Origin of the sequence: Palleronia salina (genome assembly GCF_900141995.1) — a bacterium.
Classification (GTDB): Bacteria; Pseudomonadota; Alphaproteobacteria; order Rhodobacterales; family Rhodobacteraceae; genus Palleronia; species Palleronia salina.
On the sequence record NZ_FQZA01000005.1, the window covers coordinates 107,463 to 161,595 of the forward strand.

The 54,133-nt window shown below is 68.2% G+C and carries 58 protein-coding genes, 1 pseudogene and 1 riboswitch (2 of these 60 only partly in view); of the genes and pseudogenes, 32 read left to right on the forward strand and 27 right to left on the reverse strand.

Going from position 1 to position 54,133, the window contains the following annotated elements:
- The 3 genes in view from BUB76_RS09290 to BUB76_RS09300 are tightly spaced (at most 48 nt apart) and all read left to right on the forward strand, a layout consistent with a single transcriptional unit that may run on beyond the window.
- A protein-coding gene (locus BUB76_RS09290) for a RelA/SpoT family protein (RefSeq protein ID WP_073128504.1) crosses the window boundary here: on the forward strand, positions 1–705 show its end. Its footprint begins 1,416 nt before the window's first position; 705 of the gene's 2,121 nt are visible here — the last part of the coding sequence; its start codon lies off the left edge, out of view; it ends in the stop codon at positions 703–705.
- A 48-nt stretch (positions 706–753) separates the two neighbouring features.
- On the forward strand, positions 754–1,386 hold the full coding sequence (locus BUB76_RS09295; RefSeq protein WP_073128629.1) for a DUF2062 domain-containing protein: 633 nt from the start codon (positions 754–756) through the stop codon (positions 1,384–1,386).
- A complete protein-coding gene (locus tag BUB76_RS09300) occupies positions 1,379–2,125 on the forward strand; it encodes a pyridoxine 5'-phosphate synthase (protein ID WP_073128505.1) in 747 nt (248 codons plus the stop codon). The genes BUB76_RS09295 and BUB76_RS09300 overlap by 8 nt, the downstream gene beginning before the upstream one ends.
- Before the next feature lie 156 nt (positions 2,126–2,281).
- Here BUB76_RS09300 and BUB76_RS18340 read toward each other — a convergent pair whose 3' ends face one another.
- The 6 genes from BUB76_RS18340 to BUB76_RS09330 all read right to left on the reverse strand — a co-directional run bounded on the left by BUB76_RS18340 (position 2,282) and on the right by BUB76_RS09330 (position 5,572).
- The gene (locus BUB76_RS18340) at positions 2,282–2,473 is read right to left on the reverse strand and encodes a DUF2268 domain-containing putative Zn-dependent protease (RefSeq protein WP_073128506.1); all 192 of its coding nucleotides are present in this window, start codon (positions 2,471–2,473) and stop codon (positions 2,282–2,284) included.
- A complete protein-coding gene (locus BUB76_RS09310) occupies positions 2,389–2,934 on the reverse strand; it encodes a DUF2268 domain-containing putative Zn-dependent protease (RefSeq protein ID WP_073128507.1) in 546 nt (181 codons plus the stop codon). Before BUB76_RS09310 ends, BUB76_RS18340 begins: the two co-directional genes overlap by 85 nt.
- 137 nt (positions 2,935–3,071) lie before the next feature.
- Complete coding sequence (locus BUB76_RS09315) at positions 3,072–3,572, reverse strand: DUF6505 family protein (RefSeq protein WP_073128508.1); 501 nt, start codon at positions 3,570–3,572, stop codon at positions 3,072–3,074.
- A 73-nt stretch (positions 3,573–3,645) separates the two neighbouring features.
- Positions 3,646–4,320, reverse strand: coding sequence for a biotin/lipoate--protein ligase family protein (locus tag BUB76_RS09320; protein ID WP_073128509.1), 675 nt, complete (start codon positions 4,318–4,320; stop codon positions 3,646–3,648).
- A complete protein-coding gene (gene apbC / locus BUB76_RS09325; protein ID WP_073128510.1) occupies positions 4,317–5,384 on the reverse strand; it encodes an iron-sulfur cluster carrier protein ApbC in 1,068 nt (355 codons plus the stop codon). Before apbC ends, BUB76_RS09320 begins: the two co-directional genes overlap by 4 nt.
- Positions 5,381–5,572 carry a DUF6494 family protein gene (locus tag BUB76_RS09330; RefSeq protein WP_073128511.1) on the reverse strand — a complete coding sequence of 64 codons (192 nt, stop codon included), beginning with the start codon at positions 5,570–5,572 and terminating at the stop codon, positions 5,381–5,383. Before BUB76_RS09330 ends, apbC begins: the two co-directional genes overlap by 4 nt.
- 93 nt (positions 5,573–5,665) lie before the next feature.
- Between BUB76_RS09330 and BUB76_RS09335 the strand changes: the two genes are divergently transcribed.
- Positions 5,666–6,379 (forward strand): hypothetical protein, encoded by a 714-nt coding sequence (locus BUB76_RS09335; RefSeq protein WP_073128512.1) that lies wholly within the window; start codon positions 5,666–5,668, stop codon positions 6,377–6,379.
- A 68-nt stretch (positions 6,380–6,447) separates the two neighbouring features.
- On the opposite strand, the gene BUB76_RS09340 is transcribed toward BUB76_RS09335, so the two are convergent.
- Positions 6,448–8,394, reverse strand: coding sequence for a 4Fe-4S binding protein (locus BUB76_RS09340; protein WP_073128513.1), 1,947 nt, complete (start codon positions 8,392–8,394; stop codon positions 6,448–6,450).
- Between the two features lie 191 nt (positions 8,395–8,585).
- Between BUB76_RS09340 and BUB76_RS09345 the strand changes: the two genes are divergently transcribed.
- From BUB76_RS09345 to BUB76_RS18265, 9 genes are all read left to right on the forward strand, one after another.
- The gene (locus BUB76_RS09345; protein ID WP_073128514.1) at positions 8,586–9,137 is read left to right on the forward strand and encodes a DUF3305 domain-containing protein; all 552 of its coding nucleotides are present in this window, start codon (positions 8,586–8,588) and stop codon (positions 9,135–9,137) included.
- Positions 9,134–9,742 (forward strand): DUF3306 domain-containing protein, encoded by a 609-nt coding sequence (locus tag BUB76_RS09350; RefSeq protein WP_073128515.1) that lies wholly within the window; start codon positions 9,134–9,136, stop codon positions 9,740–9,742. Before BUB76_RS09345 ends, BUB76_RS09350 begins: the two co-directional genes overlap by 4 nt.
- Positions 9,739–10,362, forward strand: coding sequence for a TorD/DmsD family molecular chaperone (locus BUB76_RS09355; protein ID WP_073128516.1), 624 nt, complete (start codon positions 9,739–9,741; stop codon positions 10,360–10,362). The genes BUB76_RS09350 and BUB76_RS09355 overlap by 4 nt, the downstream gene beginning before the upstream one ends.
- A 17-nt stretch (positions 10,363–10,379) precedes the next feature.
- Positions 10,380–10,571, forward strand: a complete 192-nt coding sequence (locus tag BUB76_RS09360; RefSeq protein WP_073128517.1) for a twin-arginine translocation signal domain-containing protein — start codon at positions 10,380–10,382, stop codon at positions 10,569–10,571.
- A gap of 35 nt (positions 10,572–10,606) precedes the next feature.
- Complete coding sequence (locus tag BUB76_RS09365; RefSeq protein WP_073128518.1) at positions 10,607–13,567, forward strand: formate dehydrogenase subunit alpha; 2,961 nt, start codon at positions 10,607–10,609, stop codon at positions 13,565–13,567.
- Between the two features lie 14 nt (positions 13,568–13,581).
- A complete protein-coding gene (fdh3B, locus tag BUB76_RS09370) occupies positions 13,582–14,175 on the forward strand; it encodes a formate dehydrogenase FDH3 subunit beta (protein WP_073128519.1) in 594 nt (197 codons plus the stop codon).
- A gap of 122 nt (positions 14,176–14,297) precedes the next feature.
- Positions 14,298–15,752: a formate dehydrogenase subunit gamma gene (locus BUB76_RS09375; RefSeq protein ID WP_236737891.1), complete on the forward strand. Its 1,455-nt coding sequence runs from the start codon at positions 14,298–14,300 to the stop codon at positions 15,750–15,752.
- 8 nt (positions 15,753–15,760) lie between these two features.
- On the forward strand, positions 15,761–17,086 hold the full coding sequence (locus tag BUB76_RS09380; protein ID WP_073128631.1) for a c-type cytochrome: 1,326 nt from the start codon (positions 15,761–15,763) through the stop codon (positions 17,084–17,086).
- Positions 17,083–17,217, forward strand: a complete 135-nt coding sequence (locus BUB76_RS18265) for a hypothetical protein (RefSeq protein WP_269085821.1) — start codon at positions 17,083–17,085, stop codon at positions 17,215–17,217. The genes BUB76_RS09380 and BUB76_RS18265 overlap by 4 nt, the downstream gene beginning before the upstream one ends.
- 9 nt (positions 17,218–17,226) lie before the next feature.
- Here BUB76_RS18265 and BUB76_RS09385 read toward each other — a convergent pair whose 3' ends face one another.
- Together BUB76_RS09385 and BUB76_RS09390 are read right to left on the reverse strand one after the other, a co-directional pair.
- Complete coding sequence (locus tag BUB76_RS09385) at positions 17,227–17,922, reverse strand: glutathione S-transferase family protein (protein WP_073128520.1); 696 nt, start codon at positions 17,920–17,922, stop codon at positions 17,227–17,229.
- Positions 17,923–18,053: 131 nt separating this feature from the next.
- Entirely contained in the window at positions 18,054–18,545 is a 492-nt protein-coding gene (locus BUB76_RS09390; RefSeq protein ID WP_139250834.1) for a hypothetical protein, read from the reverse strand.
- A 315-nt stretch (positions 18,546–18,860) separates the two neighbouring features.
- Between BUB76_RS09390 and mscL the strand changes: the two genes are divergently transcribed.
- Together mscL and trhA are read left to right on the forward strand one after the other, a co-directional pair.
- On the forward strand, positions 18,861–19,298 hold the full coding sequence (mscL, locus tag BUB76_RS09395) for a large conductance mechanosensitive channel protein MscL (protein WP_073128522.1): 438 nt from the start codon (positions 18,861–18,863) through the stop codon (positions 19,296–19,298).
- A 102-nt stretch (positions 19,299–19,400) separates the two neighbouring features.
- Positions 19,401–20,096 carry a PAQR family membrane homeostasis protein TrhA gene (gene trhA, locus BUB76_RS09400; protein ID WP_073128523.1) on the forward strand — a complete coding sequence of 232 codons (696 nt, stop codon included), beginning with the start codon at positions 19,401–19,403 and terminating at the stop codon, positions 20,094–20,096.
- On the opposite strand, the gene cobO is transcribed toward trhA, so the two are convergent.
- Positions 20,093–20,701, reverse strand: coding sequence for a cob(I)yrinic acid a,c-diamide adenosyltransferase (cobO, locus tag BUB76_RS09405; protein WP_073128524.1), 609 nt, complete (start codon positions 20,699–20,701; stop codon positions 20,093–20,095). The two genes, trhA and cobO, sit on opposite strands and share 4 nt — an antisense overlap.
- A 98-nt stretch (positions 20,702–20,799) precedes the next feature.
- Here cobO and BUB76_RS09410 point away from each other — a divergent pair, with 98 nt between their 5' ends.
- Positions 20,800–21,138, forward strand: a complete 339-nt coding sequence (locus BUB76_RS09410) for a hypothetical protein (RefSeq protein ID WP_073128525.1) — start codon at positions 20,800–20,802, stop codon at positions 21,136–21,138.
- A 148-nt stretch (positions 21,139–21,286) separates the two neighbouring features.
- On the opposite strand, the gene BUB76_RS17650 is transcribed toward BUB76_RS09410, so the two are convergent.
- From BUB76_RS17650 to BUB76_RS09430, 4 genes are read right to left on the reverse strand one after another with little or no spacing between them, the layout of a single operon-like run.
- Positions 21,287–21,994, reverse strand: a complete 708-nt coding sequence (locus BUB76_RS17650; protein ID WP_073128526.1) for an LrgB family protein — start codon at positions 21,992–21,994, stop codon at positions 21,287–21,289.
- The gene (locus BUB76_RS17655; RefSeq protein WP_073128527.1) at positions 21,991–22,347 is read right to left on the reverse strand and encodes a CidA/LrgA family protein; all 357 of its coding nucleotides are present in this window, start codon (positions 22,345–22,347) and stop codon (positions 21,991–21,993) included. The genes BUB76_RS17650 and BUB76_RS17655 overlap by 4 nt, the downstream gene beginning before the upstream one ends.
- Positions 22,344–26,015, reverse strand: coding sequence for a cobaltochelatase subunit CobN (gene cobN, locus BUB76_RS09425; RefSeq protein WP_073128528.1), 3,672 nt, complete (start codon positions 26,013–26,015; stop codon positions 22,344–22,346). The genes BUB76_RS17655 and cobN overlap by 4 nt, the downstream gene beginning before the upstream one ends.
- 6 nt (positions 26,016–26,021) lie before the next feature.
- Complete coding sequence (locus BUB76_RS09430; protein ID WP_073128529.1) at positions 26,022–26,489, reverse strand: GNAT family N-acetyltransferase; 468 nt, start codon at positions 26,487–26,489, stop codon at positions 26,022–26,024.
- 40 nt (positions 26,490–26,529) lie between these two features.
- On the opposite strand from BUB76_RS09430, the gene BUB76_RS17925 reads away from it, so the two are divergent.
- Positions 26,530–26,700, forward strand: coding sequence for a hypothetical protein (locus BUB76_RS17925; protein ID WP_175550290.1), 171 nt, complete (start codon positions 26,530–26,532; stop codon positions 26,698–26,700).
- Between the two features lie 2 nt (positions 26,701–26,702).
- Here the strand turns inward: BUB76_RS17925 and cobW are convergent, their stop codons facing one another.
- From cobW to tldD, 3 genes are all read right to left on the reverse strand, one after another.
- Positions 26,703–27,770 carry a cobalamin biosynthesis protein CobW gene (gene cobW / locus BUB76_RS09435; RefSeq protein ID WP_073128530.1) on the reverse strand — a complete coding sequence of 356 codons (1,068 nt, stop codon included), beginning with the start codon at positions 27,768–27,770 and terminating at the stop codon, positions 26,703–26,705.
- Positions 27,771–27,841: 71 nt separating this feature from the next.
- The gene (locus BUB76_RS09440; RefSeq protein ID WP_073128531.1) at positions 27,842–28,483 is read right to left on the reverse strand and encodes a HupE/UreJ family protein; all 642 of its coding nucleotides are present in this window, start codon (positions 28,481–28,483) and stop codon (positions 27,842–27,844) included.
- 122 nt (positions 28,484–28,605) lie between these two features.
- A riboswitch (cobalamin riboswitch) is annotated at positions 28,606–28,841 on the reverse strand.
- 84 nt (positions 28,842–28,925) lie between these two features.
- Positions 28,926–30,350 (reverse strand): metalloprotease TldD, encoded by a 1,425-nt coding sequence (gene tldD, locus BUB76_RS09445; RefSeq protein ID WP_073128532.1) that lies wholly within the window; start codon positions 30,348–30,350, stop codon positions 28,926–28,928.
- Positions 30,351–30,546: 196 nt separating this feature from the next.
- On the opposite strand from tldD, the pseudogene coxB reads away from it, so the two are divergent.
- From coxB to BUB76_RS09505, 12 genes and pseudogenes are all read left to right on the forward strand, one after another.
- A pseudogene (gene coxB, locus BUB76_RS09450) lies at positions 30,547–31,410 on the forward strand (cytochrome c oxidase subunit II); the annotation flags it as partial.
- Positions 31,411–31,686: 276 nt separating this feature from the next.
- Positions 31,687–32,613, forward strand: coding sequence for a heme o synthase (gene cyoE / locus BUB76_RS09455; protein ID WP_073128533.1), 927 nt, complete (start codon positions 31,687–31,689; stop codon positions 32,611–32,613).
- A complete protein-coding gene (locus tag BUB76_RS09460; RefSeq protein ID WP_073128534.1) occupies positions 32,613–32,795 on the forward strand; it encodes a cytochrome c oxidase system small membrane protein in 183 nt (60 codons plus the stop codon). Before cyoE ends, BUB76_RS09460 begins: the two co-directional genes overlap by 1 nt.
- A complete protein-coding gene (locus BUB76_RS09465) occupies positions 32,792–33,349 on the forward strand; it encodes a cytochrome c oxidase assembly protein (protein WP_073128535.1) in 558 nt (185 codons plus the stop codon). The genes BUB76_RS09460 and BUB76_RS09465 overlap by 4 nt, the downstream gene beginning before the upstream one ends.
- 27 nt (positions 33,350–33,376) lie before the next feature.
- On the forward strand, positions 33,377–34,168 hold the full coding sequence (locus tag BUB76_RS09470; RefSeq protein ID WP_073128536.1) for a cytochrome c oxidase subunit 3: 792 nt from the start codon (positions 33,377–33,379) through the stop codon (positions 34,166–34,168).
- A gap of 107 nt (positions 34,169–34,275) precedes the next feature.
- A complete protein-coding gene (locus tag BUB76_RS09475; protein ID WP_073128537.1) occupies positions 34,276–34,962 on the forward strand; it encodes an SURF1 family protein in 687 nt (228 codons plus the stop codon).
- Between the two features lie 9 nt (positions 34,963–34,971).
- Positions 34,972–36,357, forward strand: coding sequence for a threonine synthase (gene thrC / locus BUB76_RS09480; protein ID WP_073128538.1), 1,386 nt, complete (start codon positions 34,972–34,974; stop codon positions 36,355–36,357).
- Entirely contained in the window at positions 36,354–37,616 is a 1,263-nt protein-coding gene (locus tag BUB76_RS09485; RefSeq protein ID WP_073128539.1) for a M16 family metallopeptidase, read from the forward strand. The genes thrC and BUB76_RS09485 overlap by 4 nt, the downstream gene beginning before the upstream one ends.
- Positions 37,616–38,200 (forward strand): GNAT family N-acetyltransferase, encoded by a 585-nt coding sequence (locus tag BUB76_RS09490; protein ID WP_073128540.1) that lies wholly within the window; start codon positions 37,616–37,618, stop codon positions 38,198–38,200. Before BUB76_RS09485 ends, BUB76_RS09490 begins: the two co-directional genes overlap by 1 nt.
- 63 nt (positions 38,201–38,263) lie before the next feature.
- Positions 38,264–38,812 (forward strand): histidine phosphatase family protein, encoded by a 549-nt coding sequence (locus BUB76_RS09495; RefSeq protein ID WP_084140612.1) that lies wholly within the window; start codon positions 38,264–38,266, stop codon positions 38,810–38,812.
- 180 nt (positions 38,813–38,992) lie between these two features.
- The gene (locus BUB76_RS09500) at positions 38,993–39,748 is read left to right on the forward strand and encodes an MBL fold metallo-hydrolase (protein WP_084140617.1); all 756 of its coding nucleotides are present in this window, start codon (positions 38,993–38,995) and stop codon (positions 39,746–39,748) included.
- Positions 39,745–41,151, forward strand: coding sequence for an FAD-binding oxidoreductase (locus BUB76_RS09505; protein WP_073128542.1), 1,407 nt, complete (start codon positions 39,745–39,747; stop codon positions 41,149–41,151). Before BUB76_RS09500 ends, BUB76_RS09505 begins: the two co-directional genes overlap by 4 nt.
- Before the next feature lie 78 nt (positions 41,152–41,229).
- Here BUB76_RS09505 and BUB76_RS09510 read toward each other — a convergent pair whose 3' ends face one another.
- The 5 genes from BUB76_RS09510 to BUB76_RS09530 form a co-directional block, all read right to left on the reverse strand.
- On the reverse strand, positions 41,230–42,036 hold the full coding sequence (locus tag BUB76_RS09510; RefSeq protein ID WP_073128543.1) for an ABC transporter permease: 807 nt from the start codon (positions 42,034–42,036) through the stop codon (positions 41,230–41,232).
- The gene (locus BUB76_RS09515) at positions 42,033–42,902 is read right to left on the reverse strand and encodes an ABC transporter permease (protein ID WP_073128544.1); all 870 of its coding nucleotides are present in this window, start codon (positions 42,900–42,902) and stop codon (positions 42,033–42,035) included. The genes BUB76_RS09510 and BUB76_RS09515 overlap by 4 nt, the downstream gene beginning before the upstream one ends.
- Before the next feature lie 153 nt (positions 42,903–43,055).
- Positions 43,056–43,787 carry a transporter substrate-binding domain-containing protein gene (locus BUB76_RS09520; RefSeq protein WP_073128545.1) on the reverse strand — a complete coding sequence of 244 codons (732 nt, stop codon included), beginning with the start codon at positions 43,785–43,787 and terminating at the stop codon, positions 43,056–43,058.
- A gap of 144 nt (positions 43,788–43,931) precedes the next feature.
- Complete coding sequence (locus BUB76_RS09525; RefSeq protein WP_073128546.1) at positions 43,932–44,699, reverse strand: ABC transporter ATP-binding protein; 768 nt, start codon at positions 44,697–44,699, stop codon at positions 43,932–43,934.
- A gap of 85 nt (positions 44,700–44,784) precedes the next feature.
- A complete protein-coding gene (locus BUB76_RS09530) occupies positions 44,785–45,216 on the reverse strand; it encodes a tellurite resistance TerB family protein (RefSeq protein WP_073128547.1) in 432 nt (143 codons plus the stop codon).
- Between the two features lie 132 nt (positions 45,217–45,348).
- Between BUB76_RS09530 and BUB76_RS09535 the strand changes: the two genes are divergently transcribed.
- Positions 45,349–46,170: a MipA/OmpV family protein gene (locus BUB76_RS09535; RefSeq protein WP_073128548.1), complete on the forward strand. Its 822-nt coding sequence runs from the start codon at positions 45,349–45,351 to the stop codon at positions 46,168–46,170.
- Positions 46,171–46,688: 518 nt separating this feature from the next.
- Here the strand turns inward: BUB76_RS09535 and BUB76_RS09540 are convergent.
- The 4 genes from BUB76_RS09540 to secG all read right to left on the reverse strand — a co-directional run bounded on the left by BUB76_RS09540 (position 46,689) and on the right by secG (position 49,828).
- Complete coding sequence (locus BUB76_RS09540; protein ID WP_073128549.1) at positions 46,689–47,291, reverse strand: hypothetical protein; 603 nt, start codon at positions 47,289–47,291, stop codon at positions 46,689–46,691.
- A 93-nt stretch (positions 47,292–47,384) separates the two neighbouring features.
- Entirely contained in the window at positions 47,385–47,585 is a 201-nt protein-coding gene (locus tag BUB76_RS09545) for a CsbD family protein (RefSeq protein ID WP_073128550.1), read from the reverse strand.
- 96 nt (positions 47,586–47,681) lie between these two features.
- Complete coding sequence (pyrG, locus tag BUB76_RS09550; protein WP_073128551.1) at positions 47,682–49,325, reverse strand: CTP synthase; 1,644 nt, start codon at positions 49,323–49,325, stop codon at positions 47,682–47,684.
- A 140-nt stretch (positions 49,326–49,465) separates the two neighbouring features.
- Positions 49,466–49,828: a preprotein translocase subunit SecG gene (gene secG / locus BUB76_RS09555; RefSeq protein WP_073128552.1), complete on the reverse strand. Its 363-nt coding sequence runs from the start codon at positions 49,826–49,828 to the stop codon at positions 49,466–49,468.
- A 156-nt stretch (positions 49,829–49,984) separates the two neighbouring features.
- On the opposite strand from secG, the gene BUB76_RS09560 reads away from it, so the two are divergent.
- Both BUB76_RS09560 and BUB76_RS09565 read left to right on the forward strand, forming a co-directional pair.
- Positions 49,985–51,277 carry an adenylosuccinate synthase gene (locus BUB76_RS09560; RefSeq protein WP_073128553.1) on the forward strand — a complete coding sequence of 431 codons (1,293 nt, stop codon included), beginning with the start codon at positions 49,985–49,987 and terminating at the stop codon, positions 51,275–51,277.
- Positions 51,278–51,281: 4 nt separating this feature from the next.
- The gene (locus tag BUB76_RS09565) at positions 51,282–51,506 is read left to right on the forward strand and encodes a DUF2842 domain-containing protein (RefSeq protein ID WP_073128554.1); all 225 of its coding nucleotides are present in this window, start codon (positions 51,282–51,284) and stop codon (positions 51,504–51,506) included.
- A 73-nt stretch (positions 51,507–51,579) separates the two neighbouring features.
- On the opposite strand, the gene BUB76_RS09570 is transcribed toward BUB76_RS09565, so the two are convergent.
- Positions 51,580–54,133, reverse strand: the 3' portion of a protein-coding gene (locus tag BUB76_RS09570; RefSeq protein ID WP_139250835.1) for a hypothetical protein. It continues 56 nt past the right edge of the window; 2,554 of the gene's 2,610 nt are visible here — the last part of the coding sequence; its start codon lies off the right edge, out of view; the stop codon is at positions 51,580–51,582.

Sequence of the window (54,133 nt, forward strand, 5' to 3'; positions counted from 1 at the left end):
TCGTTGCGCGCCGCCGACCGCGTCAAGTTCATCCGCCTTGGCACTGAGCTCGCCCGCGTGGCCTTCGACGGCGTGCAGAAACGCATGACCAACAAGGCCCTCGCCACCGCGGCCAAGTCGTTGCACCTGCAAGACGTGGACGAGCTCCTGGCGCGTCTCGGCGCGGCCGAGCTGACGACGCGGCGGTTGATCGAAGTGCTCTACCCCGAGCTGGCGACCCAGACGGGCGACGAGATCGACGCCGGATCGGCCATCGTCGGGCTGGACGGCGACGCGGCCTTCGAGCGTGCGAATTGCTGCCAGCCGGTCCCGGGCGAGCGCATCGTCGGCATCACCCGCCGCGGCAAGGGCGTCATCATCCACGCCATCGACTGTCCCACGCTGGTCGATTTCGAGGATCAGCCCGAGCGCTGGGTCGACCTGCACTGGCACTCGGGCAACCACCCGTCCGTGAACACCGTGACGTTCGACCTGACCATGACCAACGATGCGGGCGTGCTGGGGCGCATCTGCACCCTTGTCGGTGCGCAGAAGGCCAATATCTCGGACATGGAATTCATCGATCGCAAGCCCGACTTCTACCGGGTCAGGATGGACGTGGATCTGCGGTCGGTCGAGCACATGCACGCGGTGCGCCTGGCGCTGGAAGCCGACCAGGACGTGGCCACAATCGCCCGGGTGCGAGACCCCGACCGCAAACCGTAACGAAAGGCTGGGCCCCGCGTGTTCAAACGCCGCCAACCCAGGTCGACGATGGCCGCCATCGGGCGCGCGCTGTACCCGCGCGGCGGCTGGTGGCGGGCGGCGCGTTACATGGTCTACCGGCTGCGCCGCCTGCCGGACCCGGCCTACAAGATCAGCCGCGGCATCGCCGCCGGGGTCTTCACCAGTTTCACGCCGCTGTTCGGCCTGCATTTCTTCATCGCCGCCGGGCTGGCCTGGATCATGGGCGGCAATGTCGTCGCCTCTCTGCTGGCGACCTTCGTGGGCAACCCGGTCACCTTCCCCGTGATCGCGGGCGCATCGGTCGAACTGGGCGCACGGTTGCTGGGCCAGGATCACGCGCTGCCGCTGAACGCGACCTTCGATGCGTTCAGCCGCGTCTCGGTCGAGCTGTGGTCGAACCTCAAGGGCGTCCTGACCGGTCGCCCGGTGGTCTGGACCGGGTTCGAGCATTTCTTCAGCAACGTCTTCATGCCCTACCTGGTGGGCGGCGTGCTGATCGGCACGGTGGCCGGGGTCGCGTCCTATCTCATGTCGCGCCCGGTGATCTCGGCCTACCAGAAGGCGCGGATCAAGCGGTTGAAGAAAAAGTTCGAAAAGCAGCGCCGGATCGCGCAAGAAGCGGCGGCGAAGCGCATGAAGAAGGAGGCACGCGATGGCTGACAGGCTGCGACTGGGTGTGAACATCGATCACGTGGCGACGGTGCGCAACGCGCGGGGCGGCACGCTGCCCGATCCGCTGCGCGCCGCGCGCATGGCCGAGGCCGCGGGCGCCGACGGCATCACCGCCCACCTGCGCGAGGATCGGCGCCACATCTCGGACGCCGATATCGACGGGCTGATGGCCGCGCTGACCGTGCCGCTGAATTTCGAGATGGCGGCCACGCCCGAGATGCAGGCCATCGCCCTGCGTCATCGACCCCACGCCGTGTGCATCGTGCCCGAACGGCGCGAGGAGCGGACGACCGAGGGCGGGCTCGAGGTCGCCAAGGACGAGAACCGGCTGGCCCATTTCATCGCGCCGCTGCGGGACGCGGGGTGCCGCGTGTCGATCTTCATCGCGGCCGACCGTCCCCAGATCGAGGCCGCGCACCGTATCGGCGCGCAGGTGGTCGAACTGCATACCGGTGCCTATTGCGACGCCCATGCCGAGGGCCGGATCGAGGACCGCGACGCCGAGATGATCCGCATCCGCGACATGGCCGCCTTCGCCGCCGAACTGGGGCTCGAGGTGCATGCGGGCCACGGGCTGACCTACGACACCGTGCCGTCCGTCGCCGCGCTGCCGCAGATGGCCGAGCTGAATATCGGTCACTTCCTGATCGGCGAGGCGATCTTTCGCGGGCTCGAACCCGCCATCCGCGAGATGCGCGGCATCATGGACGCGGCGCGGACGGCGTAGGAGCTATCGAGGCTGCTGGCCCGCAAGAGTGTGAAGGTAATGAAAGCGTTTCGGGCCCCGGGACCCTTGGTCCGCGTGTGGCTCTTATCAACGCATGCTGCATACCAAACGATTGGCGACGAGCCGCGATACTTCGGTTCGCCGTTTGTCAGCGTGTTACCTTTGATTCATGACTCTTTCGAGTACGTCACGAAACCTATTCGCCTCGGCATATACCAACGTGGCCGGCGTCTCGTAGGGATACTCCCGCAAAAACTCCCGAACTAAGGAATACCCAAGGGTGTAGCCTCGCCATGCTGGCTCGGTTCCAAAGAACCAATCTGCATGATCGTATTCCAGATCCCCCAAGCTGCCGATGCGTCACGGGCCGATTGCGCGAGCTCGTCGGCGTCGAGTGCCCTTTCCCACTTTTCCGGAGGACTGCCATAAAGCTGTTGTGCGAAGTGACCTGCCAACCCTTCGGTGACAAGAGCTTCGCCCAATGTGCGTCCATATCCGGGCCCGTGCCAACGAAGGACATGATGCAATTCGTGAACGATTGTTCGCTCGAGAGGTTCGCCCAAGTTTCGCGCGCATTGCGGATTATCAGGGTCGAACGTCAGTTGGATCATGTCGCCGGTGGGGGCGTATCCCATGAAGCCCAGGTGAGCGATTGCGCGGCCAGGCCAAGCCTGCACGACAATATCCAGATCAACCGGGTCAGTCACGGTCTCTGCCTGCGCTTGCGCCCTCTGAATAGCGTTCTCGATCGGCGTGACGAGGCCATCGAACTTCCCCGAGGCGTTGGCAATATGAATATTCCAAGTCATGAGGCCATCACTGTACCTGACCCGCTTTCTCGTCGTCGCGACAGGAGCGGACCTTCGCACATCGATGAGGAAAGCCGCTTTGTTCACCGAGCGCACTCCAAGACGCAGCACGGATCCAGGCGAACGACAAACTCGCCCTACCTCAGGTCCGGCGGCTCCAGCCCGTCCGTTTCGCCGTGCACTGCGAACTGCATGAGGTCGGCCTCGGGCGGCTCGATCGCGCGGAAGCTTTCGCGCACGCCCGCCTCGGTCAGCTCGCGCGTGACCGCCAGCAGCGTGTTGGGCGGATGGCCGGAGCACAGCTCGGCCATATCGTCGATCTGTTGCCGGGCAACGGGCCGCGCGGCGTCGATGTCGGGGGCGCCGTAGTGGCTGACGAAATGGCGCGCCAGCATGTCGGCCAGCGTGTCCATTTCGGACGGCTCGACCTTGGTCACCGCCACGAAGCTCACGCGGCCGAAGGTCTCGACGCCCAGCCAGCCATTGGTGAACGCCTGTTTCGCCTTTCCCGCCAGGTCGGCCTCGGACCAGTCCGAGAACTCGAACCCGCCGGGGATGCACCATTCGCCCGTGCGGGCGGGGGCGTGGAACACCTGTCGGTCGCTGTCGTCGAAATGGATCGCGCGGGCGAGTTGCATGGGGCGGGGTCCTGCTGTGACGTCGGTCGGATGGCCGGGCCAGTGATATGGGTATTTATCGGAAAGATGAAGGTCAGGGCGTGCGCACCAGGCTGGTCAGCGGCACCGCCGAGGTGCCCGCGTCGGTCTTGACCAGCTTCGAGAAACGTTCGTCGACACCGAGCGCGCCGTCGCCCATGTCGCGGACGAGTCCCTCCCATTCCCGGTGCAGCGCCCGCAACTCGCCGTCCTGCCAGCGGTTCAGCCAGACCAGCGTGTGGCGCACCCAGGCTTCGAGCAGGGGAAGCGGCTCGACCTCGCCACAACCCTCGGCATAGAGCGCGGTGCGATCGGGCGCGGCGCCCGCATCGTCGCCTTTGGGCAGAAAGGCCAGGTCCAGCGTCACGATCAGCCAGTCGGGCACCACATCCGCGTCGGTGGCCGGCCCGATCAGCTTCAACGCGCCGCAGCGGCCGCCATTGACGAAGATCGTGCCGTCCCAGCCAAGCTCGACGGCGACCTCGGGCGGGGCCAGCGCGCCCAATGCGTTCTGGAGGCCCACGCCGCAGACGGGCAGGGCGAGCGCGCAGTCGGCCAGCGGCTCTTCGGGCGCGAAGACGATGGCCGCCGACAGGTCCCCGCCGGTGGGGCCGTAGACCACCGTTCCACCGTCGCAGCCCGCGCGCGCGGCCCCGATGGCCGTGTCGACCACCGGGCCTTCCGCCGCGAGGGCGGTGAAAAGCGGCGGAAGGCTGGGAGTGGGCGTCATGCGCGGCCGTCGGCCACCAGCCGCCGGGCGAGATCACGGAAGACCTGCGCCTGCGGGCTGTCGGGTTGCGACACCACGATGGGTGCGCCGCCATCCGACGAGGTGCGGATGTCCAGGTGCAGCGGGATTTCCGCCAGCAGCGGCACGCCCAGCTTCTCGGCCTCGCGGGCGACGCCGCCATGGCCGAAGATATGCTCTTCGTGGCCGCAATTGCTGCAGATATGGGTGCTCATGTTCTCGATCAGCCCGTAGATCGGGGTCTTGAGCTGGTTGAACATGTCGATGCCCTTGCGCGCATCCAGCAGCGCCACGTCCTGCGGCGTCGACACGACAAGCGCCCCGTCCAGCCGTGCCTTCTGGGCCAGCGTCATCTGCACGTCGCCGGTGCCCGGCGGCAGGTCCACCAGCAGCACGTCCAGCGCGCCCCACTGCACCTGCATCAGCATCTGCTGAAGCGCGCCCATCAGCATCGGACCGCGCCAGACCACGGCCTGGCCTTCGTTGGTCATCAGGCCGATGGACATCATGGTCACGCCGTAGTTGCGCATGGGCAGGATGGTCTTGCCGTCGGGGCTGGCGGGCCGCCCGGACACGCCCAGCATGCGCGGCTGCGACGGGCCGTAGACATCGGCGTCCAGCAGGCCCACGCGCCGCCCCTCGGCGGCCAGCGCACAGGCGAGGTTCGAGGCCACCGTGGACTTGCCTACGCCGCCCTTGCCCGACGCGATGGCGATCAGGCGGTCGACGCCCGGCACCGGCTCGGGACCCGCGGGCTGCGCCTTGCGGGACGGCTTCAGGTCCGGCGGCGTGTCGGGCTTGGAATGGGCGGTCAGCACGACCGACACGGTCTCGGCCCCGGGCAGGGCCTTGATCCGCGCCTTGGCATCGGCGCGCACGGGCTCGTAGGCCTTGGCCGCCGACGCGGCGATCTCCAGCACGAACCGCACGGTTCCGCCATCGACGGTCAGGGCGCGCACCACGCCGGCAGACACGATGTCCTGCCCGGTGGCGGGGTCCTTGATATCCTTCAGCGCCGCGAGAACGGCGTCACGCGTCAGGCTCATGCCTGCCCCTTGATCTGGCCGGTGACCACGTGTTCGAGATCGACGCCGTCGATGGTCAGGACGACCTTGGCGTTGTAGACCTTGCCGGCGGTGTCGTGGTCGCGCATGGCCTGCTCGATGGCCTGCTGCGAGGTGACGCCCACCTGTTTCAGGAATTTCCGCATCGACATGTTGAACTCTTCGTCCATCGCTTCCGCCCTCCCGTGGCGCTGTCGGATTGATCGTTGACCGAGGTAGGCTGCGGCCCCTAGCGTTGCAAGCGCAACCTGAACGGGGGCCCGATGCGTGCCATCCTCGCCATCGTCGCGACGATCTGCCTGGCCGCGCCCGCGGCGGCCGAATTGCGCGTCGCGGTGCCAGACGCGCTGGCGCAAAGCGGTGTGCTGGACCACCTTTTGCCGCGCTTTTCGCTGAAGACCGGCGTCCGGACCGAGCAGGTGCGCGAGGGCGCCGCGGCCGAGGGGCGGTTCGGTCTCGAGGGCACGCCGGTTCTGCGGGGCGGTGGACAGGTCTGGCACCTGGATGGCGAGGACGAGGATCTCGACAGGCTGCTGGACTGGTTCCGTTCCGATGTGGGCCGTCGCACCATCGCCAGCTTCGAGGGCGCCGATTTCGCCGCACCCGAACGGGCGAGAACGGTGGCCGCGGCACCGCAGGTCACCGGCGACGCGGCGGCGGGCGCGGACCTGTCGTTGAAGCTTTGCGGACGCTGCCACGTGGTGGGGCCGGTCAACAGGATGAAAGGGCTGGGCTCGACCCCGTCGTTCCGCGTGCTCCGGGGATTGCCCGGCTGGCAGGGGCGGTTCGCGTTGTTCTTCGTGCTCGCGCCCCACGCGGCCTTCACGCAGGTCACCGACGTGACCCCGCCGTTCGACCCGGCCTATCCGCCGCCCATCGTCCCGATCGAGCTGAGCCTCGAAGACCTCGAGGCGATCACTGCCTTCGTGGCCGAGATGTCACCCGCCGACCTGGGCGCGCCCATCCAGGCGCGCTGATGCGCGGCGCGCCGCGGGCGACGGGCAAGCCCATGCCTCACCCTCACGAATTCGCGGCCCTCGCCGGATCAGTGATCCTTGCGGTCGGTGTAGTAGTCGGCGGTCGACCGGGGCTTCGGCCGCTCGCCGGCGGCGAAGGGATTGTTCTGCGAATGGTACTGCGCGTTGATCCGGCAGGTGTCGCACATCTGGATCATGCGCGCGGCCTGCGGGTTGGAGAACATCGAATGCTTGCCGGCCAGCTTCTCGGTGATTTTCTCGACCGTCGATTTCACGCCGAAAAGCGCGCCGCACTCGATGCAGGCGAAGGGCTCTTCCTCGTTCAGGACCTCCTGCCGCAGCGCCGAGTCGGCCAGGTTCAGCCGCGGCTCGAGCGTGATGGCATCCTCGGGGCAGATATTGGCGCAAAGGCCGCATTGCAGGCAGGCGTCCTCCTGGAACAGCAGCTGCGGCAGGTCGGGGTTGTCGCCCAGCGCGCCCGACGGGCACAGCGACACGCAGGACAGGCACAGGGTGCAGGCATCGGTGTCGACCAGCACCGCGCCGTAGGGCGCGCCCTCGGGCAGGGAGAGCGTCTCGGAGCCGTGCAGCGCCTTGGCGGCCAGCCGGGTGATCTGGCGGCGCGATCCCATGGGCAGCACCGGCTTGCGCTCGACCTGCGGTGCCGCGCCCAGGGCTTCGGGCAGGGCATCGGGGTCGGCCACGTCCAGCAGGCGCAGCGCCGCGTCGCCGCCGATGGCGCGGGCCAGCGCGGCCTCGTGCTCGGCCGTCGGGCGTTCGGTCTTCGGCGCCAGCAGCAGCGAGACGTCGGTGAACCCGCAGGCCAGCGCGCCCAGCGCCTCGGCGTGGCCGAAGGCGTTCAGCGACGGCATGGCGAAGGGGATGACATCGGCGGGCAGGCCCGCGCCGTGGCGGGCGAGAAGGCCGATCATCTCGGCCCCGAACGCGTCATCATGGACCAGCAGGCGCGGGGCGGTGCCGCCCGCCTTGCGAAAGGTTTCGGCCAGCGTGGACAGGCGGCGGAACACCGAATCGACAGGCGGGGCGTCGAAGCTGACCGCGCCCGAGGGGCACAGGGACGAGCACGCGCCGCAGCCCGCGCAGATCATCGGGTCGATGCTGACATGATCGCCCGCGGGCGTGATCGCACCGGTGGGGCAGGCGTCGAGGCAGCGGGTGCAGCCGGTCTGCTCGGCCCGGGAATGGGCGCAGAGTTCCGGCGACAGGCGGACGTGCAGGGGCTGCTCGAACGTGCCGGTCATCTGCGCCGCGTCGAAGATCACGTCGGCCACGGCCTCGGGGCGGCCGGGATCGGCGCGGAAATATCCCTCGCGCTTGTGGTGCGCGGGAAACAGGGGCGTGGCACCCGACAGGTCCACGATGATGTCGCATTCCGACCGCGCACCGTCGCGGGGTTCGGACATGGTCATTGGGCCGCGTCCGCCCGCGATCACCTGCGCCAGACCGTCGATGGTCACCGCGAAACCGCCCAGCGCGCCGGTCGCGTTGCGGATCCGGCCATGAACGGTGTCGAAGTCGCGCGTCTCGGGCGGCGGGGCGGCGTCGGTCAAAAGGCAGGTGACGGCCAGGCTGCGCGCCAGGCGCTCGGCCGCGGGCAGGGCGGTGGCGGCATCGCCGATCACCAGGCAGGTGCCGGTGCTTTCCACGTCCATCACGCGCGGGGCGGGGATGGGCAGCAGCGCCTCGGCCAGCAGGGCGGCCTGCTTCGGGGTCGGATCGGCCGGATCGTCGCTCCAGCCCGCGCGGTCGCGCAGGTCGATGCAGGCGGGGGTGTCCTGCTCCATCGCTTCGGCCAGCGCCTCGAAGGTCGGCCGCTCCTGCGCGCAGGCGATCACCACGTCGCCCGCGCCCATGGCTGCCTCGACCGCGCCGATCTCGTCGCCGCAAAGAAAGCTGTGCACCTTGGAACAGGGAAGTCCGCTGGCCCGCGACAGCGCGTCGGAATCCAGTTTCTGCGATCCCAGGCAGTCACACAGCATCACGGTCTTGGTCATCTCGGCCCCCCTTCGGTGCTCAGGCGCGACAGGCTAGGGCCAAACAGCGGCAGTCTCAATCACGGAAGCCAGAGGATCGGCCTACGACCAAAGTCGTATCCTTTCTATCGCCCGGATGTTCGAATATGGATGGTATACAACCGGGTGCAGCCAGCCCGTGCAAAGCTTTAGTCTTTCGATCAGGAGTTTACGTGTCGCCAAGCAAGCGATCACTCGAACTGTCTCTGGGCGTCGTCATACGGCGCCTGCCCGGCGTGACTCGCTGGGCCAAGTGGTCTTGGAAGGCCATCGCCGTGCTGCCCGGCTCCGATCATGGCGCCTGGAAGGTCCTGCGCGAGGAGGATGGCGCGACCGAGTTCCACGCGGGCACGCTGACCCTGTCGCTGCATGCCGGAGAGACCGAGGCGTATATCCATAATCTCACCGCGAAGGAGCCGTCGATCTACGTCATCATGCGCCACCGCGCGGGTGATCCGCCGCTGGACCTGGTGCTGGTCACCGCCAGCCCCTACGAGGCGCAGGATTACACCGACAACGGCGAGGATATCGTCGAGCGGGTGCCGCTGCCCGACGCGCTGCGCGGCGTCATCGCCGATTTCATCGACCGCCACCACGTCGAAGAGCCGTTCGTGAAGCGCAAGCGCGACCGGTCGCGTGTCGACCGGGTCGAGGATGGCCGCGGCGACCCGCGCATCAAGCAGACGGGCGATGTCTACCGCGCGCCCCGCAATGTGGTGTCATGAGCGCGCGCTCCGATTTCTGGTCGCGCCGTCGCGCTGCGGTCGCGGACCAGGACCGCGCCGAGACGCGGGCCCGCGAAGACGCCAAGGTCGCCGAGGAGCAGGCCGCGCTGGCCGAGCGCCCCGAGGAGGAAGTCCTTGCCGAGCTTGGGTTGCCCTCGCCGGAAAGCATCTGCTCGGGCGACGACGTGAAGGCCTTCATGGCCAAGGCCGTGCCGGATTACCTGCGCCGCCGGGCGCTGCGCACGCTGTGGCGGTCGAACCCCGTTCTGGCCTGTCTCGACGGGCTGAACGATTACGACGGCGATTTCACCAACGCGGCCACCGACGCCCCCGGCGTGCAGACCGCCTACCGCGTGGGCAAGGGGCTGCAGAAGCATCTGGACGAACTGGCGCGGCAGGCTTCGGCGGACGAACAGGATGACGACCTGACGCCGGAAACCGCGCCCGAGCAGTCTCTGGATGAGGGCGCGACGGCTGGCGAGGACGTGGTTGCAACCGCGCCAGCGCCGGAAGAGACGCCCGAAACCGACGCGGCGGACGACACACCCGCCGACGCCCCGCGCCCGCGCCGCATGGCGTTCCGCTTTGACGGGGGCGCGGCATGAGCGACCAGGTGACCATGCAGGACATTGCTTCCGAGGACCGGCTGCGCGCCGATCTCTACAATTATCTCGGCCTCATGCTGGCGGCCCCGCCCAACGACATGCTGCTGGCGCAGACCGCCGGGTTGTCGGGCGATTCCGAGACCGACCTGGGCCGCGCCATCGCGAGCCTTGCGAAGGTCGCCCGCGTGACCAAGCCCAAGGCCGTGGTGTCCGAGTTCAACGCGCTTTTCATCGGCCTCGGCCGGGGCGAGCTGCTGCCCTATGCCAGCTACTACCTGACCGGTTTCCTGAACGAAAAGCCGCTGGCCAGCCTGCGCGCCGACATGGCGGCGCGGGGCATCGCCCGCGCGCCCAACGTGTTCGAGCCCGAGGACAACATCGCCTCGCTCATGGAAATGATGGCCGGGCAGATCATGGGCCGCTTCGGACGCCCCGCGACCGTGGCCGAGCAGAAACAGTTCTTCAACAAGCACATCGGCCCCTGGGCCGTGCACTTCTTCTCCGACCTCGAAGCGGCGAAGAAATCCGTGCTTTACGCCTCGGTCGGACAGGTCGGCCGGGTGTTCATGGAGATCGAACGCGAAGCGTTCCGTATGAGCGCGGGGGACGCCCCGCAATGAAGCAAGGGAGACGAGTGATGAGCGACGACAACAAGACCGGCACCAGCCGCAGGGGCTTCTTGAAACTGGCGGGAACCGCCGCGCCGGCAGCCGCCGTCGCCGTGGCCGCGGGGGGCGACCGGGCCGAGGCCCAACCGGTCGATCTGTCCTCGGACAAGATGCAGGACACCGCGCATACCCGCGCCTATCTGGACAGCGCCCGCTTCTGAGCGACCCGCGCCCGTAAATTGGGGAGGAGACTGAAATGCTTCGCAAAAAAACAAACAGCGTCTCGCGCAGCGCGCGTCCGGGGGGCATCGTTGCCGCCGCGGCCGAGGCCCGCGTCGATCGCCGCGGCTTCCTGCGCGGCTCGGGGCTGGCCATCGGCGGTCTGGCCGCCATCGCCGCGACCGGCGGGACCGTCACGCAAGCGACGGCGCAGACCGCGGCCAACACCGCCGTGGAGACCGTGAAATCGGTCTGCACCCATTGCTCGGTCGGCTGCACCGTGATCGCCGAGACGCAGAACGGCGTCTGGACGGGCCAGGAGCCCGGCTGGGACAGCCCCTTCAACCTGGGCGCCCACTGCGCCAAGGGCGCGGCCGTGCGCGAGCACGCCCATGGCGAACGCCGCCTGAAGTACCCGATGAAGAAGGTCGGCGGCGAATGGCAGCGCATCAGCTGGGACGAGGCCATCAACGAGATCGGCGACCAGATGCTGTCGATCCGCGAGGAAAGCGGCCCCGACTCGGTCTACTGGCTGGGTTCGGCGAAGCATAACAACGAACAGGCGTATCTCTTCCGCAAGTTCGCCGCCTACTGGGGCACCAACAACGTCGACCACCAGGCGCGGATCTGCCACTCGACCACCGTGGCGGGCGTGGCGAACACATGGGGCTACGGCGCCATGACGAACAGCTACAACGACATCCACAACTCGAAGGCCATCTTCATCATCGGCGGCAACCCCGCCGAGGCGCACCCGGTGTCGCTGCTGCACGTGCTGAAGGCCAAGGAGCAGAACAACGCGCCGCTGATCGTCTGCGATCCGCGCTTCACCCGCACCGCGGCCCACGCCGACGAGTACGTGCGCTTCCGCCCGGGTGCGGACGTGGCGCTGGTCTGGGGGATCCTCTACCACATCTTCGAAAACGGGTGGGAGGACAAGGAATTCATCCGCACCCGCGTCTGGGGGATGGACCAGATCAAGGAAGAGGTGATGCGCTGGACCCCCGACGAGGTCGAGAACGTCACCGGCGTGCCGGAAAGCCAGGTCAAGCGCGTCGCGCGCACGCTGGCCAACAACCGTCCGGGCACCGTGATCTGGTGCATGGGCGGCACCCAGCACACCAACGGCAACAACAACACCCGCGCCTACTGCATCCTGCAGCTCGCGCTGGGGAACATGGGCGTCGCCGGCGGCGGCACCAACATCTTCCGCGGCCACGACAACGTGCAGGGCGCGACCGACCTGGGCGTCCTGGCCGACACGCTGCCCGGCTACTACGGCCTGTCGGACGGCGCCTGGGGCCACTGGGCCCGCGTCTGGGACGAGGATCTGGACTGGCTCAAGGCCCGCTTCAGCGAGGCGACCTTCAACGACCAGCCCATGCGCAACCTGAACGGCATCCCGGTGTCGCGCTGGATCGACGGCGTGCTGGAAGACCCGGCAAACCTGGACCAGCCCGCCAACACCCGGGCCATGGTGCTGTGGGGCCACGCCCCCAACTCGCAGACCCGCATGACCGAGATGAAGACGGCCATGGAAAAGCTCGACCTGCTGGTCGTGGTGGACCCGTACCCGACCGTTTCGGCCGTGCTGCATGACCGCACCGACGGCGTGTACCTGCTGCCGGCCTCGACCCAGTTCGAGACCTACGGTTCGGTCACTGCGTCGAACCGGTCGCTGCAATGGCGCGAGAAGGTGGTCGACCCGCTGTTCGAGTCGCTGCCCGACCACGTCATCATGAAGAAGTTCGCCGACAAGTTCGGCTTCTCGGACCGGATCTTCCGCCACATCGAGGTCAACGGCGACGAGCCGCTGATCGAGGACATCACCCGCGAGTTCAACAAGGGCATGTGGACCATCGGCTATACCGGGCAGTCGCCCGAGCGGATGCGCATGCACATGCAGAACCAGCACACCTTCGACCGCACCACGCTGCGCGCGAAGGGCGGCCCGGCCGATGGCGACTTCTACGGCATGCCGTGGCCGGCCTGGGGCAACCCCGAGATGAACCACCCCGGCACCGCGAACCTCTACGACATGTCGATGCCGGTGGCCGAAGGCGGCCTGACCTTCCGCGCGCGCTTCGGCGTCGAGCGGGACGGCGACAACCTGCTGGCCGAGGGCGTGGCCAGCGTCGGGTCGGAGATCCAGGACGGCTACCCCGAGTTCACCATGCAGATGCTGCGTGACCTGGGCTGGGACGGCGACCTGACCGACGAGGAGATGAAGCAGATCGAGTATGTCGCGGGCTTCCGCGACCGCACCGACGGCGTCGTGGGCGAGACCACGTTCACCGGCGAAGTCCCCTCGGACTACGAAGAGCGGACGGGTGCGGTGAACTGGAAGACCGACCTGTCGGGCGGCATCCAGCGCGTCGCGATCGCCCATGGCTGCGCGCCCTTCGGCAACGCCAAGGCCCGCGCCGTCGTGTGGACCTTCCCGGACCCCGTGCCGATCCACCGCGAGCCGCTTTACACCAACCGCCGCGACCTGGTCGAAGCCTACCCGACCTACGAGGACAAGAAGTTCTGGCGCGTGCCGACCATGTACAAGTCGATCCAGGAGAACGACTTCAGCCAGGATTACCCGATCATCCTGACCTCGGGGCGCCTGGTGGAATACGAGGGCGGCGGCGACGAGACCCGGTCGAACCCCTGGCTGGCCGAGCTGCAGCAGGACATGTTCGTCGAGATCAACCCGCGCGATGCCAACAACCTTGGTATCCGCGAGGGCGGGCAGGTCTGGGTCGAGGGCCCCGAGGGCGGCAAGGTGCTGGTCATGGCGATGATCACCGAGCGGGTGGGCGAGGGCGTGGCCTTCATGCCCTTCCACTTTGGCGGCATGTACCAGGGCGAGGACCAGCGGTCGAAATACCCCGAGGGGGCCGACCCGTACGTGTTGGGTGAATCCACCAACACCGCCCAGACCTATGGCTATGACAGCGTGACCCAGATGCAGGAGACGAAAGCCACTCTCTGCAAGATCTGGGCGGCTTAAGGGAGGAAAAGACGATGGCAAGAGCCAAGTTTCTCGTCGATGCCGAGCGCTGCATCGAGTGCAACGCCTGCGTCACCGCGTGCAAGAACGAGCACGAGGTGCCGTGGGGCATCAACCGCCGCAAGGTGGTGACCATCCAGGACGGCCAGCCGGGTGAACGCTCGATCTCGGTCGCCTGCATGCACTGCTCGGACGCGCCGTGCATGGCCGTCTGCCCGGTGGACTGCTTCTACCAGAACGAGGAAGGCGTGGTCCTGCACTCGAAGGACCTGTGCATCGGCTGCGGCTACTGCTTCTACGCGTGCCCCTTCGGCGCGCCGCAATACCCGCAGGCCGGCAACTTCGGATCGCGCGGCAAGATGGACAAGTGCACCTTCTGCGCCGGCGGACCGGAGGAAAACAACTCCACCGCCGAGTTCCAGAAATACGGCCGCAACCGGATCGCCGAGGGCAAGCTGCCCATCTGCGCCGAGATGTGCGCCACCAAGGCCCTGCTGGCCGGTGACGGCGACGTGGTGTCGTCGATCTACCGCGAGCGCGTCGTCGCGCGCGGCTTCGGCTCGGGCGCCTGGGGCTGGGGCACCGCCTACGAGCAGAAGGGCGGCTGATCCGCAGCCCCGCCTTTCGGCCATGAAACCGGGGCGGCCCTGCGCGCGAGTGCGGGGCCGCTTCCTTTCCCGTCCCGCGTCCCGGGACGGATGACCTGCAGTTTCCCCAGGGGGCCCGCAAAATGCGTCTTCTTCGTTCCGCTCTCGTCTTTCTCTGCCTCGCTGCCGCTCTGCCCGCCGTCGCGCAGGACCGTCCGCTGGGCGATGCCGCGCTGGCCGACCGCGACCAGCCCTACCGCACACCCGCCGGAACCTCGTCGGTGCGCCCGCCCGAGGAAGGATCGCGGGATATCCTGCCCACGACCGACACGCCGGAATTGCCGGGCGAGGTGACGATGGAAACGCCCCTGCGCGACGCGTCGGAGGAGTTCGACACCCAGGGCGGATCGTCCGTGCGCCCGCCCGAGGACACGGTCTACGAGGACGCGCCCCTGTCGGTGCAAAGCCGTCCCGAAACCGGCGGTGCGCAAACGCTGGAAGACATCCTGGCCCGACAGCGCGGCGAGATCATCGACGAGGATTTCCGCAACAACCCCGACGCCGTCGGCACCGCCCCCGGCGCCGACATGGCGGGTGTGGGTGAGCTGGGCGCGCTGGGCGGCACCTCGGATTCCGAGCTCTGGCGCGCCATGCGTTACGACGCGCAAGAGCTGACCGTGACCGCCCGCGGCCCCGCCGCCGGCGTGCTGATGCAGGATGGCGGCATGGCCTGGTTGCAGTTCCGCCAGGGCCCGCTTCTGAAATGGGGCGGCATCGCCCTGGCCGCCATGGCCGGTCTCCTGCTTCTTTTCTACATCATCGCCGGCCGCATGCGCATCGACGGCGGCAAGGACGGCTCGACCATCACCCGGTTCCAGGGGGTCGAGCGGTTCGGCCACTGGCTTCTGGCCGGATCGTTCATCATCCTGGCGATCACCGGCCTGTTCTCGCTGGCCGGGCGCACGCTGCTGATCCCGGTGATGGGCAAGGAGGCATATGCCAGCATCGCGGGCTTCAGCAAGTTCGTGCACGACAACATCAGCTGGGCCTTCATGATCGCGCTCGTGCTGATCTTCGTCATGTGGGTCTGGGAAAACCTGCCCGACCGCACCGACTGGACCTGGATCAAGATGGGCGGCGGTTTCCTGACGAAGCATCACCCGCCCGCGAAGAAGTTCAACTTCGGCCAGAAGATCGTGTTCTGGTCGGTGATCGTGCTCGGCACCTCGATCTCGATCTCGGGCCTGTCGCTGCTGTTCCCGTTCGAGCTGCAGCTGTTCGCCCCCACCTTCGACAAGCTGAACGGCCTCGGCATCCCGCAGGTCCTGGGCTTCGGGCCGCTGGACACCGACCTTGCCCCGCACGAGGAAATGCAGCTGAGCCAGCTGTGGCACGCCATCGTGGGCTTCGCGCTGATGACGCTGATCCTGGCGCATATCTATATCGGCTCGGTGGGCATGGAGGGTGCGTTCGCCGCCATGGGATCGGGCCAGGTCGACGAGGCCTGGGCCGAGCAGCACCACTCGATCTGGGCCGAGGAGCAGAAGGCCAAGGAACGGGAAGGCACCGGCACCGGGGCGGCGACCCCCGCCGAGTGAGCCCGCCGGTGCGCGCCCTTGCCCTGACGCTGGTCTGCGCCGCGCTGCCGCTGGCGGCCGATCCCGCGCGGCTGTCGGGGCATGGCGGCCCGGTCATGGACGTGGCGGTGTCGCCCGGGGGGCGCGTCGCCACGGCAAGCTTCGACAACGCGGTCGGGCTCTGGTCCGGTGACGATCCGCGCTGGCTGGACAGCCACGCCGCCGCGGTGAACGCGGTGCTGTTCCCCGGCGCGTCCGCGGTGTTCTCGGGCGGCGACGATTTCGCGGTGCGCCAGTGGGCGCCGGAAACGGGTGCGTCCCAAGTGCTGGGCCAGCATCGCGGCAAGGTCTCGGCCCTGGCCCTGTCGCCCACCGCGCCGCTGCTCGCCTCGGCCAGCTGGGACGGCACCGTTGCGCTGTGGAAGATCGCGGCAGGGGGGGCGACCCAGCCTTCGCAAGGCGACGACGCTATCGTGCTTCGCGGGCACGACCAGGGCGTGAACGACGTTGCCTTCTCGGCCGACGGCACGACCGTTTACACCGCCTCCGCCGACGGGACGATCCGGGCCTGGGACCCCGGGACCGGGGCCGAGACGCGGGTCATCGCGCGGCACGGGTTCGGGGTGAACCGGCTTGTGCTGGGGCCGGGCTGGCTGGCCTACGGCGCAGTGGACGGGGGCACGCGGCTGGTGTCGCCCCTGACGGGCGAGCTTCTGGCCGACTTCACGGCCGAGCGGCGTCCCATCCTGTCGCTGGCCTACAGTGACGCGGCAGGTCTGCTGGCCGTTGGCGACGGCGAGGGGTTCATCATGGTGATCGACACCGCGACCCGCGGCGTCGCCCACGATTTCCGCGCCGTGTCGCGCGGCCCGGTCTGGGCGCTGGCCTTCTCGCCGGACGGATCGCGCCTGTATTCCGGCGGACTGGATCCCGACCTGCTGGTTTGGAACGTGGCCGAGCTCGAAGACGCCGTCCCGGCCACCACGGCCGAGCGGGCGAGCTTCCTCCGCGACCCCGAGACCATGTCGAACGGCGAGCGGCAATTCATGCGCAAATGCTCGATCTGTCACAGCCTGACGCCCGACACGGCGCGCAAGGCCGGCCCAACCCTGCACGGCGTCTTCGGTCGCCGCGCGGGCACCGTGCCGGGCTACGTCTATTCCGAGCGCCTGGACGGGTCGGACATCACCTGGACGTCCGAGACCATCGACGCCCTGTTCGACCAGGGCCCCGATCATTATATTCCGGGCTCGAAGATGCCCATGCAGGTCATCGCCAAGCCCGGTGACCGCGCCGACCTCATCGCCTGGCTTCAGACCGCCACGGCGACCCCCGATCAAGGAGACCAACCGTGAAAGCCTTCGTTCTTGCCGTCGTTTGCCTGGGCCTGATCACCGCCGCGGCGCCGATCCTGCTGGAAGACATTTTCGGCGACAGCTCGGCCGCGGTCACGGCCAGCGACAGTGTCCGCCTGCCCGAGGACTGATCGCCCGCACTAGCCGGCGTCGGGCACGTTCAGCCCGCGCTGCACCGCGGGGCGTGCCATGAAGCGGTCGAAATAGGCGTTCACGCGCGGGTAGTCGGCCCAGCCGACCATGTCCTTCGCGCCGTAGAACTCCAGCGCGCCCAGCCACGGCGCGATGGCCATGTCGGCGATGGAATACTCGCCCGCCACCCATTCGTAGCCCTCGAGCTTGGTCTCGAGCACCGACAGCAGGCGCTTGGCCTCGTTGATGTAGCGTTCGCGCGGGCGGGGATCCTCGATGTCCTTGCCGCCCAGCTTCACGAAGAAGCCCAGTTGCCCGAACATCGGGCCGAGACCGCCCATCTGCCATTGCAGCCAGGTGATCGTCTCCCACCGCTGGGTGCCGGTGCCCAGGAACTGGCCCGACTTCTCGGCCAGGTACATCAGGATGGCGCCCGACTCCCATATGCCCAGCGGTTCGCCGCCGGGGCCGTCGGGATCGATCAGCGCGGGGATCTTGTTGTTGGGGTTCAGCGACAGGAACTCGGGCGATTTCACGTCCGCATCCTTCAGCGTGACCAGGTGCGGTTCGTAGGGCAGTCCGGTTTCCTCCAGCATGATCCCCACCTTGCGCCCGTTGGGCGTCGGGTAGGAGTAAAGCTGGATCCGGTCCGGGTGGCTGGCGGGCCATTTGCTGGCGATGGGAAAGTCGGCAAGCGTGCTCATGGCATGTCCTTTTGCGTCTGCGTTGCGCAGACACCTAGGATGCCATGCCGTTTGCGACAGGTCAGGCGGCGCGCAGAAGGCCTGCGCGGATGCAGGGGGCCAGGGGCGGCGATGCGCCCCCGGCACGCCCCCTAGAAGTTCGCGCCGCAGCCCCGCGCCAGGGCGCGGCTGGCGATCCGCGCGCTGTCGACCGAGAACGCCGTGGTGTAATAGACGGCTCCCAGGATCTTCAGTCCCGACGTGATCGAGCGTTCGGCCGTGCCCATCTGCGCGAGCAGGTCCATGGGCATTTCACCGGTCACCGAAAGCTGCCCGCCATCGGCGCTGTCGGTCTTGCCCGACAGGATGAAATGCTTGTTGTCGTCGACCTGCACCACCAGGTTCAGCGACGTGGTGTCCATCAGTTCGGCCTGGCCGAGTGCGACCTTTTCCGGTGTCGAGAAGCGCGCCACCGGCACGTCATCGGCGTTGCATTCCAGCGATAGCCCGAAAGAACTGCCGTCTTCCCGCTGCGCATACAGGGGAACCGTGTCGAACGTCCCCCGGTGCGTGCTGAGCATCCAGTGTCCGAACGCCGGCGCGGTCAGCGCCACCAGCACAGAGGCGAAACCCACTAGTTTCATGATTCTATCGTCCCCAAACCCCAGTTCGAAGCATTCTGCTCCGATAGGCCGGTCGATGGATCTGTGTACCGATCCGGCCACGTCGGGGCACGCCGTGCGGCGGCCCGTCCGTTCTAGCGTCCCGTCGCAAGCTTCTGCGACGCGGAATACGCCCTATGGTAGCGGCAAAAGCGGAAAATGTTTGGCAACACGCTGTCAAAATGGGATTTTATCGGTGTCCGTGGCGACGAAGCGACGAAGCGGATGCCTTTGTCTCGTCGTCTGGGCCAGTGTTCGGCCATGGATGTCAGTATGTTCAACCTCTAGGAGACCGGCATGATCGGTGAATTCAAGGACTTCATCGCCAAGGGCAATGTCATGGACATGGCTGTGGGCATCATCATCGGCGCGGCGTTCACCGCGATCGTCAGTTCGCTGGTGGCGGACCTCATCAACCCGTTCATCGGGATCTTTACCGGCGGTATCGACTTCTCGAACATGTTCGTCGTGCTGGGTGGGGGAGAATACGCCTCGCTGACCGCCGCGCAGGAGGCCGGCGCCGCCGTCTTCGCCTATGGCAGCTTCATCAATGCCGTCATCAATTTCCTGATCGTGGCCTTCGTGGTCTTCATGCTGGTCAAGATGGTCAACCGCGTGAAGGAAGCGGCGGTCAAGCCCGACGATGTCGCCCCCGAGGTCCCGACAGGCCCCTCCGAGCTGGATATCCTGATCGAGATCCGCGATGCGCTGGCGGCCGATCGAAAGGCGTCCTGACCACCCGGACGACCGGCGGCGTGGCGCAGGGTGCCGCGCCGTCACCACACCTTTCCGTAGTCTTTCATTTACCGGTTACGATTTGAGGTTATCTTCGGTGGCATGACCAGGCTTCAAAGATATTGCCCGCGCTATGCCGTCGAGCGTCGCACCGACGCGGCGGTGCATTACCTCGGGCTGGGCCTTGCCTTGGCGGCCGTGCCGACGCTGATCGTGCTGGCGGTCCTGCGGCGGGGCGATGCGCCCACCGTGACCGCGGTCACGGTCTACGGGCTCAGCCTGGTGGCCATGCTGGGCGCCTCGGCCATCTACAACATCACCGGACGCCATCGCTGGACCAAGGTTCTGAAACGGCTCGATCATTCCGCGATCTACCTGAAGATCGCGGGCAGTTTCACGCCGCTCGTGGCGCTGACCGGCGGGGCGGGCGCGCCCTTCCTGGCCGGACTCTGGGGCGCCGCGCTGGGCGGAACGTCGCTGAAGATGCTGGCGCCCGACCGCATGCGCTGGCTGGGCCTCGCGCTCTACCTCGGGATGGGCTGGGTCGGCATGTGGCTGGGCTGGGACGTGTTCACCGCGCTCAGCCCCGCGGGGATGTGGCTGATCGCGCTGGGCGGCTGTCTCTACACGCTGGGCGTCGTGTTCTTCCTGTGGGAACGGCTGCCCTATCACACGACCATCTGGCACAGCTTCGTCCTGGTGGCGAGCGGCCTGATCTATGCCGCCATCACCGTCGAAGTGCTGCGCGAGTTCGAGCCCGAGCTGATCGCCGAGACCATTGCCCCGGTGCTCTTCTAGAACTCCACGCCCACCTGCGCCTTGATGCCCGACCGGAACGGGTGCTTCACCAGCTCCATCTCGGTCACGAGATCCGCGGCCTCGATCAGGTCGGGATGCGCGTTGCGCCCCGTCAGGACAACGTGGGTCATGGGCGGCTTGTGATCGCGCAGGAACGCCAGGACCTCGGCCAAGTCGAGATATTCATAGCGCAGCGCGATGTTGATCTCGTCCAGCAGGACCATGCGGTTGGTGTCGTCCGCGATCAGTTCGCGCGCCTTGGCCCACGCGGCCTGCGCCATCTCGGTATCGCGGGACTTGTCCTGCGTTTCCCAGGTGAAGCCCTCGCCCATGGTGTGAAAGGCGCAGACATCCTGAAATTTCGACAGGATCAGGTCGCGCTCGCCCGTGGACATGCCACCCTTGATGAATTGCACCACCGCGCAGGGCATTTCGTGGGCGATGCAGCGGAAGATCATCCCGAAGGCGGCCGAGCTCTTGCCCTTGCCCTTGCCGGTATGGACGATGATCAGCCCCTTCTCGTCGGTCTTGGTGGCCATGATCTTGTCGCGCGCGGCCTTCTTCTTGGCCATCTTCTGGGCGTGGCGGTCGGGATCGTCGCTCATCGGGGGCTCCTTTCGTGACGGGGGCAACCTGACGCCCCGCGCGCGGCTGCGCAAGCGCGTTCAGGGTTTGTTAACCTTGGCGCGGCAGGCTGTGTGCCATGCGCTGGTTCGTGATCTTCCTGTCGGTCGCGGCTTGCGACAGTCCGTCGCTCGAATTCGCGCGGGCGCCGGTGACGCGGGTGGCGGTTGGCGACATGGTGTTCTCGGTCCGGGTGCGCGGCGAACGGGCCGAGGCCATCCGCACCTCGCGTCACCTTCTGCCGCGTGAAGGCACGGTGCTGCACCACGCCGAGGTGGCGATCGAGCGTGCCAGCGGGTGCCGGGTCAAGTCACTGGACGCCGATCAGGCGATCCAAAGGGCCACGTTGGACTGCGACGATGCCCCGGACGATCCGGCCCCGTTCGAAGGCCGCGTGGTGGTGTTGAAGCGGTACTGATTTCGAAGGCTTAGGTGGGCAGATGCCTAGCGAAAGTGAGGCGCAGGGTCCCATGGCGCGTCCGTCTTCGCTGGCGGAACGCACGGTCCCGCCAAAGGGCGCCGCGCCGTAGCGTCGGCCCCGTGTCCCGGGGCAGAACCCCAAGGACCTAGAGGAACAGCCGCACGACGACGGGTGCCAGCACCGCCGTCAGCACCGCGTTCAGGCCCATGCCGATACCCGAGAAGGTTCCCGCGACCTCGTTCACCTGGAACGCGCGCGCGGTGCCGATGCCATGGGCCGCGACCCCGACCGCGAAGCCCCGCGCCCGGTAGTCGGTGAAGCCCAGCCCGTTCAGCAACGGTGTCACGATGATCGCGCCAATGATCCCGGTCAGGATCACCAGCACCGCCGTCAGGTTGGGCAGGCCGCCCAGCTCTTCGGTGATGCCGATGGCCACGGGCGCGGTGGCCGATTTCGGGGCCAGCGACACCAGCACGTCCATTGGAAGGCCCAGCCCCCAGCCCAAGGCAAGCGCCGATCCCATGGCGACGACCGAACCCACCAGCAGCGCCGCCGCCATGGGCACCAGCACCCGCGCCACCCGGCCGCGATGCGCCCAGAGCGGCAGCGCCAGCGCCACGGTCGCCGGGCCCAGCATGAAGTGGACGAATTGCGCGCCTTCGAAATAGGTGGGGTAGGACGTGCCGGTCACCATCAGCACGCCCGAGAGGATCAGCACCGCCACCAGCACCGGGTTCACCAGCGGACTGCGCCCCGACGCCCGGAAGGCCCAGTCGCCGCAGAGATACGCCACCAGCGTCGCGGTCAGCCAGACAAGCTCGCCCCGGCTGAGATAAGACCAGATCTCGCTCATGCGCCGTCCTCGGGCGCGAAACGGCGGGCCAGCACGGCGAAGACCCATGCTCCCGCCACGATGGCCAGCGCCGTGGACACGACAAGCACCACGAGCAGCGCGAGGCCGCTGTCCCGCACGGTGTCCAGGTTGCCGACGATGCCGGTTCCGGCCGGGACGAACAGCAGCGACAGGTGCCCCAGCAGGGTCGAGGTCAGCGGCCGCATCGTGTCCTCGAGAGCGGGGCGCAGCCACAGGGCCGCCACCAGCAGGACCAGTCCGATCACCGGGCCGGGGATGGGCAGGCCGAAGCCGCGGGCGATCACCTCGCCGGCCAGTTGAAAGCTCAGCAGGATGACGATGGAGCCGATCATGCCAGCTCCTCCAACGTCGCGCGGGCCGAGTTCGACTTGGGCTGCCACAGCCCCCGCTCGGCCGCCTCGGTCAGGCGCTGCGCGATCTCCCGCAGGGCGGGCGCGTTGTGCGCTTCGATGAAGTCGCGGGTCTCGTCATCCTCGATGAAGGCCGCGTGCACCAGGTCGAAATGGTGGGACTTCACGGCGCCGGTCGTCGCGGCGAAGGCGAACATGTAGTCGACCGTGGCCGCGATCTCGAAGGCGCCCTTGTAGCCATGGCGCTTCACCCCGTCGATCCATTTGGGGTTCACGACGCGCGCGCGGACGACGCGCCCGATCTCGTCCTCGAGCGTGCGGATCACCGGGCGTTCGGGGCGCGAATGGTCGTTGTGATAGATCGGCCGCCTGGTGCCCTGCAGCGTTTCGACAGCCGCCGCCGCGCCGCCCTCGAACTGGTAATAATCGTCGCTGTCCAAGAGGTCGTGCTCGCGGTTGTCCTGGTTCTGCACGATGGCGTCCGTCTGGCCCAGCCGCGTCTCGAAGGCCTGGCGGGCGGGCTGGCCCTCGGCCCCCGCGCCGTAGGCATAGCTGCCCCAGGTCAGGTAGGCGTCCGCGAGGTCGGCGGTGTCGTTCCAAAGCCGCTCGTCGATCATGGCCTGCAGCCCGGCGCCGTAGGCCCCGGGCTTCGCGCCGAAGACGCGTGCCCCGTCCTCGCCCGCGCGGGCCCGCGCCGCGGCGGGGTTCATGTCTTCGGGTTCATCCAGAGCTTGGACCGCGCGCGCGGCGCTGTCGAACAGTGCGATAAGCTGGGGGAACGCATCGCGGAAGAAGCCCGAGATGCGCAGCGTCACGTCCACACGGGGCCGGTCGAGCGTGCCGGGTGGCAGGATCTCGAAGCCGGTGACGCGGCGATTGGCGCTGTCCCATTTCGGCTTCACCCCCATCAGCGCCATGGCTTGGGCGATGTCGTCGCCGCCCGTGCGCATGTTGGCGGTGCCCCAGGCGGTGATCAGCATCGCGCGCGGCCAGTCGCCGTGATCCTGCAGGTGCTTGTCGATCAGCAGGTTGGCCGATTTCCACCCCAGCGCCCAGGCCGTGGGCGTGGGCACCGCGCGGCTGTCGACCGAGAAGAAGTTGCGTCCGGTGGGCAGCGTGTCCAGCCGTCCGCGCGTGGGCGCGCCCGACGGCCCGGGCGCGATCGCGCGACCGTCGAGCCCGCGCAGCAGCGCCCCCATCTCGGACGGACCGCACCCGCGGATCGCGGGAAGAACCTTGGCGTGCAGGTGGTCCATGACCGCGGCGCTGGCGGGACCGGGGGGCTGCGCCCGCCCCTCGACCAGCCGCGCGGCCAGCGTCTCGAGCCGCTCGACCGTGTCGCCGGTGCTGCGCCATGCCCCGTCGCCCGACAGCGTGTCGGGCCGCGCCCCCGCCCACGGCGCGGCCATGTCGCAATCCAGCGGGTCGAAGCCCAGCCCGAGATCCCCGGCCAGCGCCCGGATCAGCGAGGCATCGGCCCCCGTCCCGTCGCCGCGTGGCACCCGCACCAGCGCGATGGCCAGGTCCCGTTCCAGCCGCCCCTCGGGCGCGGTGCCGAAAACGTGCAGCCCGTCGCGGATCTGCGCCTCTTTCAATTCGCACAGGTAGGCGTCGAGCTTGGCCAGGTCGCCCTCGGCTTCGCCGGCGAAGCCCACGTCGCGGTCCAGGCCGGTGCTTTGGGCCAGCGACAGGATCTCGCCCCGCAGGTGGGTGATCCGGCGCGGGTCGACCCCGGCCGCCTCGTAGTATTCGTCGACCAGCGCCTCGAGATCGCGCAGGGGCCCGTAGCTTTCGGCGCGGGTCAGCGGCGGTGTCAGGTGATCGACGATGACGGCCTGCGCGCGCCGCTTGGCCTGGGTGCCTTCGCCGGGGTCGTTGACGATGAACGGGTAGAGATGGGGCAGGGGGCCGAGAACCGCCTCGGGCAGGCACTCGGCCGAGAGGGCAAGCGCCTTGCCGGGCAGCCATTCCAGGTTGCCGTGCTTGCCCATGTTAACGATGGCCTGCGCGCCGTGGACGTGTCGCAGCCAGATGTAGAAGGCCAGGTAGTTGTGCGGTGGGACCAAATCCGGCGAATGATAGGTGTCGGTCGGGTCGATATTGTAGCCGCGGGCGGGCTGGACGCCCACGACCGCGATACCGAACCTGAGGATCGACAGGCGGATGCCGCCCGCGCCCGCGAACGGGTCGTCCTCGGGCGCGCCCCAGCGGTCCTCGACGGCCTGCCGCACCGACAGGGGCAGCGCGTCGTAGTGCCGGCGATAGATGTCGAGGGGCAGGACCTCGCCCCCTTGCCGGTCCGCCCGGTCGGTCAGCCAGTTGGTCGGCCCCGCCATGACCTGCGCCATCAGCGCGTCGCTGTCGGCGGGAATATCGCTCACGTCATAGCCCGCATCCGCCAAAGCCCGCAGCGCGCCCACCGTTGCGGCCGGCGTGTCGAGCCCCACGCCGTTGGCCAGCCGCCCGTCCTTGTTGGGGTAGTTCGCCAGCACCATCGCCACCTTGCGCCCGGCCGCCGGGGTCGTGCGCAGTGCCGCCCAGTTCGCGGCAAGTTCGGCAACGAAGCCGATCCGGTCCCCGTGCGGGCGGTAGGTCGTGATGTTGCACTGGGTCGCCTCGTCGAAGAAGGCGGTGTCCTTGAAGCTGATCGCGCGGGACAGGACGCGCCCGTCGACCTCGGGCAGGGCCACGTTCATGGCGATATCGCGGGCCGATAGGCCGCTCAGCCCCTCGGACCATTGATCCTCGGTCGAGGAGGCGAGAACGCATTGGAACACGGGGGCTTCGTTCGCCCAGGGCGCGGCCAGCGGGTTATCGGCCCCTTCGCCGGCGTGGGGGCTGCCCACGGCGAAGCTGGTGGTGTTGAGGATCACCGACGGCGGCGCGGCGCGGAACAGGTGCTCGAGCGTGGCGATCGACACGGGGTCCTTCAGGGACGCGACGAAGACCGGCATGGGGTTCAGCCCGGCGCGCAGCAGCGCCTTGACCATGCGGTTGATCGGCTGCAGCCCCGCCCCTTGCACCAGCGCGCGGTAGAAGATCAGCGGGACCACCGGCGCGTCCGGTCTCCACGCGGCGCGCAGGTCGTCGAGCGTCGGCGCGGGCGTGCCGGGCCAGTAGAGCCCCGCCCGCAGCAGCGGGCGCGCGGACGGCGGACGCTCGCCCCCGTCGAGCATGGCGGCGGCGTGGGTCAGCAGCGTCTTGGCGTTCTCGACCCCGCCCTCGACGAAGCACGACCAGAGCGCGTCGTAATCGGCCCCCGACACGGTCGACAGCGCCCGCAGCTCGGCATCGGGCTTGTCGTCGCCGGGCAGCAGCACCAGGGGCACGCCCGCCCGCGACAGCCGGTCCGAGAACTGCGCGACACCGTATTTCCAGTATCCCACCCCGCCCAGCAGCCGCACGATCACCATGCGGCATTGGCGGGCGCAGTTTTCCAGGTGCAGGTCCACCGACATGGGGTGGCGCAGGTAGGTCAGGTTGGTCAGGCGCAGGCCGGGCGCCACGTCCATCTCGGCGCGGGCCATCGACAGGGCGGCAAGGTCGGTATCGGCGGCCGACAGGATCAGCAGGTCGGCGGGCGTCTGACCGGGATCTACGGGCTCGGTCCCATCGTCGATGGTGCCCGGGGTGGCGGCGAGAAGGTGCATGGCGCGTCAGGGCTCCAGCGGTTTTTCCATGAAGATGCTGGCCGAAATGTCGGACCCGTCCTGGCCATAGGCGCCGAACGGGCCGCATATCGTGAAGCCGAGCGATTGGTAAAGTGCCACGGCGGCGTCCAGCCCGGTCCCGGTTTCCAGCCGCAGATGCGTGTGCGCGCGGTCGCGCGACAGGTCCTCGGCGGCGCGCATCAGGGCGCGGGCCACGCCCCGGCGACGGCCCGCGTCGGTCACGAACAGCGATTTCACCTCGCCGTAGTCGCCCATGTCGGCCAGCGCCACCACGCCCAGCGCCGCGTCGCCGTCGCGGGCCCGCCACAGCGTGACGTGGGGCGCGGCGAGCGCGTCGTGGGACAGGAAATGGTTCTGTTCGGGCGAGAACAGCGTTCGCATCATCGCCTGGCTCGCGTCGAGCAGCGCCGCCGCGTCGGGCTGACGCGGATGCGATTTTTCAATCGTCAACATGGATCCGCGCTCCAGTTCCTAGGGCAAAGGAGACACGATCATGACCGACGATAACGGAAAGCGCACCGATCGCCCCGCCCACGAGGACAAGGCGAAAGGCAAGACCAAGTTCGACAAGCCGCCCACGGGGAACGAGGCCATCGCCATCGACGAGGAATGGCCGAAGAACGTCCGCGGGCCCGAGGGCCACGCGAAGAAGTCCGACGACTAGGGTCACGCCGCCTGCAGCGCCGCCGTGATGGCGGCGCGGTCGAGCCCGGCCTGGCCGATGACCACCAGCCGCGTTTCGCGGGTGGTGGCGCGCTGGTCGTAATAGCTGTCGACGCGCGGGCCGACGGCCTGGATCGTCAGGCGCATGGGTTTGCCGGTGACGGTGGCGAAGCCTTTCAGCCGCAGGATGTCGTGGGCGCGGATCGTGTCGGCGACCTTTTCCGAGAACGCCGCCGGGTCCGAGATCTCGCCCAGCTCGACCGTGAACGACTCGAACTCGTCGTGGTCATGGTCGTGATGGTGGTGGTGATCGTGATCGTCGTGGTCGTCGTCATCGTGATGATGATGGTGGTGGTGCGCGGCGCGGGCGTCGACGCTGGCTTCGGCGGCGGCGTTCTGGCCCAGCAGCACCGCCGAGGGCAGGACGCCCATCGACGTGGTGACGACCTGCACGCCGGCCCGTGCCTCGGCGCGCAGGCGATCGGCCAGGCCCTTGGCCTCGATCGGCTCCAGCAGGTCGGTCTTGTTGACCACGATCATGTCGGCGCAGGCGATCTGGTCCTCGAACAGTTCGGACAGCGGCGTTTCGTGGTCGAGGTTGTCGTCGGCGGCGCGCTGGGCGTCCACGGCCGAGACGTCATGGGCGAACCGCCCCTCGGCCACGGCCTTGCCGTCGACCAGCGTCACGACCCCGTCGACGGTGACGCGGGTGGATATCTCGGGCCAGTTGAACGCCTGCACCAGCGGTTGGGGCAGGGCGAGGCCGCTGGTCTCGATCACGATGTGATCGGGCGGAAGGTCGCGGGCCAGCAGCTTTTCCAGCGTCGGCACGAAATCCTCGGCGACGGTGCAGCAGATGCAGCCGTTCGACAGCTCCATCACGTCGTCGTCGCTGCAATTCTCGATCCCGCACCCCTTGAGGATGCCGCCATCCACGCCGAGGTCGCCGAACTCGTTGATGATGAGCGCGATGCGGCGGCCTTCGGCGTTCTGCATCAGGTGGCGGATCAGCGTGGTCTTACCCGCGCCGAGAAAGCCGGTGACGATGGTGGCGGGAATCTTTGCGGGCATTTGAACGGCCTTGCTGAACGGGAAAATCGCGCGCCCCGCTACGGGACGCGCGCGTGGTCTTCAAGGGGCGATCAGCCCCAGCCGAGCGCAGTGAGGGTCGCGCCCTCGACCGTCTCGAGCGTCAGGAACAGGCCCATGCCGGCGACCAGGGCGCCCGCCAGGCGCGGCTGCATCGCGGCGGCGTTGTCGGCCACGCGCAGGGCCAGCGCACCGGCGGCCAGCGCGATCAGGTACTGCACCGCGACCAGGCCCAGCAGGTAGCCCGGCAGCACGACCATGGTCGCGCCCGCCTCGGCCGAGGCCATCGCGCCGCCGAAGGCCGCGCCGTGAAACAGGCCGAAGCCCGCGAACAGCGCCAGCGCGGCCCCGTGCGATACCTTGCGGCCCGACAGAGCCACCGCACCCAGCGCCAGCAGCGACACGGCGATGACCGCCTCGGCCAGCGGCAGGGCGACGCCCGCGACGGTGAACAGCACGCCGGCGGCCATGGCGCCCAGGTAGGCCAGCGGCGCGGTGCGCAGGTGACCGGTGAACGCGGCGACCAGGCCCACGGCCACGACGAAGAACAGGTGGTCGAAGCCCAGCACCGGGTGTCCCACGCCCGAAAGCAGCCCGTGGGCGAAGGTCGTCATCTCCATCCCGGCCAGCGGGTGGTGGGCCAGCGCGGGCGTGGCGGCGAGGGCCAGGGCCCCGGTCGAAATCAGTTTTTTCATGTCGTTGTCCCCTTTCGGATCCCAGTTTTGAAAGGGGGGTCTGGCAACAAGGGGGGCGCGGGCGGTGTCGTCGCGTCCTTCCCCATCCCCGGAACACCCCGTCCGTTCAGCAGGCCGGGTGCCGAGGCGCCCGGTGCATGGCTGGTCTCCTGGCTTGCGGGTCGTCGCTTGCGCCGGCCTTCCCGGGTCCGTGCGGACCCAGTGGCGTGATCGGCGCGCGCTCGCCGCGTACAGTCGCGGGGGCGGCTGCGGTCTGACGGGGCCCGGTATGGGTCCCCCGTGTCCGCATTCCCATTTCAGCCCCCTTGCCGCGGCTTCTGACGCGGCCCGACGGGGCACCATGCTGCGACAGTGTTGCGCAGGGCGGCGGGTCCGCGTCAAGCGGCATTCGAGCCGCGACGCGGACGGTGACGAATTTCCCGGATGACGGGGCGCGGCAGGCCTAGGACGCAGCGGAACCGCCCACCGTCAGCCCGCCGATCATCAGCGTCGGCTGGCCCACGCCCACGGGCACCCACTGGCCCGCCTTGCCGCAGTTCCCGATCCCCGGGTCCAGCGCCATGTCGTTGCCCACCGCGCGGATCTTCTGCAGGGCGGTCGCCCCGTCGCCGATCAGCGTCGCGCCCTTCACCGGCGCGCCGACCTTGCCGTTCTTCACGCGGTAGGCCTCGGTGCAGGAAAACACGAACTTGCCGTTGGTGATGTCCACCTGCCCCCCGCCGAAGCCGACGGCGTAGATCCCGTCCTTCAGGTCCGCCAGGATCGCGGCCGGGTCGGCGTCGCCGCCCAGCATGTAGGTGTTGGTCATCCGCGGCATGGGCGGGTGCGCATAGCTTTCGCGCCGCCCGTTGCCGGTGGGCGCGACGCCCATCAGGCGCGCGTTCTGCCGGTCCTGCATGTAGCCCACGAGAACGCCGTCCTCGATCAGGACGTTCTTGCCCGAGGGCGTGCCCTCGTCGTCGATGGTGATCGAGCCGCGCCGGTCGGGAATGGTCCCGTCATCCAGCACCGTGATGCCGGGCGCCGCGATGCGCTGCCCCATCAGCCCGGCGAAGGCCGAGGATTTCTTGCGGTTGAAGTCGCCCTCCAGCCCGTGGCCGATGGCCTCGTGCAGCAGGATGCCGGGCCAGCCGGGTCCGAGGACCACGTCCATGACGCCGGCGGGGGCCGGTTCGGCGCGCAGGTTGACCAGCGCGATGCGCAGCGCCTCGCGCGTCAGGCCCTGCCAGTGTTCGGGCGCCATCAGGCCTTCGAGCCCGGTGCGGCCGCCGCCGCCCATGCCGCCCGACTCGCGACGGCCGTCCTCCTCGACGATGACCGACACGTTCAGCCGGGCCATGGGCCGCACGTCGCGCAGCGGGATGCCCTCGACGCGCAGGATTTCGACCTCCTGCAACGACGCGGCAAGGGTCGCGGTCACCTGCACGACGCGCGGGTCCAGCCCCCGCGCGAAGGCGTCGATCTCGCGCAATAGGTCCAGCTTGACAGAGAACTCGGCCCCCGCGACCGGGTCGGCGTCGGTATAGAGCTTGCGGTTCGTCTGCGCGGGCGCGTCGGCCGCCACGCCGCCGCCGTCGCCCACCGCCAGCCGCGCCGTTTCCACGGCCCGCAGCAAGGCCCGTTCGCTCAACTCGGTCGAGTGGGCGTAGCCCGAGGTCTCGCCCCGCACGGCCCGCAATCCGAAGCCTTCCGAGGCGTCGTAGCTGGCGTTGCGCACCCGCCCGTCATCGAAGCTGAGAACCTCGGAACGCTTGCGCTCGAAGAACATCTCGCCATCGTCGGCGCCGTCCAGCGCGGTGCGCAGGTGGCGGCGCGCGGCGTCTTCGTCGATTCGGTCGCCGAGGGGGCGAAAGGGGGCGTCGGTCACGGAGGGGCTCCTTCTGCGGGAAAATGCACGGGATCCGCGTCATTATTGGCGATCGGGTGACGGGATGCCGCAAGCCTGCGGCTTGTTCCCTGTGCGGTAATATGGTTTTAAACGGCAACATTCCAGCGGGCGGAGCGCGCGCACCCGACAGGGTCCGCGGCGACGCCTGCACGTCGTAGCCTGACAGGACAAGCCGATGCGCATAGCCTTAACGATCACCGCAGCCGCAACCGCCGCCTTTTCCGCCTTCGCCGCCCGCGCGCAGGAGGTCGGTCAGGATCTCGAGGTGATCGGCAAGCCGACGCCCGGCGCCATGGGCTTCCAGCCCGCCGCGACCTCGCTGGCCGAGGACGTGCACTGGCTCGACGGCATGCTGCTGGTCATCATCACGGCGATCACGCTGTTCGTCGTCGCGCTGCTGGGGATCGTGCTGGTCAAGTACAATCACCGCCGCAACAAGGATCCCAAGACCTTTACCCACAACACGCCGATCGAGATCGCGTGGACCGTGGTGCCGATCGTGATCCTGGTGTTCATCGGCGCCTTCTCGCTGCCGATCCTGTTCAACCAGCAGGAAATTCCCGAGGCGGACGTGACGGTGAAGGCGACCGGCTACCAGTGGTACTGGGGCTACACCTATCCCGACCACGACTTCAGCTTCGACAGCTACATGATCGGCTCGCCCGCGACCGGCGGCGACAACCGCATGTCGCCCGAGGTGGTCGCCCAGCTGGAAGAGGCGGGCTACACCCAGGATGAATTCCTGCTGGCGACCGACACCGCGATGGTGGTTCCCGTGGGCCAGACCATCGTGGTTCAGGTCACCGGCGCCGACGTGATCCACTCGTGGACCGTGCCCGCCTTCGGCGTGAAGCAGGACGCGATCCCCGGCCGCCTGGCCGAGCTGTGGTTCGAGGCCGAAGAGGAAGGCATCTATTTCGGCCAGTGCTCCGAGCTCTGCGGTATCGCGCACGCCTACATGCCGATCACCGTGAAGGTGGTCAGCGAAGAGGAATACGAGGCCTGGCTGGACCGCTCGATCGAGGAATACGGCGGCACCCCGCGCGAAACCGCGATGGCCGAGCAGGCGGGTGACGCCGACGCCGCCACGTCGAACGAGGCCCCGGCCGAGGGCGGTGACGACGCCGCTGCCGAGGAGGCGCCCGCCGAGGCCGCCGCTTCCGAGGAACCGGCGGCCGACGACGCTGCTTCTGAAGAAGGGACGACCGACGACGCCGCCGATGACGCGGCGGCCGAAGACGGCGCGGACGAAACCGCGAACTGATCCAGCGATCCCGGCGCGGCGGGGTCGCGCCGGGACGCAAGGAGTGCACCCATGGCCGACATCTCAGTCCACACGCCCGAGCGCGAGGCAGAATTCGGCGATTACTTCGCCCTTCTGAAGCCGCGCGTGATGACCCTCGTGGTGTTCACCGCGCTGGTGGGTCTGCTGGTCGCGCCCGTGTCGCTGCACCCATTCGTCGCCTTCTGCGCCATCCTGTTCATCGCCGTTGGAGGCGGGGCCTCGGGCGCGCTGAACATGTGGTGGGATGCCGATATCGACGCGGTGATGAAGCGCACCGCGCGGCGGCCGGTCCCGTCGGGCCGCGTGTCGGGGGGCGAGGCGCTGGCCATCGGGCTGGCCCTGTCGGGCTTCTCGGTGCTGATGCTGGGGCTGGCCACCAACTGGCTGGCTGCCGGCCTGCTGGCCTTCACCATCTTTTTCTACGCCGTCGTCTACTCCATGTGGCTCAAGCGTTCGACGCCGCAGAACATCGTGATCGGCGGGGCCGCGGGGGCGTTCCCCCCGATGATCGGCTGGGTCGCGGCCACCGGGTCGGTCAGCCTCGAGTCGGTGCTGATGTTCGCGCTGATCTTCCTGTGGACGCCGCCCCATTTCTGGGCGCTGGCGCTGTTCATGCGCAGCGACTACGACGACGCGGGCGTGCCGATGCTGACCGTGACCCACGGCCGCCGGTCCACACGCCGTCACATCCTGGCCTACACCGCGATCCTGGCGTCCTTCGCCGTCTGGCTGGGCTTCACGTCCGCGGGCGGCCCGGTCTACCTTGTCGCCGCCGTCGCGCTGAACGCCTGGTTCCTGAAGGGCGCGTGGGAAATCTCGCGCCGGGACGAGGACATGGCCGAGGCCGACAATTTCGCGGTCGAGAAGGCGTTCTTCAAATTCTCGCTGCTGTACCTGTTCATCCATTTCGGCGCGCTGCTGGCCGATGCGGCCCTGCGCGCGGGGGGTATCATCTGATGGCAATCCAAGCGGAACACGAACTTCACGGTCGTCGCAAATCCCGCAATGTCGGGGTCGGCCTGGTCCTGGCGGGATTCATCGCGATCATCTTTGGGCTGACCGTGGTGAAAGTCGAACAGATCGGCGCCGTCGACGGGTTCGACAACGCCAACGTGCCCGGCGCGGCGGTGACGCAATGAAGATGGACGGCAAGACGAAGACGGTCGCGCAGACCCTCGGGCTCGTGCTGGTCATGGGTGGCCTGGCCTGGGCGTCGGTGCCCTTCTACGACTGGTTCTGCCGGGTCACGGGTTACGGCGGCGCGACCAACACGGCCGAGGCCGGGGCCGACACGGTGCTGGACCGCGAGATCACCATCCGCTTCGACGGCTCGCTGGAACGCGGCATGCCGTGGGAGTTCAAGCCGGTCGAGACCGAGGTCACGCTCAAGATCGGCGAGACGGGGCTGGCCTTCTACGAAGCCTACAACCCCACGGACGAGCCCATCGCGGGCAGCGCGTCCTATAACGTGGCGCCCTACGATGCCGGGAACTTCTTCACCAAGATCGACTGCTTCTGCTTCGAGGAGCAGGTCCTTCAGCCGGGCGAGCGGGTGCAGATGCCGGTGACTTTCTACGTCGACCCCGCCATCGTCGACGACCGCGACGCCAAGTTTGTGAATCACATCACGCTGTCTTACACGTTCTACCAGATCGACCTGCCGCAAGAGCAGGCCGCGCTTGACCTGAATTAAGCCGAAGCCAAACCCGAGGGACCGCCCATGGCGCACGAAAAGAACCACGACTACCATATCCTGCAGCCATCGCTTTACCCGTTCATCGGCGCGGTCGGCGGCTTCATCATGCTGTTCGGCGCCGTGCTGTGGATGGCCAATGACAGCCCCTGGATGTTCTTCATCGGGCTGGCCGTCGTGGCCTACACCATGTTCGGCTGGTGGTCGGACGTCGTGGCCGAAAGCCGCGATGGCGACCACACGCCCGTCGTGCGCATCGGCCTGCGCTATGGCTTCATCATGTTCATCATGTCCGAGGTCATGTTCTTCGCCGCGTGGTTCTGGTCGTTCTTCAAGCACGCCATGTACCCGATGGAGACGTTCAGCGAAGGCCAGTGGCCGCCCCCCTCGATCGAGACCTTCGACCCCTGGCACCTGCCGCTGATCAACACGCTGATCCTGCTGTGCTCGGGCGCGGCGGCGACCTGGGCGCACCACGCGCTGGTGCACGAGAACAACCGCAAGGACCTGATGAACGGCACCCTCCTGGCCGTGGTGCTGGGCCTGATCTTCACGGTGTTCCAGGCCTATGAATACAGCCACGCGGCCTTCGGGTTCTCGGGCAACATCTACGGCGCCAACTTCTTCATGGCGACGGGTTTCCACGGCGCGCACGTGATCATCGGCACGATCTTCCTGTTCGTCTGCTACCTGCGGGCGCGGGCCGGTCACTTCACCCCCGAGAAGCACGTGGGCTACGAGGCCGCCGCCTGGTACTGGCACTTCGTCGACGTGGTGTGGCTGTTCCTCTTCGCGTCGATCTACATCTGGGGCTCCTGACGCCCTGCACCGGCCCGGATGCCTGTTTCGGCAGGGCGGGCCGGTCCTGAAACGAACGACGAAAGGGCGCGCTTGCAGCGCCCTTTTTTGCAGACAGGGGAAGGCCAATGGCCCGGACGACTCGCGTGCGGATGATCGGTTTCGGTGTGTTTGCCGTGGCGGGCCTGGCGCTGCTGCTGGGGCTGGGGATCTGGCAGGTGCAGCGGCTGGCCTGGAAACAGGATATCCTCGCCCGCATCGACGCCCGCATCGCCGGACCGGCCGAACCCCTGCCGCGGAACGTCTCCGAGGCCGCCGATGAGTACCAACCGGTCACGCTCACCGGCCAGCCCCGCGATGCCGCGATCCGGGTGCTGGTGACCACCGCCGAGCTTGGCCCGGCCTACCGCCTGATCTATCCGCTGGACCTGCCCGATGGCCGCGCCGTCCTGCTGGACGCGGGCGCCGTGCCGGCCACGCCCGGCAGCGACATCCCCGATCTGGGCGACACGCTCACCGTGACGGGCAACCTGCTCTGGCCGGACGAGGTCGACGGCTTCACACCCGATCCGGACCTGGACGACAATATCTGGTTCGCCCGTGACCTGCCGACCATGGCCGCAACGCTCAACACCGACTTCGTGCTCGTGGTCGCCAACGCGCGGGTCCATCCCGATATCCTGCCTTTGCCCATCACCAGCGAAGGCATCCCGAACGATCACCTGCAATACGCCATCACCTGGTTTTCCCTGGCCGCGATCTGGGCGGGGATGACACTGCTTCTGCTTCGGCGTATGGCAAGGTCCACCAACTGAAGGTTGCCGATGCAGTATGTCTCGACCAGGGGGCAGGCCCCCGAGCTTGATTTCGAAGGCGCGATGCTGGCGGGTCTGGCCCGCGATGGTGGTCTTTACGTCCCCGATCACATCCCGACGCTGGATCAAGACGCCATCGCCGCCATGGCGGGGCGGCCTTACGAAGAGATCGCGCTGCGCATCATGCAGCCCTTCACGGGGCTGGCCGAGGATCGACTGAAACCCCTGATCGACGCGGCCTACGCGGGGTTCGGCCACGACGCGCGCGCGCCGCTGGTGCAGCTCGGTCCGAACCATCACCTGCTCGAACTTTTCCACGGGCCGACGCTGGCGTTCAAGGATTTCGCCATGCAGCTGATCGGCCAGCTGTTCCAGGACGCCATGCGCCGCCGGGGCGAGCGCATTACCATCGTCGGCGCCACCTCGGGCGATACCGGGTCGGCGGCGATGGAGGCGTTCCGCGGGCTGGACAACGTGGAATGCTTCATCCTCTACCCGCACGGTCGCGTCAGTGACGTGCAGCGCCGGCAGATGACCACGCCGTCCGAGGCCAACGTCCACGCGCTGGCTGTCGACGGCGATTTCGACGACTGCCAGGCGGCGGTGAAGGCCATGTTCAACGACCACGCGTTCCGCGACCGGGTCGGGCTGACGGCCGTCAACTCGATCAACTGGGCGCGGGTGCTGGCGCAGGTGGTCTATTTCTTCTCGTCCGCTCTGTCGCTGGGTGCGCCCGCGCGGCCCGTGCGCTTCACCGTGCCCACGGGCAACTTCGGCGACATCTTCGCGGGCTACATCGCGCGCCAGATGGGGCTGCCGATCGAACGGCTGGTGATCGCCACCAACCGCAACGACATCCTGCACCGCACGCTTGCCACGGGCGAGCATCGCAAGGACGGCGTGTCGCCCACCATCAGCCCGTCCATGGATATCCAGGTCAGCTCGAATTTCGAGCGCGCGCTGTTCATGGCCTATGGCCGGGACGGGGCCGCCGTGTCTCAGCTGATGGACGAGCTACGCGACGCCGGCGGTTTCCCTGTCAGCCAGGGCGCGCTGGAGGCCCTGCGCGAGATCTATGGCTCGGGCCGCTGCTCGGAGGATGAGACCGCCGCCACCATCCGCGCCATGCACGCCCGCACCGGCGAGGTGCTGTGCCCGCACACCGCCGTCGGCGTCAAGGTGGCCGAGGAGCATCTGGGCGACAGCCGCACGCCGATGATCACCCTGGCCACCGCCCATCCCGCCAAGTTCCCCGACGCGGTCGAGGCCGCCACAGGCGGGCGCCCGGCGCTGCCGGACCGGATGGCCGACCTGTTCGACCGCGACGAGCGGCTGACGCGCATCGACAACGACGTCGCCGCGATCGAAGCGCTGATCGAGGATCGCCTGAAATGACCCCGCAACTGCATACGCTCGAAAACGGCCTGCGCGTCGTGACCGAACCCATGCCGGGCCTTCAATCGGCCAGCGTCGGCATCTGGGTCAATGCCGGGGGGCGGCACGAACGCCCCGAGCAGAACGGCATCGCCCATTTCCTGGAACACATGGCCTTCAAGGGCACCGAGCGGCGCAACGCCCTGCAAATCGCCGAGGCGATCGAGGACGTGGGCGGCTATATCAACGCCTACACCTCGCGCGAGATGACGGCGTATTACGCCCGGGTGCTGGCCGCCGACGTGCCACTGGCGCTGGACGTGATCAGCGACATAGTCCTGAACCCGATCTTCGAGGAGCGCGAGATCGAGATCGAGCGCGGCGTCATCCTGCAGGAGATCGGGCAGGTGCTGGATACGCCCGACGACATCGTCTTCGACTGGTTGCAGGAGGCCGCGTATCCCGGGCAGCCCATCGGCCGGTCGATCCTCGGCCCCTCGGACAAGGTGCGCGGTTTCGGCCGGACGGATCTGTCGGGCTTCGTCGCCGAACGCTACGGTCCCGACCGTCTGATCGTCGCGGCGGCCGGCGCGGTCGACCACGACGCCATCGTCCGCTTCGCCGAGGAAACCTTCGGCCACATGATCCCGCGCGCCAATGCCGATGCCGCGCCCGCCCGGTTCGAGGGCGGCGAGCGTCGCGAAACGCGCGAGCTGGAGCAGGTGCATTTCACCCTCGGCTTCGACGCGCCGGGGTATCGCGACGAATCCTTCTACGCCGCGCAGGTCCTGTCGAGCGCCTTGGGCGGCGGCATGTCCTCGCGCCTGTTCCAGGAACTGCGGGAACGGCGGGGCCTGTGCTATTCCATTTTCGCGCAGGCCGGCGCCTACGAGGATGGCGGCATGATGACCGTCTATGCCGGCACCTCGCCCGACCAGATCGACGCCCTGGCGGACGTCACCATAGACGAGCTGAAACGCGCGGCCGACGACATGACGACGGTCGAGGTCGCCCGCGCCCGCGCCCAGATGAAGGCAGGTCTGCTCATGGGGCTGGAAAGCCCCTCGGCCCGGGCCGAGCGCCTGGCGCGGCTCGTGGCGATCTGGGGCCGCGTGCCCGACATCGACGAGACCGTGGCGCGGATCGACGCGGTCACCGCCGGTGACGTGCGCGAGTTCGCGACGAACATGATCTCCCGGTCGCAAGCCGCCATGGCGCTCTACGGTCCCATCGACCGGGCCCCGGTATTGCAGGATCTGCAGGCCCGTCTGGCCGGTTGATGCTGGGTCGAAAACGGAAATTCGCGATCCAGACGGATCGCCTGACCCTGCGCCCGCCGCAGCACGGCGATTTCCGCGCCTGGGCCGACCTGCGCCGCGACAGCGCCGATTTCCTCCAGATGTGGGAGCCTGTCTGGGCCGCCGACCATCTGACGCGCAAGAGCTTCACCAACCGCGTCTACTGGGCCCAGCGGTCCATCGCGGCGGACACGGCGGTGCCCTTGTTCCTGATCCGCCGCGAGGACGGGATGCTGACGGGCGCCATCACGCTGGACAATATCCGGCGCGGCCCGGCGCAGTCGGGCACGCTGGGCTACTGGATCGGGGCCCCCTTCGCGCGGCAGGGCTTCATGTCCGAGGCCATCATCGCCCTGGTGCACCATGCCTTCCACAAGATGGACCTGAGCCGGGTCGAGGCCGCGTGCCTGCCCGAAAACGTCGCCTCGCGCGGGGTGCTGGAGCGGTCGGGCTTCAAATACGAGGGCGTCGCGCAAAGCTATCTCCAGATCGCGGGGCGGTGGCGGAACCACGTGCTCTACGCCAACCTGCGCGCCGACCGCCGCGGCAAAACGGCCGCCGGCTAGGTCTGGTCGGGCGGGGCGGCGGCCCTAACTGTCCGGCCAACTGCAACAGCCGCTGCGCCCGCCATGACCTTGCTTCGCTCCGTCCTGATCGCCCTGTGCCTGGCCGCGCCGATGTCGGCGTCCGCCAATGACTGGGATCGTCTGTCCGAGCCCGGGGTCATGGCGATCATGCGGCACGCGCTGGCCCCCGGCACCGGGGACCCGGCGAATTTCACGCTGGGCGATTGCAGCACCCAGCGGACCCTGGACGAGCGGGGCCGCGACCAGGCGCGCCGGCTGGGTGCCGCCCTGCGCGAACGCGGTATTCGTTTCGACCGGGTGCTCACCAGCCAGTGGTGCCGCAGCCGCGAAACGGCCGAGCTGCTGGAGGCGGGCCCGGTGGTCGAGGAGGCGGCGCTGAACTCCACCTTCGCCGGGCGCGGCGACAGCGGCGCGCAGACGCGGCGGATGCGCGAGATCATCGCCGAGACCGACGGGCGGCTGATGATGGTCAGCCACCAGGTGAACATCTGTGATCTCACCGGCCAGAGCACCCGGTCGGGCGAGGTCCTGCTGATCCGCGACGGCGAGAACGGGATCGAAGTGGTGGGCGAGATCCTGGTGGCGCCGTGAAGCGCCCGCCGATCCGCCCGCGCGATTGTGAAGCGGCGGGCAAGGCCGCTACCGGGTGACCTGTGCGCCGGGCGTGCTAACGTTGCGGAACCTCAGGAAGGGGAGACCACCTTGCGAAAACTTCTTCCACTTGCCTTGATCGCCCTTGCCGTGCCGTCCCTGGCGGCCGCACAGGACCGCATGCCCAGCCATTGCATCGCCATCGCCGATGCGGCGCCGGGGATCGAGTACCTGCACAAGGCCAGCTGGCGCGAACCGATCGGCGACCCCTATACCGTGCGGCTGACCTATATCGACCATTCCATGTTCCTGATCCAGGCGCCCGACGGGACCTCGGCGGTGACCGATTACAACGGGTTCATCGGCGGCGTGGACCTGGTGCCCGATGTGGCGACCATGAACCACGCCCATTCCAGCCACTGGACCGTCCGGCCCGACCCGCGCATCCCCAACCTGCTGGAGGGCTGGGGCGACAGCCTCGAGCCGAACCTGCACGACATGATGTTGGGCGAGATGCGGGTGCGCAACGTGCCCACCGACATCCGCCGCGGCACCGGGGTCGAGAAGTACGGCAACTCGATTTTCGTGTTCGAGGTCGGGGGTCTTTGTATCGGCCACCTGGGCCACCTGCACCACAAGCCCGACGACGCGCAATTCGCCGCGCTGGGCCGGCTGGACGTAGTCATGGCGGCCGTCGATGGCGGCATGACGCTGGACCTGCCCAGGATGGTCGAGACGCTGAAGCGGCTGAGATCCTCGGTCGTGATCCCCATGCACTGGTTCGGACCGATGACCCTGGGCCGGTTCCTCGACGATATCTCGCAGGATTTCGACGTGGACCTGCGCGACACCTCGTCCATGGAGGTCAGCTTGCGCAACCTTCCCGACCGGCCGACGGTGGTGGTCCTGCGACCGTCCTTCCTCCGCGCGGAATGACCGGTGGCCCCCTGACGCCCGACCTGCGCGACGCGCTGGCCGGGCAGATTTCCGTTGGCGCGCTGCGCGAGGTCTCGGACGCCTACCTGTGCGAGCCGCGGGGCACGTGGCAGGGCAGCGCGGGCGCCGTCGTCGCGCCGCGCGACACCGAAGAGGTGGCGAAAGTCATCCGCTTCGCCCGAGATCACGGTGTAGCGGTGGTCCCCTGGGGTGGCGGCACCGGCCTTGTCGGCGGCCAGACCCTGCCGAACGCCGCGCCGATCCTGCTGAGCCTCGAACGGATGCACGCCATCCGCGCCGTGTATCCCGATGAGAACGTGCTGGTGGCCGAGGCGGGCGCGATCCTGGCCGACGTACAGGCCGCGGCGCGCGACGCCGGGCGGCTGTTCCCGCTGTCGCTGGCCTCGGAAGGAACGGCGCGCATGGGCGGGCTGCTGGCCACCAACGCGGGGGGCGTGAACGTCCTGCGCTACGGCAACGCGCGCGAGCTGTGCCTGGGGCTGGAGGCCGTGCTGCCGGACGGGTCGATCCTGCACGGGCTGCGGCGGCTCAGGAAGGACAATACCGGTTACGACCTGCGCAACCTGCTGATCGGCGCCGAGGGCACGCTGGGCGTCATCACGGCGGCCAGCCTGCGGCTGTTCCCGCAGCCGGGCGCCGAGGGCACGGCGATGCTGGTGGTGGATGGCCCCCGCGCGGCGCTGTCGCTGCTGGCGCGGGCGCAGGCCATGGGCGGCGTGTCGGCGTTCGAGCTGATCTCGGGGCAGGGGCTGCGGTTCCTGCGCGACCACGCGCTGCCGGTGCGCCAGCCCTTCGACGATATCCCGGACTGGTGCGTCCTGGTGGATCTGGGCCTGCCCGAGGGTGGCGATCCGGCGGGCCAGCTGGAACGGCTGTTCGAGGCCGGGTTCGAGGCGGGCGAGGTCAGTGACGGTGTCATCGCCCAGTCCGAGGCGCAGCGCCACGAGCTCTGGGCCGTGCGCGAGACCATCCCCGAGGCCAACAAGCGCACCGGCGCGATCGCGTCGAACGACATCTCGCTGCCCTTGTCCGAGGTGCCGGGCTTCATCGAGGCGTGCGGCGCACGTCTGCATGCCGCGGCCGAGCTGCGCATCAACTGCTTCGGTCACCTGGGCGACGGCAACCTGCATTTCAACCTGTTCCCGCCCGAGGGCCGGTCGAAGGCCGAGTATCGCGACCGCGCGGCGGACCTGCGACGGATCGTCGACGACGCGGTGGCCGAGCGCGGCGGATCGTTCTCGGCCGAGCACGGCGTCGGCCGGCTGAAGGTCGAGCAGATGCGCCGCTACGGCGATCCGGCCAAACTGGCCGCCATGCGCGCGATCAAGGACGCGCTGGACCCGGCGGGCATCATGAACCCGGGCGCGGTGCTGGGCGATTGAGCGCCGGACCGGGGCTCTGCCCCGGACCCCGGAGTACTTGAGGACCAGTGATGCGGCTGACGCGCGAGGCGCCCGGCGTCAGCGCAGGAAATTCGGGCGCAGGCGCAGTTTCTGCCGGGCCTCGCGCGGCAGGTGACGGTTCAGACGGCGCGAGGCCAGTGCGAACAGCCCCACCACGCTCAGCGTCAGCAGGATGAAGTAGAACGCCAGGATCGGGTAGGGCACGAACGGGTTGAAGGTCTTGTCGGCGAAGTAGTTGGCGTAATAGAGCGCGTCGCCCCGTTGTTGCCACGCAGGGAAGCCCGAGAAGAAGACAAGCGTGGTTGCGTGGAACAGGAAGATCGCCTCGTTCGTGTAGGCGGGCCAGGCCAGGCGCAGCATCGTGGGGAAGGTGATGCGCCGGAACTTGTTCCAGCCGGTGATGCCATAGGCCTCGGCCGCCTCCATGTCGCCCCGGGGGATCGAGCGCAGCGCGCCGTAGAAGATCTCGCCCGAGTAGGCGGCGGTGTTCAGGAAAAGCACAACCAGCGCCCCGGCCCAGGCGGCGGTGAAGGCACCGAAGAACGGGTAGCTGTTCTTGAGGCTGAGAAAGAGCAGGTAGGCGAAGAAGAACTGGATGAAGAGCGGCGAGCCACGGAAGACGAAGATGACCCATTCGGCCGGCTTGCGAAACAGCGGGTTGGCCGACGCCTTGCCCACCGCCAGCGCCACGGCCAGCACGAAGCCCGAGCAGAGCGCCAGCACGCCGAAATAGATGTTCCAGATCATCCCCGAGCCGATCAGGGTGAACTGCTGGCAGAGGGTGTATCCCTCGCGCGGAAGGAGCCGCTCGCCGAAGCCGATCGAGCGCAGGGCGTAGTCGGCGATGGTCTCGACGCAGCTCATGCCGCCATCCCCCCGGTGGTGGCCTGGCCGAAGGTCAGCCGTTTCATCAGCCGTTCCAGCACGATCTCGGACACGCGGGTCAGCAGCAGGTAGAAGACCAGCAGCGCCAAGAAGTACCAGACGCGCCAGTCGCTGTGGGGATAGTCGGAGAAGCGCGGCGTGACCGACCCGCCGAGCTCGCGCGCCCAGTAGACGATATCCTCGACCCCCAGCAGGAACAGAAGCGGCGTCGCCTTGACCAGGACCATCCACAGGTTCGACAGGCCGGGCAGGGCGTAGACCCACATCTGCGGCACGAGGATGCGCCGGAAGGTCTGGGCGCGGGTCATGCCGTAGGCCTCGGCGGTTTCGATCTGCGCGCGCGGCACGGCCATCATCGCGCCGAACAGCACGTTGGCGGCGAAGGCGCCGAAGACGATGGCGAAGGTGAACATGGCCAGCAGGAAGCCGTAGACCTCGTGCACCCATTGCGGGGCGCTGTTCGAGGGCAGCTTGGCGGCGCTGCACACCACGAAATCATTGCCCTGTCGCACCGGCTGGTCCCAGTCGGGGCAGAGCGCCAGCAGGCGCAGGTATTCCAGCCCCTGGTCCAGCGCGATCACGAAGAACAGGAAGAAGGCAATGTCGGGCACGGACCGCACGATCGCGATATAGGTCTTGCCCAGCATCCGCACCGGCAGGAAGCGCGCGCGGGCCGCGACGGCGCCGCCGAAGCCGAACAGGAGCGCGGTGGGCGCGGTGACGGCCAGCAGCAGCATGACCGTGCCGAACGAGGCGTAGAACGCCATGTGCTTGCCGGTGGTCAGGTAGCAGGCCAGCCAGGCCAGGCCGTCAAGCGATGCGGGGTCGGTGCAATAGGCGAACATGGTCAGCGGGGCCCACGCTGCGGCGCCGGTCGGGCGGCGGGGCTGTGGGATGTGGGGCTTCGGTGCATGTCGACGTCCCGCTGGGCCGGGCGCCCGGTCGGGGCGCGGTCATGCCCCGGGCGCGGGTTTGGGCGCGCCCGGGGCGAAGCAATCTCAGAACGTCGCGCCGTCGGGCAGCCATTCCTCGATCAGCGCGTTCAGCGACCCGTCGTCCTTCATGGACTGGATCGCGGCGTTGAACTTCTCGCGCAGCTCGCCGTCGCTTTCGCGGAAGCCCATGCCGATGCCGCCGCCCAGCAGGACGTCGTCCCCCACGACCGACAGCTCGGATTCGTTCTCGACGATGGGCATCAGGAACGCCTTGTCGGCCAGCACCGCGTCGGCTTCGCCGTTGCGCACGGCGGCGACGGTTTCCTCGGGGGTGGCGAATTCGACCAGGGTCGCGCCCTCCATCGAGGCGACGTGGCCGGCCTGGATCGTGCCGGACTGCGCCGCGACGACCGCGTTCTCGACATCCACGTCGTCCATGGTCGAGACGTAGACCGACGGATCGGGCTGGGTGTAGGGATCGGAGAAGTCGATGACCTCGTCCCGCTCGTCGGTGATCGACATGCCGGCCATGATGGCGTCGTAGTTGCCCGAGACCAGGTTCGGGATGATCGAATCCCAGTCGTTGGTGACCCACTCGCAGGTCAGCTCGGCCCGCGCGCAGAGCTCGTCGCCCAGTTGACGCTCGAAGCCTGCGACTTCGCCGTCGTCGTCGAGAAAGTTGTAGGGGGCATAGGCGCCCTCGGTGCCCAGGCGCACGGTCGCGCTGTGTTCGGCGGCAAGCGCCATGCCGGTGCCGAGCGCGAGCGCGGCGGTGGCGGTCAGGATGGTTTTCATGCGGGTATCTCCCATTGATCGGATTCGACGGGCCTGTGGTCGGCCCTTGACCGCCGCAAAATCGTGCGGGTGCGTGATTTTTGCAAGGGTGCCGCAAGGGAAACTGCCCTGCGGGGCCGTTTTCGCGGCCAAATCGGGCAGGATTTATGCGGTTGAGGACAGGAAACCGCGCAGGCGTTCGCTTTTCGGGTTGCCGAACAGCTCGGACGGCGCGCCTTCCTCCTCGATCCGGCCCTGGTGCAGGAAGATGACGTGGTCCGAGCAATCGCGGGCCAGGCCCATGTCGTGGGTCACGATGATCATGGTGCGGCCTTCCTCGGCCAACCCCTGGATCACGCGGATGACCTCCTGCTCGAGCTCGGGGTCCAGCGCCGAGGTGGGTTCGTCGAACAAGAGCGCGCGCGGCTCCATGCACAGGGCGCGCGCGATCGCGGCGCGCTGCTGCTGGCCGCCCGACAGTTGCGCTGGGTAGACGTCGCACTTGTCGCCGATGCCCACCTTGGCGAGATAGCCGCGCGCGGCCTCCTCGACCTCGGCGCGGTCGCGTTGCAGCACGGTGACCGGCGCTTCCATCACGTTTTGCAGGATGGTCATGTGGGCCCACAGGTTGAACTGCTGGAACACCATCGACAGGTTCGTGCGGATGCGGGTGACCTGCCGGGGGTCGGCGGGCTTGCGGTCCGCCCCGGTGCCGCGCCACTTGACCGGCTCGCCCTCGAACGAGATCTCGCCGGACTGGCTGTCCTCGAGCAGGTTCGCGCAGCGCAGCAGGGTGGACTTGCCCGACCCCGATGACCCGATCAGCGAGACGACATGGCCGCGCGGCGCGGTCAGGTCGACCCCTTTCAGGACCTCCAGCGCGCCGTAGCTCTTGTGCAGGTCTCGGATCTGGAAAACGGGGGTATCTGTCACGGGGTCCGGCGGGCTCGGGCTGTTGCGCGTCGCGGCGCAGTAGGGCGGAAATCCGCCGGGATTGCAACGCCCGGCCCGCGCGGGGTTACTCGACGCGCTTGCGCGCCATGTTGCTGTCGCGGTCGTTGACGCCCAGCATGGGGGCCACCATGCGCATCAGGGCGTTCTCGTCCTCATCCCGCCGGCCGTCGGCCAGCACCACGCCCCACAGCGCCTCGACCACGGCCAGGCGATCCTCGTAGGCCACGCTGTCCTTGATGGCGCGGGTGAAGCGGACGGTGTCGGGCGCCTCGGACTCGAGCGTTTCGGCCTCGGCCCGCAGGGATTGCGCGGCCTCGTCCGTCAGCCCGTAGCGATGGGCCAGCGTGCGGTCGATCCGCGCGATCTCGGCGGTGGCGTAGTCGCCGTCGGCCCGCGCGAGACGGACAAGGAGCGCCGCCAGGGCCAGGCGGGCATCGCTATCGGCGAGGGGGGCGGGCTCGGGCGCGGTCATGCGCTTGAGAAGATCTGCAAACATGCGGGATGAAATAGGCGCGTGTTGCACGAAGGCCAAGCCCGGCCACTTTCGCGTGTTAATTCGGCGCGCCCCTGTTCAATGCGCGGTGCGGGGACTAGGTAGGTTTCAACTCTTGTGTGTTTGGACGACCCAATGCTGCGAATCGCTGCCCCCGTACTGGCCCTTGCCATGGGCCCCTCGGCCGTCATGGCCGGTGACCTGAGCCTGCCTGCGCCCGAGCCGCAGCCGGTGTTCCAGGCGCCCGCGCCGTCGACCCCGAACCTGGTCTTCACGCTGCGCGGCGGTGCCGCGGTGAACCCCGACTATTTCGGATCGGACGATTACTCGGTGGGCCCCGATTTCGGCTTCCGCCTGGGGTATGCCAACCTGTTCGGCCGTGAGTTCGGCAATGCCGACGGCTCGCCCAGCTATGGCCTGGGCGTGCGCGGATCGTTCCGCTACATCGGTGAGCGTGACGATGCCGACAACCCCGAGCTGACGGGCCTGAACGACATCGACGCCTCGGTCGAGCTGGGCCTTGGCCTGGGCTACAGTTCTTACAATTTCGACGCTTTCGCCGACGTGCGCTATGGCGTCATCGGGCACGAGGCCGTGGTCGGTGAGCTTGGTGCCGACTTCAAGGTCCATCCCAGCGACCGGCTGACGCTGAGCGTCGGGCCGCGCGTCTTCGTAGGGTCCGGCAAGTACTCGGACGTGTATTTCGGCGTGACCCCGGCCGAGGCCGCCGCCAGCACCAGCGGCTTCACCGCGTATGATCCCGACGGGGGTATCCTCAGCGCGGGTGTCGAGTTGGGCGCGAGCTACGAGATCAACGACCAGTGGGGCGTCGAAGGCGCCGTGACCTGGGACCGTCTGACCGGCGACGCCGCCGACAGCCCGATCGTGCAGGCCGGCGACCGCGACCAGTACGGCATCCGCGTCGGTATCACCCGCCAGATCACGCTGGATTTCTGACCCGGCCAAAGGCCGCGACCGAAAAAGCCGCCCAGTGAGGCGGCTTTTTGCATTTCGTGATGCGATTGGATGCTTGGGGCCGAGAGCGCAATGTCCGCTCTGAGCCAATACAAATATGCTTGGGTCATTTGCCGCGATAACATAGAGCCGGTTTATGATGATTGCATAATCTCTTTGGAGCGTTCAATTGGCTAACAAAGTTGTTCCGCGGCTGGTAACGATGGTAGCGATATTAGTCTTTTGTTGTAACTTTCGTGGTCGCAGGTATCCGTGCTGACAACTATATCAATAGCTGCATGGACGATGGTTCGGTCGACTACATCGTCGACGAAGAACAACGCCGGGAAGTATGCGATTAGGTCCGGAATGTCCGCATAGCCGCCTTCAGGCGCGCGGGCCTCTCGAGGATTTCGTCCGGAGGCCATGTCGGAAATGGCGTCATGTTCGAAGGAAGCTCGGCCGCGACCGAAAAAAGCCGCCCCTATGGGCGGCTTTTCCATTCCAGGGGTGGGGCAAGATCAGACGGGCGGGAGCGACCCGTCTTCGGCCACGCCCGCGAGGTTCGCGCTGATCCCGCCGTCGGGCTCTTGGGTCACGAACAGGATCGCCATGTCGCCCTCGGCAAGGTCGCGGTCGGGGGCGATGTTGAACTCGGTGATGGGGGTGCCTTCGGGGACGAGCACCGGCTCGTCCTCGCCGTTGTAGCTGACCACGATCACCGATCCGTCCGACGCGTTCACGACCTCGCCCACGGTGGCGTTGGTCATCAGGCTGTCCTCGGTCAGATCCCACGCGGTTTCGCCTTCCCCCGTGCCGCGCAGGGCCTCGGGGAAGACGTTGATCGAGACGGCGACCTTGCGGCCATCCTCGCCCTCGGTCGACGGGATCGACAGGAAATCACCCTGCCGCACGTCGCCGATCTCGATATACTCGTAGACCAGAACGCTGAAGTCGTCGGTCAGGGTCACGTCATAGCTGTCGCCGCCCTGGGTGGTCACCGTGACGGTGTCGCCGCTGGTCGACGTGACTTCGCCGCGCAGACGCGCGGTTTCCTGCGCGAAGGCGGGGGTCGCCAGCGCAAGGGTCGTGGTGATCATCGCTGTGGAAATCAGGGCGTTCATGGGATCCTCGTTAGTTGGTCGAAGACCCAACACCTGTTCCGCCCTTTGGTTGCAGACCGCGGGGCCACGCAAGGCGCGGCCCCGGTCGCTGTCTTACTTTCGGTCGCTCGTGACCGAATCCTTCGCGGTGTCGACGGCATCTTCGACGTGACCGGCGCTTTCCTGCGCCTTGCCCTCGACCTGGTCCGCCTGGCCTTCGGCCTTCAGCTTGTCGTTGTCGGTGGTGTCGCCCGCGGCCTCTTTCATCTTGCCGAGCGCGTCCTTGACCTTGCCCTTGATGGTGTTCTCGCTCATCGCGTCTCTCCATTTGCTTGCTGCAATCTGAAGGGACAACGTCAGCGCCGGGCTCGCGTTCCTGCGGCCCGAAAATCGTGATCGGGGCGGCGGCGGTCAGACCAGGCGGCTCATCTCGACGGCGGCGCGCACGAAATCGGCGAACAGGGGATGCGGCGCGAAGGGCTTGGATTTCAGCTCGGGGTGGAACTGCACGCCGATATACCAGGGATGGTCCTTGATCTCGACGATCTCGGGCAGGCGACCGTCGGGCGACATGCCCGAGAAGACCAGCCCGCTGTTTTCCAGCGCGTCCTTGTACTTGATGTCCACCTCGTAGCGGTGGCGGTGGCGTTCCTCGATCCGGTGGCTGCCGTAGATCTCGGCCACTTTCGAGCCGTCCTTCAGGCTGGCGGCGAAGGCGCCCAGCCGCATGGTGCCGCCCTTGTCGTCCAGTACGTCGCGCGCGATCTTCTGGTTGTCCTTGATCCATTCCTTCAGGTGGAAGATCACCGGCTCGAACCGGGCCTCGCCCGCTTCGTGGTCGAATTCTTGGCTGCCGGCGGTCTTCATGCCCGCCAGGTTGCGCGCGGCCTCGACCACGGCCATCTGCATCCCCAGGCAGATCCCCAGATACGGGACCTTGTGCTCGCGGGCGAATTGGGCGGCGCGGATCTTTCCCTCGGTCCCGCGCTCGCCGAAGCCGCCGGGGACGAGAATCGCGTGGAAATTCTCGAGGTAAGGGGCGGGGTCCTCGCGCTCGAACAGCTCGGCATCGACCCAGTCGATGCGGACCTTCACCCGGTTGGCCATCCCACCGTGGGTCAGCGCCTCGGCAATGGATTTATAGGCATCCTCGAGCTGCGTGTACTTGCCGACGATGGCGACGCGCACTTCGCCCTCGGGGTTGAACACCCGGTCGGCGACATCGTCCCAGCGGTCCAGCGTCGGCTTGGGCGCGGGCGAGATGCCGAAGGCGTCCAGCACCGCCTGGTCCAGCCCCTCGCGGTGATAGGCGAGCGGCGCCTCGTAGATCGACTTCAGGTCGTAGGCGGCGATCACGCTGTCGGGGCGCACGTTGCAGAACAGCGCGAGCTTCTCGCGCTCCTTCTCGGGGATGGGCCGTTCCGAACGGCAGACCAGCACGTCCGGCGCGATGCCGATTGAGCGCAGTTCCTTGACCGAGTGCTGGGTCGGCTTGGTCTTCAGCTCGCCGCTGGCGGCGATCCACGGCAGCAGGGTCAGGTGCATGAAGATGCACTGCCCGCGGGGGCGTTCCTGCCCGAACTGGCGGATGGCCTCGAAGAAAGGCAGGCCTTCGATGTCGCCCACGGTGCCGCCGATCTCGCACAGCATGAAATCGACCTCGTCGGCGCCGATGGTCAGGAAGTCCTTGATCTCGTTGGTGACGTGGGGAATGACTTGGATCGTCTTGCCCAGATAGTCGCCCCGGCGTTCCTTCTCGAGCACCGAGGAATAGATCCGCCCCGAACTGACGCTGTCGGTCTGGCGCGCGGCGACGCCGGTGAACCGCTCGTAATGGCCCAGGTCCAGGTCGGTCTCGGCGCCGTCATCGGTGACGAAGACCTCGCCATGTTCGAACGGGCTCATCGTGCCGGGATCGACGTTCAGGTAGGGGTCGAGCTTGCGCAGCCGCACCGAGAACCCGCGGGCCTGCAACAGCGCGCCCAGGGCGGCCGAGGCCAGGCCCTTGCCCAGCGAAGAGACGACACCGCCGGTGATGAATACGTAACGCGCCATGTGCCGACGACTCCCGTGACTGGTGGCCCGATCGGCCAAAAATCCTGCTTAAGGGGCGATCCGACATCGCCCCATCACGGGATTTGAGCATTACAAGGTATGCGGACCCGTCGCAACAGGGACGCAGGATGATGTGGCCCTTATTCCGCGCGGGGCGGCAGCGCGGGCGCATCGCCGGCCGAGGGCGGCAGAAGGCCGCTGCCATCGGGCAGGGACGGCGCCGGGGCACTGTCCTCGGTCTCGGACGTGCCGCCCAGACGGTCGATGACCGAGCTTCCGGCGCTCTGGTCGGCGGCGATGATCGTCAGCGTGATCGAGGTGGCGATGAACGCGATGGCCAGCGCCCAGGTCAGCTTGCCCAGGGCCGTCGCCGCACCGCGTGCGGACATCGCGCCGCCACCGCCGCCCATCCCGAGGCCGCCGCCTTCGGACCGCTGCAGCAGCACCACGCCGATAAGGCACAGCGCCAAGATCAGGTGGACGACAAGCACGATATTTTGCATGGGGCAAAGGCCTTCGCGGTCAGGGACAGGCGGTATCTAAAGGCCAAGCCGCGAACCCGCAACCCCGAGAAACCGGCCCCGCGCGATTGCGGGTTTCCCATGCGGCGAGGGGTCTGTATGGAAGTCACGCAATTTCCGCATGATAGGATACGGCACATGGCCAACGTAGTGGTGGTGGGCGCCCAGTGGGGCGACGAAGGCAAGGGCAAGATCGTCGATTGGCTGTCCGAGCGGGCCGACGTGATCGCCCGGTTCCAGGGCGGACACAACGCGGGCCACACGTTGGTCATCGACGGCGAGGTCTACAAGCTGCACGCGCTGCCGTCCGGCGTGGTGCGGCGCGGCAAGCTCAGTGTCATCGGCAACGGCGTCGTGCTGGACCCCTGGCACCTCGTGTCCGAGATCGAGGGGATCCGCGCGCAGGGCGTCGAGATCACGCCCGAGACGTTGATGATCGCCGAAAACACGCCGCTGATCCTGCCCTTCCACGGCGAGCTGGATCGCGCGCGCGAGAACCAGGCGAGCGTGGCCAAGATCGGCACCACCGGCCGCGGCATCGGCCCCGCCTACGAGGACAAGGTGGGCCGCCGCGTGATCCGCGTGGCCGACCTGGCCGACAACAAGACGCTGGAGACGCGCGTCGACCGCGCGCTGGTCCACCACAATGCCCTGCGCAGCGGGCTCGGGCTCGAGCCCATCGACCGCGACGCGCTGCTGGCCAAGCTGCGCGAGGTTGCGCCCGAGATCCTGCCCTTCGCCGCGCCGGTCTGGAAGGTGCTGGGCGAGAAGCGCGCGCAGGGCAAGCGCATCCTGTTCGAGGGCGCGCAGGGCGCGCTGCTGGATATCGATTTCGGCACCTATCCCTATGTCACCTCGTCGAACGTGATCGCGGGCCAGGCGCCCACCGGCACCGGCATGGGACCGCACGCGGCGGGCTTCGTTCTGGGCATCGTGAAAGCCTACACGACCCGTGTGGGCGAAGGCCCGTTCCCGACCGAGCTGCACGACGCCGATGGCCAGATGCTTGGCGAGCGGGGCCACGAGTTCGGCACGACCACCGGGCGCAAGCGCCGCTGTGGCTGGTTCGATGCCTGCCTGGTGCGCCAGACCTGCGCCATCTCGGGCATCTCGGGCATCGCTCTGACCAAGCTCGACGTGCTGGACGGGTTCGACACGCTGAAGATCTGCGTTGGCTACGACCTGGATGGCGAACGGCTGGACTACCTGCCCACCGCGTCGGACAAGCAAGCGCGCTGCACCCCCATCTACGAGGAAATGCCGGGCTGGTCCCAGACCACCGCCGGCGCCCGCAGCTGGGCCGACCTGCCGGCGAACGCCATCAAGTATGTCCGCCGCGTGGAAGAGCTGATCGGCTGCCCGGTCGCCATGCTGTCGACCTCGCCCGAGCGCGAGGACACGATCCTCGTCAAAGATCCTTTCGCGGACTAACCCCATGGCGCTGTCGCACAAGGCCAAACGCCGCTGGTCGCTGGTGATCCTGCTGGTTCTGCTGCCGGTTTATATCGTCGTGGCGTCGAGCATCATCACCTGGCTGGGCCGCCCGCCGATCTTCGTCGAGCTGCTGGTCTACCTGGTCCTCGGCGTGCTCTGGGCGCTGCCGTTCAAGAACGTGTTCAAGGGCGTGGGCCAGCGCGACCCCGACGATGACGGGGCTTAGCCCGATTGCCGACCTGGAATGAAAAACGGCGCCCCGCGGGGCGCCGTTTTCCTTTCTTGCCTTCGTATGGGGCTCAGCTGCCGGTGGCGCGGGCGCGCTCGATCATCTCGGCGCTGTCGTCCACCGCGAACTGGCCCTTGCCGACCTTGCGGATCCGGCCCGAGCGCAGCAGCTGGCCGAAGCTTTGCAGCCCCTGCTCGCGGGTGATCTCGCCCTCGGCGGCGCTGGCGGCGCGGCGCAGGATGGTCGGGCGCGACACGCCCTCCTGCCCCTCGACGATCTTGGCGTAGACCGCCGCGGCCTCGAGCATGTCGGGCAGTTCCTTCGCGCCGACCCGGGCGGCGAAATCGCGGAAGCTTTCGCCATCCAGGGCCTTGGCGGCGGTCGGCCGGGCGGCCGAAACCCGCTGCGGGCGGCTGGGCGTGATCGTCATGGACCGGCGCGGCTTCACCTCGCTGTCGACCCGCTGTTCCGAGACCAGCACCAGCGGCGCCGGGCGGCTGGGGATGTCGGCCTGCGGGCGGCCCGTGCGGCCACCGTCGGCCTTGGGCGCGGGGCGCGAGGGGCGCACCACCTGGGCCAGGTCGTCGCGGAACTGGCTGATCGCCTCGGCGTCTTCCTCCTGCCGCTTGTCGCGCAGCTTGCCGTCGGCCTTGGTCGCGGCCACGGCGGCCTTCAGGTGCGCGATGGCAGACCGGCGGCGGTTGCCCTCGGCGTCGCCCAGTTGCGCGTTGGTCTTGTCCAGCAGGCGCTTGAGGGCTTCTTCGCCTTCGTTCTGGGGCGCGGCGTCGGTTGTCTGGTCGTCCGCATCGTCGTCGTCCTCGTCGGAGGCTACTTCGACCGCTTCGTCCTCGTCCCAGGTCTCGCCGGTCTCTTCGGCGATCAGCTCGTCGAGCGACCGCATCTGGCGCGGCTCGGACGGGGCGTCGGCCTCGGCGGTTTCGCCGGCCTCGGCGCGGCGCGCCTCGCGTTCGACCTCGGCCAGTTCGGCGACAAGGTCGTCCTCGTCCTCGGCGTCGAGCCCCGAGGCGCTGACCAGGTCGCGGATACCGGCGGACAGGTCGTCGTCGTCTTCGCTGGTCGAGCTGTCCGCGTCGGCCTGGGCGACCTCTTCCCCGTCGGCATGATCGTCCGCTGCCGCCGAGAACATGTTGTCGTCCTCGTCGCCATCGCCGTCCCTCCGCTCGGACCGGTCGTCTTCGTCTTCCTCGGCCATGAGGCCGGCGATCAGCGTGTCGGCGCCGTCATCGTCCAGGTCCTCGTCGCTGAGGTCTTCTTCGGCCTCGGCCTCGGCCGTCAACGGCTCGGTCCCGTCATCGTCGATGTCGATCTCGGCGGTCAGGTCGTCCCCGGCGTCGTCGTCATCCTCGATCTCCTCGATGTCGCCGGCAGCCAGCGCAGCCTCGAAATCGCTGCGCTTGAGCTTGATGACCCGCGCCACGGGGGCGGCGGGACGCGCCTGCTGCGGGGGCAGGGGCGCGGCATCGTCTTCGATGGCGTCGGCGTTGGCCTCGACCGCGGCGTCGGCGTCCTCGAAAGTGTCGGCTTCGGTTTCGGCCGTCTCGGGGGCGTCAATGTCGCTCTCGGCGGGGTCGACATCGTCCATGTCGGCAACCGGGGCCTCGGCCTCATCGGCCTCATCGGCGTCGTCCTGCGCAGCCTCGATGGCAGCCAGCTCGGCGGCGATGGCCTCGGCCTTGGCCCGGGCACGTTCGGCTTCGGCATGCGCCGTTTCCTCCGCGCGGGTCCGCTCGATGGCGGCGAGTTCGGCCTCTGCCGCCTCGGCCTTCAGACGCGCCACTTCTGCGCGCTCGGCCTCGGCCTTTGCGCGGGCCTCTTCCTCGGCGCGCTCGGCTTCGGCCTTTGCACGGGCTTCTTCCTCGGCGCGTTCGGCTTCCGCCTTCACGCGGGCCTCTTCCTCGGCGCGCTCGGCTTCGGCCTTCGCGCGGGCTTCTTTCTCGGCACGTTCGGCTTCGGCCTTCGCGCGGGCTTCTTCCTCGGCGCGCTCGGCTTCGGCCTGTGCGCGGGCTTCTTCCTCGGCGCGCTCGGCTTCGGCCTTTGCACGGGCTTCTTCCTCGGCGTCGTCCGGTTCATCCTCTGCCACCGTGGGCTCGGCCGGAACCGAGAGGTCGTCCATCAGCGGCATCTCTTCGGACGCGGCGTCTGCCCGATCCTCGTCGGACGCATCATCGGTGAAGGCCGCGTCGATGTCATCGCTGACCACCGCGTCCTCGATCCCGTCGTCGGGGGCCGTGTTCTGCGCCTCGGCGCGGGCCTTGGCGACCACGGCGCGGATGCGGCTGAGCTTGTCGGCCACGCTGTCGCCCGATGCGGCGGCGGCCGGCGCGGGAGGCGTGTAGTCCTCGGCCGGGGCCGCGGCGGCGGGCTTGGACGGCGCAGAGAGCGGCGCGGGCAGCGCGCTGTCCTGTTCCATCTGGCGCAGGACGACACCGTTCTTGGCGATACGCGCCTCGACCCGCTTCTGCACCTCGCGCTCAGCGATCTGGTGCAGCATCTGCGCGTCGGGCTGGGGCGGTTCTGCCCCGAAATACCTGTCCTCGGCGGCCAGATCGCGGAAATACTCGGCGATCGACTGCATCGTGTTGAAGGGTTGGTCGAACCCTTCG

Bases quoted from the DNA above. Each gene is read 5' to 3' on its own strand.
- BUB76_RS17650 (WP_073128526.1), bottom strand. From the start codon at position 21,994: ATGAGCGAGATCTGGTCTTATCTCAGCCGGGGCGAGCTTGTCTGGCTG.
- cobW (WP_073128530.1), bottom strand. From the start codon at position 27,770: ATGCCCGCAAAGATTCCCGCCACCATCGTCACCGGCTTTCTCGGCGCG.
- secG (WP_073128552.1), bottom strand. From the start codon at position 49,828: ATGCAAAATATCGTGCTTGTCGTCCACCTGATCTTGGCGCTGTGCCTT.
- BUB76_RS09540 (WP_073128549.1), bottom strand. From the start codon at position 47,291: ATGAACGCCCTGATTTCCACAGCGATGATCACCACGACCCTTGCGCTG.
- BUB76_RS09330 (WP_073128511.1), bottom strand. From the start codon at position 5,572: ATGGACGAAGAGTTCAACATGTCGATGCGGAAATTCCTGAAACAGGTG.
- BUB76_RS09530 (WP_073128547.1), bottom strand. From the start codon at position 45,216: ATGTTTGCAGATCTTCTCAAGCGCATGACCGCGCCCGAGCCCGCCCCC.
- BUB76_RS09350 (WP_073128515.1), top strand. From the start codon at position 9,134: ATGAGCGCGCGCTCCGATTTCTGGTCGCGCCGTCGCGCTGCGGTCGCG.
- BUB76_RS09505 (WP_073128542.1), top strand. From the start codon at position 39,745: ATGACCGGTGGCCCCCTGACGCCCGACCTGCGCGACGCGCTGGCCGGG.
- BUB76_RS09495 (WP_084140612.1), top strand. From the start codon at position 38,264: ATGACCTTGCTTCGCTCCGTCCTGATCGCCCTGTGCCTGGCCGCGCCG.
- trhA (WP_073128523.1), top strand. From the start codon at position 19,401: ATGACCAGGCTTCAAAGATATTGCCCGCGCTATGCCGTCGAGCGTCGC.
- BUB76_RS09510 (WP_073128543.1), bottom strand. From the start codon at position 42,036: ATGAGCTGCGTCGAGACCATCGCCGACTACGCCCTGCGCTCGATCGGC.
- cyoE (WP_073128533.1), top strand. From the start codon at position 31,687: ATGGCCGACATCTCAGTCCACACGCCCGAGCGCGAGGCAGAATTCGGC.
- BUB76_RS09490 (WP_073128540.1), top strand. From the start codon at position 37,616: ATGCTGGGTCGAAAACGGAAATTCGCGATCCAGACGGATCGCCTGACC.
- BUB76_RS09560 (WP_073128553.1), top strand. From the start codon at position 49,985: ATGGCCAACGTAGTGGTGGTGGGCGCCCAGTGGGGCGACGAAGGCAAG.
- thrC (WP_073128538.1), top strand. From the start codon at position 34,972: ATGCAGTATGTCTCGACCAGGGGGCAGGCCCCCGAGCTTGATTTCGAA.
- BUB76_RS09385 (WP_073128520.1), bottom strand. From the start codon at position 17,922: ATGAGCACGCTTGCCGACTTTCCCATCGCCAGCAAATGGCCCGCCAGC.
- BUB76_RS09500 (WP_084140617.1), top strand. From the start codon at position 38,993: ATGCCCAGCCATTGCATCGCCATCGCCGATGCGGCGCCGGGGATCGAG.
- BUB76_RS09335 (WP_073128512.1), top strand. From the start codon at position 5,666: ATGCGTGCCATCCTCGCCATCGTCGCGACGATCTGCCTGGCCGCGCCC.
- BUB76_RS09465 (WP_073128535.1), top strand. From the start codon at position 32,792: ATGAAGATGGACGGCAAGACGAAGACGGTCGCGCAGACCCTCGGGCTC.
- BUB76_RS09300 (WP_073128505.1), top strand. From the start codon at position 1,379: ATGGCTGACAGGCTGCGACTGGGTGTGAACATCGATCACGTGGCGACG.
- BUB76_RS09315 (WP_073128508.1), bottom strand. From the start codon at position 3,572: ATGCAACTCGCCCGCGCGATCCATTTCGACGACAGCGACCGACAGGTG.
- cobO (WP_073128524.1), bottom strand. From the start codon at position 20,701: ATGAGCGACGATCCCGACCGCCACGCCCAGAAGATGGCCAAGAAGAAG.
- BUB76_RS09310 (WP_073128507.1), bottom strand. From the start codon at position 2,934: ATGACTTGGAATATTCATATTGCCAACGCCTCGGGGAAGTTCGATGGC.
- BUB76_RS09340 (WP_073128513.1), bottom strand. From the start codon at position 8,394: ATGACCAAGACCGTGATGCTGTGTGACTGCCTGGGATCGCAGAAACTG.
- mscL (WP_073128522.1), top strand. From the start codon at position 18,861: ATGATCGGTGAATTCAAGGACTTCATCGCCAAGGGCAATGTCATGGAC.
- BUB76_RS09535 (WP_073128548.1), top strand. From the start codon at position 45,349: ATGCTGCGAATCGCTGCCCCCGTACTGGCCCTTGCCATGGGCCCCTCG.
- fdh3B (WP_073128519.1), top strand. From the start codon at position 13,582: ATGGCAAGAGCCAAGTTTCTCGTCGATGCCGAGCGCTGCATCGAGTGC.
- BUB76_RS09515 (WP_073128544.1), bottom strand. From the start codon at position 42,902: ATGTTCGCCTATTGCACCGACCCCGCATCGCTTGACGGCCTGGCCTGG.
- BUB76_RS09410 (WP_073128525.1), top strand. From the start codon at position 20,800: ATGCGCTGGTTCGTGATCTTCCTGTCGGTCGCGGCTTGCGACAGTCCG.
- BUB76_RS09470 (WP_073128536.1), top strand. From the start codon at position 33,377: ATGGCGCACGAAAAGAACCACGACTACCATATCCTGCAGCCATCGCTT.
- BUB76_RS09355 (WP_073128516.1), top strand. From the start codon at position 9,739: ATGAGCGACCAGGTGACCATGCAGGACATTGCTTCCGAGGACCGGCTG.
- BUB76_RS17655 (WP_073128527.1), bottom strand. From the start codon at position 22,347: ATGATCGGCTCCATCGTCATCCTGCTGAGCTTTCAACTGGCCGGCGAG.
- BUB76_RS09440 (WP_073128531.1), bottom strand. From the start codon at position 28,483: ATGAAAAAACTGATTTCGACCGGGGCCCTGGCCCTCGCCGCCACGCCC.
- BUB76_RS09565 (WP_073128554.1), top strand. From the start codon at position 51,282: ATGGCGCTGTCGCACAAGGCCAAACGCCGCTGGTCGCTGGTGATCCTG.
- BUB76_RS09475 (WP_073128537.1), top strand. From the start codon at position 34,276: ATGGCCCGGACGACTCGCGTGCGGATGATCGGTTTCGGTGTGTTTGCC.
- BUB76_RS09360 (WP_073128517.1), top strand. From the start codon at position 10,380: ATGAGCGACGACAACAAGACCGGCACCAGCCGCAGGGGCTTCTTGAAA.
- BUB76_RS09460 (WP_073128534.1), top strand. From the start codon at position 32,613: ATGGCAATCCAAGCGGAACACGAACTTCACGGTCGTCGCAAATCCCGC.
- BUB76_RS17925 (WP_175550290.1), top strand. From the start codon at position 26,530: ATGACCGACGATAACGGAAAGCGCACCGATCGCCCCGCCCACGAGGAC.
- BUB76_RS09390 (WP_139250834.1), bottom strand. From the start codon at position 18,545: ATGAAACTAGTGGGTTTCGCCTCTGTGCTGGTGGCGCTGACCGCGCCG.
- BUB76_RS09520 (WP_073128545.1), bottom strand. From the start codon at position 43,787: ATGAAAACCATCCTGACCGCCACCGCCGCGCTCGCGCTCGGCACCGGC.
- BUB76_RS09485 (WP_073128539.1), top strand. From the start codon at position 36,354: ATGACCCCGCAACTGCATACGCTCGAAAACGGCCTGCGCGTCGTGACC.
- BUB76_RS09320 (WP_073128509.1), bottom strand. From the start codon at position 4,320: ATGACGCCCACTCCCAGCCTTCCGCCGCTTTTCACCGCCCTCGCGGCG.
- BUB76_RS09365 (WP_073128518.1), top strand. From the start codon at position 10,607: ATGCTTCGCAAAAAAACAAACAGCGTCTCGCGCAGCGCGCGTCCGGGG.
- pyrG (WP_073128551.1), bottom strand. From the start codon at position 49,325: ATGGCGCGTTACGTATTCATCACCGGCGGTGTCGTCTCTTCGCTGGGC.
- cobN (WP_073128528.1), bottom strand. From the start codon at position 26,015: ATGCACCTTCTCGCCGCCACCCCGGGCACCATCGACGATGGGACCGAG.
- BUB76_RS09430 (WP_073128529.1), bottom strand. From the start codon at position 26,489: ATGTTGACGATTGAAAAATCGCATCCGCGTCAGCCCGACGCGGCGGCG.
- BUB76_RS09295 (WP_073128629.1), top strand. From the start codon at position 754: ATGGCCGCCATCGGGCGCGCGCTGTACCCGCGCGGCGGCTGGTGGCGG.
- BUB76_RS09375 (WP_236737891.1), top strand. From the start codon at position 14,298: ATGCGTCTTCTTCGTTCCGCTCTCGTCTTTCTCTGCCTCGCTGCCGCT.
- apbC (WP_073128510.1), bottom strand. From the start codon at position 5,384: ATGAGCCTGACGCGTGACGCCGTTCTCGCGGCGCTGAAGGATATCAAG.
- BUB76_RS09545 (WP_073128550.1), bottom strand. From the start codon at position 47,585: ATGAGCGAGAACACCATCAAGGGCAAGGTCAAGGACGCGCTCGGCAAG.